This window comes from Micromonospora sp. NPDC047740 (assembly GCF_043204735.1).
In the GTDB taxonomy this organism is placed as follows: domain Bacteria; phylum Actinomycetota; class Actinomycetes; order Mycobacteriales; family Micromonosporaceae; genus Micromonospora.
Map to the genome: position 1 here is coordinate 170572 of NZ_JBIDCT010000016.1, position 43063 is coordinate 213634.

The window sequence follows — 43063 nt, forward strand, 5'->3', positions numbered from 1 at the left end:
GCCTGCGGCGGGCACGTCGCCCTCAGCCGCGGGATAGCCCGTGAAGATCCTCGATTACGTCGTCTCCGAGACGTTCCTGCAGGCCGCGGCCACCACCCTCGGGTTGACCGCACTGTCGATGGCGCTCGGCGTCGCGGGCGGGCTGGTCCTGGCGCTGGCAAAGGCCAGCCACCTGGGGCCGGCCCGTTGGGTCGCCGACAGCTACATCTGGTTGTTCCGTGGCACACCGGTGCTGCTGCAACTTCTGTTCGTCTTCAACGTGCTGCCGTTGTGGGGCATCAGCCTCAGTTCGTTCACCTGTGCAGTGATCGCGTTGAGCCTCAACGAGGCGGCCTACATGGCCGAGATCATCCGGGGCGGACTGCTGGGAGTGGACCAGGGCCAGCGGACGGTGAGCCGAATGCTCGGTCTCAACGAGCGGCAGATCCTGCGCTGGGTCGTCCTGCCGCAGGCCACGCGTCTGGTCCTGCCACCGACCGGCAACCAGTTCATCGGCATGCTCAAGACGTCGGCGCTCGCCTCGGTGGTCGCGGTCCAGGACCTTCTGCTGTCCGCTCAGCGCATCGCTGCGGCCAACTTCGACTACGTGAACACCCTGGTCGCCGCCGCCGTGCACTACCTGCTGCTGACCACCCTGTTCACCCTGGCGATCAACGTGTTGGAGCGGCGGCTTGACGTCGCCCGCCGGGCCCGACGGCGGGCGAGATCGGACGCGGGAGCGGAGGTGCTGGCATGAATGAGCAATCGCCATTGATCGCAGCCGAGGGCGTTACCCGCACCTATCACGGCAGCCAGGTGGTGCAAGACGTCTCGCTCCAGGTCGAGCCCGGCGAGTCGGTGGTCATCCTCGGCCCCTCGGGCGCGGGAAAGTCGACCCTGCTGCGCTGCCTGGCAGGCCTCGAACCGATCCAAGCCGGACAGATCATCTTCCGCGGTGCCGAGCTGTCCCGTTCCGGCCGGTCACCTCATCTGAGCTGCGGTGACATCGGCATGGTGTTCCAGCAGTTCAATCTCTTCCCGCACCTTACGGCAGTGGAAAACGTCGCCCTGGCGCCGACCCGGGTCCGACGCGTCAAGCGGGAGACCGCGCTGGCCGAGGCCCGCCAGTTGCTGGCCCGGGTGGGGCTGGCCCACCGGGCCGACCACTATCCCTTTGAACTGTCCGGCGGGCAGCAGCAGCGGGTCGCGATCGCCCGGGCGTTGGCCATGCACCCGGCCTTGATGCTCTTCGACGAGCCGACCAGCGCGCTCGATCCGGAATTCACCCGCGAGGTGCTGGAGGTGATGCGTGCGCTGGCCGCCGACGGCATGACCATCATCGTGGTCACCCACGAGATGGCCTTCGCCCGCGGCACCGCCGACCGGGTGGTCGTGATGGACCACGGACGCATCGTCGAGGACGGCCCGACCGAGCAAGTGTTCATGGCCCCACGTCACGAGCGAACGGAACGCTTCCTGCGGCAGGTGTCGACCGCATGAGCCTCCTGCAGCCCCCGATGACCTGGCGCAAGCAGGACTGGGCCTACCAACGACTGCGGGAGTGGATCCTGTCCGGACGCCTCGCCCCCGATGAGCGCCTGGACCAGGAAGGCCTGGCCAAGGAACTGGGCATCAGTCGGATCCCGCTACGCCAGGCGATGGCCCGGCTTGCCGCCGAGGGCCTACTGGTCGACCGGCCGCATCAGCGATGGGTGGTGGCCCAAATCTCGGTGCCCGACCTGCGTGACGTCTACAGCGGCCGAGAGGCGCTGGAGACGATGCTCGCCTACGAGGCGGCCACGGCGATCACCCCGGCACAGGTCCGGGAGATCGAGGAGATTCTCGAGGACCAGCGACGGGCTGCGCAGCGCGACGACCTACAGCGGGTCCGCGTGCTGGATCGCCAGTTCCATTTCGCCATCTACCAATGCGCCCAGATGTCCAGGTCACTGGAGGTACTCGACAAGCTCCACGCACACAGCGACCGCTACATCCGGATGTTCCTCAGCGACCCGGAACGGGCCACCGCCGCTTTGGATGAGCATGAGGCCATCGTGTCGGCGCTGCTCGCCGCAGACCCGGATGCGGTACGGGAGGCGACCCGGAGCCACATCACGCGGGGCCTGGTGGACCTGACCGCACTACTGACCGCTGCATCAACAGAATCAACCGACGAAGGACCGACCGGATGACCATCCTGCCCATGCCCGAGTCCCTGCAGCAGATGTCCCTGCCCGAGATGGCCGACCGGATCGGCACCTCGGTACGCGCCGCCGAACGGGAACTTGAGCAGACGCCGGGACCGGCCGCCCTGCTCGACGTCACGTACGCCGACACGCACCGGTTCCCGCCACCTTCCTGGGCGCTGGACACCTTCGTCGAGGCCGCCAGCGGGAAGGGCATGACGTACACGCCGTACCGGGGCGACCGCCAGGTACGCGCGGCGGTGGCAGCGAACGTGGAGAGCGTGCTCGGCATCCCCAGCCACGGCACCGCCGACGTGATCCTCACCCCCGGTACCCAGGGCGCGCTCTTCGTCGCCATGGCGTCGATCCTTCAACCCGGCGACCTGGTCGTACTGCCGGACCCGGAGTACCTGTCCACCGAGCGGATGCTGCGGTACTTCGGTGCCCGGGTAGCCCGAGTGCCGATGGTGGAGGTGCCCGGTGACCGGCCGGAGTTCGACTGGGAAGTGCTGGAGGACCTGTTCACCCAGCGGCCCCGGCTGATGATTTTCAGCCACCCGAACAACCCGACCGGGGCGGTCTACTCGGCCGCGACGATCGCTCGGATCGCGGAGTTGGCCAGGGCCAACGACGTCCTGGTCCTCGCCGACGAGCTGTACTGCCGGTTGGTCTACGACAACGAGCCCTTCGTGCACCTGGCTTGCCTGCCGGGAATGGCGTCCCGAACCATCACCCTGCTCGGTCCGTCGAAAACGGAGTCCCTCTCCGGCTACCGGCTCGGTATCGCCGTCGCACCAACCGAGATCGTGGATCGGATGGAAGACGTGCAGTCGCTTACCGCGCTGCGCGCTCCCGCATACGCCCAACACCTGCTCACCCGGTGGCTGGCCGAGGACGTCGAATTCCTCAAGGAGCGAATCCTGGAATACCAGGCGCTGCGGGACAGCACCGTACAGCGGCTCAACGAATCCGGTCTGCTGACGGTGGTCCCGGCCTACGGCAGCGCCTACCTGTTCCCGAAGCTGCTGGTCGGCGCGACCGACCAACAGGTGGCGATCGCGCTCAAGCAGGACGCCGGAATCGTGGTCAACCCGGGATACCAGTTCGGCACGGCCGGGCTGGGGCACCTGCGACTCTGCTTCGCCCAGGACGAGCCGGTCTGGTCCGCGGCCCTGGACCGGCTGTTGACCGTAGTCGGCCGGTTCGGGTGACCCGGATGGCAGCGGTCTCGGCGGTGGTGCATCCCGTGATCACCGTGCGCCGCCACCCCCTAGTGTTGGCGTCGCCGCTGCGGCACGCCAGCGCCGACCTGGCTGTCCTCGACGAGGTGTTCGTCCGGGTTCAGCTCGACCGCGACACGGTCGGCTGGGCGGAGGTACGCGGAAACGGCGGGTACGCGACCGGCGAGACAGCCGAGGTGATCCTCGCGGCCCTCGGTGACCTGCCGCAGCCCTCCGATCCGGTGTGGCGACGCCCGCGCCACCTGCTCGACTCGCTACGGCGGCGGTCCCGGTTGGCGGCCATGGCCCTGGATGTCGCGCTGCGCGACGCCCACGCCCGGCAGGCCGGTCAGCCGTTGCACGTCCATCTCGGCGCGCCGGCCATCGACCGGATACCCACCCACGCCCAGGTCGGCTTCGGCACCGCCGAGGACGCTTACCGGCTGGCCGCCGACGCGGTAGCCGCCGGCTTCACGCGGCTCAAGGTCCGGGTCGGATCCCACGCCGACCCGGATCGGCTCGCCGCGGTTCGCGACGCCGCTGGCCCGAATCTGGCGATCATCGCCGACGCCAACGGCGCGTGGACCGTGCCGCAGGCATCGGCCGCGATGACGTGGCTGGCGCAGGCCGGGGTGGCCTGGATCGAGCAGCCCGTGCCGCCGGGCGACGACGATGGGCTCGCCGAGGTACGCCGCCGGGCTCGGGTGCCGGTCTACGCCGACGAGAGCGCCCGCGACGCCGACTCGGTTCGGCGGCTCGCCGACCGGGGCTGCGTGGACGGCGTACATCTCAAGCTGGAGAAATGCGGCACCGTCGACCGTCTCGCGGAGGCCGTGGAGACCGCTCGTGCGCGGAGTCTCCAGGTCGCCCTCGGCCAGATGGACCAGGGGCGGTTGGGCTGCGCCGCCACCGCCCAGTTGGCCCCCGCGCTCGGCGTCGCCGATGCGGAACTGTGGGGCTGTGCCTCAGTTGTCGCCGACGTGGCCGGCCCGCTGTGTCTGGAGCGCGGCGCCGTACTCCTGCCCTCCGCACCCGGCCTCGGGGTGGAGGTTCACCTTCCGGGCGAGGAAGACCATGACCATGATTGATGTTGTCGACCTGCTCGCCGAGTTGGTCGCGCAGAACACCACAAATCCGGTCGGGAACGAGACCGCGGCCGCCGGCGTGCTCGCTGACGTGCTTCGGGCGGCCGGATTCGAGGTACGCCTCGATGAGATCTCCCCCGGGCGCGCGAACCTGATCGCGCGGGCCGACTTCAGCACCGACGGCCCCACGGTGATGCTCAACTCGCACCTGGATGTGGTGCCCGCGGGTGCCGGCTGGACCAGCTCACCGTTCATCCTGGCCCAACGTGACGGGCGGCTGTACGGCCGGGGAGCGGCCGACGCGAAGGGGTCGCTGGCGGCCATGGCGGTCGCCGCGGTGAATCTGGTGCGGCAGGCGTCACGACTGCGCGGCAGCCTGGTCTACACCGCCGTCGCCGACGAGGAGGTCGGCAGCCTCGGTGCCCGCCGCCTGCTCAGCCCCGGGAGCATGGTCGGTCGGCCGGACGCCGCGATCGTCGGCGAGCCGACGGGACTGCGCCTGTGCACCGCGCACAAAGGCTCGGTGCGGCCGGTGATCGAGGTGACTGGGGTAGCCGCGCATGCCGCAACCCCACAACAGGGCGTCAACGCGATCAGCTCTATCGGCGCCCTGCTCCGCCTCGTCGACGAGTACGCCGGGCACCTCGCCGGCCGAGCTCATCCGCTGGTCGGTCCGCCCACGGTCACGCCGGTTCTGATCGACGGCGGGGAAGCGCCGAACGCCGTGCCGGAGCGTTGCCGGATCACCCTGGACCGGCGGCTGGTGCCCGGTGAGCGGGCCGAGGTTGCCCTGGCCGAGGTGCGGCACCTGCTGACCCGTTTCGACGACGCGGCGGCGCCGGCCCGCGCCGAGATCGCCGAGTGCGCGCCGAGCACCGGCGGACCGTCGGAGACCCCGGCCGACCACCCGTTCGTCGTCACCGCGCAGCGGGCACTGGCCGCTGTCGGCCTCGACAGCAAGCTGGCCGGTCTGGTGGTGAACTGCGACATGACACACTTCCGCACTGCCGGTATCCCGTGCCTGGTGCTCGGCCCTGGGTCGCTGCAGGTGATGCACACCGTCGACGAATGGATCGCCGCCGACGATCTGCACGCGGCCGTGCCGGCGTATGAGGCGGTGCTGGACGGCCTGCTGGCGACGTCAGCGGCAGCGTGGCACCGAAACGGGGCATCCGCTGGCACGGGCCCGTGCTGAGGCTCGCCATCGGTCAGGCCCCGTCCCTGCCGGGCGACGTGCCGGCCAATACCACCCGAGCTATCGAGCTGCTTCACCAGGCCGCCCGCAATGGCGCTCGGCTGCTGCTCCTGTCCGAGCTGTTCCTGTGCGGCTACGACCTGGCCGGACTGGCGGAGGCCCCCGACCAGTACGCCGTCGGTCCGGACAGCGCCGCCGTCGCCGCCCTGACCGATGCCTGTCGGACCACCGGCACCGGGCTCATCGCCGGCGCGGCGTGGCGTCGACCCGACAGCCGGCTGGCGAACGCGGCGCTCGTCGTTGACCCGGCCGGCAGGCTGCGCGGCACCTATCAGAAGGTCCACCTGTGGGGGGCCGAACGGGAGCTGTTCGTGGCCGGGGACGAGCTGCTCAGCATCCAGATCGACGGGGTGAGCCTCGGCCTCGGAATCTGCTACGACGCCGGATTCCCCGAGTTCTCCCGGGCCTACGCCACTGGCACGAACGCCGACGTGCTGCTGTTCTCCTCGGCATTCGCCCGCGGTGGCGAGGAGCGCCGGTACGACCTTTACCACCCGATGCGTGCCCTGGAAAACACGGCGTACGTGCTCACCGCCAACGCCCTCGGCGGATCCTTCTTCGGCCGTGGCTTCGCCCACGACCCGTACGGGCGGCTGGTCACATCGGCCGGCAGCCAGCCCGGGATCGCCCTGGTCGACATCGACGAACACCTGATCCACGCGGCCCGCGCCACCCTGCCCTACCTCCGGGACCGCCGTCCCCCGCTCCCCGATGCCCGATTGGAGATCTTTTCCAATGACCCGCGCCTTCCCCGCCCGTGAGTACGACGACCGGCTCGCCCGGTTGCAGAAGGTATTGACCGAACAGGGCGTGGACATCGCCATCGTCCACACCCCAGAAAATCTGTGCTACCTCACCGGGCACTCCACCCCCGGCTACTACACCTATCAGTGCCTGTTGGTACCGGCCGGCGGCCCTCCGGTGCTGCTGACCAGAGAGACCGAGACCGTCAACGGACGGGAGACGACATACCTGGACCGGATCGACGGCTACTCGGACGCTGTGGACCCGATCACGGCGACAGCCGCTCTGGTGCGGGAGCTCTGCCCTGGCGCGAACCGGGTGGCGCTGGAGGAAAACTCCTGGTTCCTCCCGCCCCGGGCCCACCGCCAACTCCTCGAGGAGCTGAACGCCTCGACGGTCCCGCTGGACGCACCACTCGCCGAGCTACGGTTGATCAAGTCACCGCTGGAGATTGGCAAGATTCGCCTTGCGGCCCGGAACACCAACGCCGCCATGGTGGCGGCGGCCGGCGCCGCCGAGGCCGGCGCGTCAGAACGGGATATCGCGGCTGTCGCTTTCACCGCGTTGGTTTCCAACGGTTCAGAGCATTTCGGCATGGAACCCTTCATCGCCTCCGGTCCCCGCAGCGGCACCATCCACAGCAGCTGGACTGACCGCAGGATCGGCCGTGGCGAGCCGGTGCTGCTGGAAATGGCTGCCGCCCACAGCCGCTACCACGCGCCGCTCATGCACACGGTCTGGCAGGGCCAGCTGAGCGGAGACAACCAACGGATGGCGGAGGCATGCCTGGCGGCCCGGGACGCCACAGTGGCCGCGGTACGCCCTGGAAACACACCCGCGCAGGCCCACACGACGTGTCGAACCACGATCGACAGCTACGGTCTACTACACACCTACCGCAAGCGCAGCGGATACTCCGTCGGCATCGCGTTCGCACCCGACTGGGGCGAGGGTCACATTCTCAGCCTTAAGGAAACCGAGCAACGCCCATTCCAGCCGGGAATGGTGGTCCACGTCGTACCGACGCTGCGAATCGCCGGCGTCGGCGGCATCGGCTTCTCGGCCACCGTGCTGGTAACCGACACCGGCAACGAGATACTCACCTTCTGCCAGCTCGGACCGGAGCTGAACCAGTGAACGCCGACGCGCCGCGATCGGCGGAACGACCCGCACCGGCAGCCTCCGCGACGGCTGACGCCCCACCCATCCCGACCGGAGACTACGTATCGGCGCGGATAGCCGACAATCTGGTGTTCACCGCCGGGATGACACCGAAGGGGACCCACGGCTTGCTGACCGTCGGCCGGCTCGGCGACGCCATCACCACAGCGCGCGGCGCCGAGCTGGCGGCAACCGCCGCCCGCCGAGCGGTCGCCGCCGCCCGCGAGGCAGCTGACCGGCAGGGTCGCACCCTCACCGACCCGGTAGCCATGACGGTGTACGTCGCCGCCACACCCACCTTCACCGAACACACCGCAGTCGCCGACGGCGCATCCTCAGCCCTCCGACACGAACTGGGTGACATCGCCCTTCCCGCCCGAGCAGCCGTCGGCGTGGCGAGCCTTCCCGGCGGCTCCTCAGTCGAGGTGCAGCTCATCGTGGCGCTGGCACCACCCGATGATGCATCGGGGGCGGGCGTTGCCGAACGGTGACGGGAGTGCCTTGAAAGGCTGTCCGGTCAGCGCCGTGCCGACAATGTCGAAAAGTCCCATGCAGACCTCCGGGCCACCAGACCGGCCCAACTGTGCGGCGGCGAGGAGGTAGTTGTGGCGGGTGGTCTCCGGGTAGTTCCGGCCCGCAGCGACCGGTCCCAGTCCCGAAGGAACCCGGCCCAGGTCCGGGACAGTCCGACGGTGAGCTTTTGAAGATCCAGTAGTGGCATGACAACCTGCCCGAGTCAAGGAGTCCAACAGCGGCGTGCTAGACCAGGCATCCATGCCAAGCAATGAAAAGAGGGTTTCCGCAAGTCGCTGACCTGCGGAAACCCTCTCGCTGTCGGGACGGCCGGATTTGAACCGACGACCCCTTGACCCCCAGTCAAGTGCGCTACCAAACTGCGCCACGTCCCGATGCTCCCGCTGGTCGTGCCCGCGGCAGCCGGTACAGCTTAGCGCAGGATCTTCGCGGTTGCGCAGAGGCCCCTCCCGCGTCGCGGGTGCCCGCTCCACTCTCCCTGAAGCATCCTAGGAAAAGAGAAGCCGCCGGGGAGGCCCCGGCGGCTTCTTGACGGGTGGAGACTCAGCCGTGGGCCTTGCCGCGCCCGCCCGGGCCGACCTTCTTGCGCGGGCGTACCGAGATCTCGATCGGGGTGCCCTCGTAGCCGAACTCCTCGCGGAGCTTGCGCTCGACGAACCGCTGGTAGCCGGCGTCCAGCGGACCGGTGGTGAAGAGCACGAACCGCGGCGGGGCCACCCCGGCCTGGGTGGCGAACAGGATGCGCGGCGCGCGACCACCGCGCACCGGGTGCGGGGTGGCCTGGACCAGGGCGGTAAGCCACTGGTTGAGCTGGGCGGTGGGGATGCGGGTCTCCCAGCTGGCCAGGGCCTTGCGCAGCGCCGGGGCGAGCTTGTCCACCGCCCGGCCGGTCTTCGCGGACAGGTTGAGCCGGATCGCCCAGGGGATGCGGCGCAGCTCCCGGTCGATCTCCTTGTCCAGGTAGTACCGGCGGTCGGCGTCGACCAGGTCCCACTTGTTGAACGCGATCACCAGGGCCCGCCCGGCCTCGACGACCATGGACAGGATCCGCTGGTCCTGCTCGCTGATCACCTCGCCGGCGTCGAGCAGCACCACCGCCACCTCGGCCGCCTCGATCGCGGCGGCGGTCCGCAGGCTGGCGTAGTACTCGGTGCCGCTGGCCTTGCCAACCCGCTTGCGCAGGCCGGCGGTGTCCACCAGCTGCCAGGTCTCCCCGCCGATCTCCACCAGGCTGTCCACCGGGTCGACGGTGGTGCCGGCGACCGAGTCGACCACCGCCCGCTCCTCACCGGAGAAGCGGTTGAGCAGGCTGGACTTGCCGACGTTGGGGCGGCCGACCAGGGCGACCCGGCGCGGGCCGCGGGGGCGATGCTCGACCACCTTCGGGGCCTCGGGCAGCGCCTCCATGATCGCATCGAGCAGGTCGCCGGAGCCGCGGCCGTGCAACGCGGAGACCGCGTACGGCTCGCCGAGGCCGAGCGACCACAGCGCGGTCGCCTCCATCTCGACGGCGGTGTTGTCGGCCTTGTTGCCCACCAGGATCACCGGCTTGGCGCTGCGCCGCAGCATCTTCACCGCGGCCTCGTCCACATCGGTCGCGCCGACCGTCGCGTCCACCACAAAGAGCACCACATCGGCGGTGGCGACGGCGGCCTCGGCCTGCGCGGCGATCGCGGCGGCCCGGTCCTTCGCGTCCGGCTCCCAGCCGCCGGTGTCCACCACGGTGAACGCCCGGCCGTTCCACTGCGCGTCGTACGGGACGCGGTCGCGGGTGACGCCGGGAATGTCCTCGACGACCGCCTGGCGGCGGCCGATGATCCGGTTGACCAGCGTCGACTTGCCCACGTTGGGCCGGCCGACCACGGCCACCACGGGCTGCGGGCCGGACGGTTCGCCGGCCTCGAGTTCGGGGTCGCGCAGCTCGACCCAGCCGCCAAGTTCCTCGGTCACGCCACACCCCGCTCGGTGAGCAGCGCCCGCAGCCGGGCGACGACCTCATCGATGCCCAGCTCGGTGGTGTCCAGCACGACCGCGTCGGGGGCCTGCTGCAGCGGGTTGACCTCGCGGGTCGAGTCGAGCCGGTCGCGGCGGGCCAGATCGGCGGCGGTCGCCGCGACGTCGGCGGCGTCCTCGGCGCTGCGTCGCTGGGCGCGGGCCGACTCCGAGGCGGTCAGGTAGACCTTCAGGTCGGCGTCCGGGGCGACCACCGAGCCGATGTCGCGGCCCTCGACCACGATCCGGTCGGAGTTGGTGATCATCTCCCGCTGCCGGGCGACGAGCTGCTCGCGGACGGCCGGCACGGCGGCCACCGCGGAGACCGCGGCGGTCACCTCCGGGCCCCGGATCTCCTTCTCCACGTGCACGCCGTCGGCGATCACGCCGTACCCCTGGGGGTCGGTGCCGATGCGCAGGTCGACCTCGCCGGCGACCTTGGCCACCGACTCGACGTCGGTCAGGTCGACGCCGGAGCGCAGCACCGCCCAGGTGACCGCCCGGTACATGGCGCCGGTGTCGAGGTAGCGGGCGCCGAGGCTGACGGCGAGCCGCCGCGAGACGGTGGACTTACCCGAACCGGATGGCCCGTCCACCGCGACCACGCACCGTCCGGTCCGTTCGTTCTGCCCCACCGTGTTCCTCCTCAGCCCGTATCTCGCGGGTCGCCGGTTCCTCCGGCGCCGTTGAGCGGATGTCCATCGTCAATGATGCCCGCCGTCGCAGGACGGCCCGCGCACGGTGCCGCCGGGCGCGATCCGCGCCACGACGGCCCGCTACGACAACTCCAGCTCGGCGCGTCTCAAGCCGCGCCACGCCCTGGAGCCGTCGTCCGACAATTCCAGCTCGGCGCGTCTGACGCCGGGCCACGCACTGGAGCCGTCGCGGGCCGCGACGAAGCCTACCGGCAGCGGTACCCGGAACGCCCGGGGTCAGTCGCCTACCGCTTTGAACAGGGCGGCCACCTCGGCGTTGGTCAGCCGCCGGGTCCGCCCGGCGCGCAGGTCACCCAGCCGGATCGGCCCCATCGCGGTCCGCACCAGCCGGCTCACCGGGTGCCCCACCTCGGCCAGCAGCCGCCGGACGATGTGCTTGCGCCCTTCGTGCAGGCTCACCTCCACCTGGGCGGTCTTGCCCAGGGTGTCCACCACCTTGAACGAGTCGACCTTCACCGGCCCGTCCTCCAGCTCGACCCCGGCGGCCAGCCGCTTGCCCAGGTTGCGCGGGATCGGACCGGTGACCTCGCAGAGGTAGGTCTTCTGCACCCCGTACGACGGGTGCATGAGCCGGTGGGCGAGGGTGCCGTCGTTGGTGAGCAGCAGCAGGCCCTCGCTGTCCGCGTCGAGCCGCCCCACGTGGTAGACCCGCTGCTCCACCCGGTTGCCGAGGAAGTCCGACAGCGCCGCGCGTCCCTTTTCGTCCGCCATGGTGGAAACCACCCCGCGGGGCTTGTTCATGGCCAGGTAGACCAGCCGGGTGTCGGCCTGGAGCCGCTCCCCGTCGACGTGGATGACGTCGTGCGCCGGGTCGGCCTTGTCGCCGAGCTGCGCGACCCGGCCGTTGACGGTGACCCGGCGCCGGAAGATCAGGTCCTCGCAGGCGCGCCGCGAACCCACCCCGGCGGCGGCGAGCACCTTCTGCAGGCGCTCGGCGCCCTCGTACACGGGGGCGTCGGGCTTGGGGGCACGGTCATCGCGTCGCATCGGCAAGCTCTTCTACGTCGTCGGGGAGGAAGGGGGCCAGGGGCGGCAGGTCGTCCACCGAGTTCAACCCCAGCTTCTCCAGGAACATGGTGGTGGTCCGGTAGAGGAAGGCCCCGCTGTCCGGTTCGGTGCCGCACTCCTCGACCAGGCCGCGGGAGACCAGGGTACGGATCACCCCGTCGCAGTTGACACCCCGGATGGCGGAGATCCGCGACCGGGTCACCGGCTGCTTGTAGGCGACCACCGCCAGGGTTTCCAGCGCGGCCTGGGTGAGCCGCACGGACTGCCCGTCCAGAACGAACCGCTCCACGTAGGTGGCGTATTCCGGGCGGGTGTAGAGACGCCAGCCACCGGCGGCCCGGCGCAGCTCGAAGCCGTGCCCGGCGGCGGTGTAGCCGGCGGCGATGTCGTCGAGCATCGGGCCGATCCGCTCCGGGGACTGTTCCAGCACCTGGGCCAGGGTCAGCTCGCTGACCGGCTGGTCCACCACCAGCAGGATCGCCTCCAGCGCGCCGCGCAGCTCGGCGTCGCTGAGCTCCGGTGCGGGCTCCGGCACGGCCGTCACCCGCCGCCGCCCCACCGCCTGCTTCGGGGGTACGCCGGCAGCGCCGTCCTCCCCCGCCAACTCGCCCGCACCGGCCGCCTCCGTCGGCGCCTCGGAGATCTTGGTACCGCTCTGCCCCTCCAGGGGCACCTCCACCCCAAGATCGGCGGCCGGTTCCGGCGACGTGGAGATATTGGCAGGGGTCGGGCCCTCCAGGGGCCCGTCCCTGCGGAGATCTGCGGCGGGCTCGGGATCCGCGGTGGTGGGCGTGGGCTCTGCGGCGGGCTCGGGCTCCGGGGTGGCGGGCTCGGCTGCTGCCGGCGCTGCGGCCGGGGCGGGCTCGGGCTCCGGCGTGGGGGGCTCGGCCGCCTCCGCCGGCGCTGCGGTCGCGGCAGGCTCGGCCGCGGCGAACTCCGGATCTGCCTCGGCGGCGGGCTCGGCGGGGGCGGATCTCTCCGGTGCGGGGCGCTGCCAAGGCGGGACCCAGGCGGCGGCCTGGTCGGCCAGGGAGTCGCGGCGCTCCTCGTCGCTCGTGCCGGCACTCCCGCTTCGCTCGCTCATCGGGGTCACTCCTGCGTCGTTGCCGGGTCGTCGCCGGCGGTCGCGGGCGCCGCCGGGGCGGCCGGCTCCGGGGAGCCGGCGTACTCGTCGATGGTCAGCTCGGTGTCGCCGTCGGCGGAGCCGGTCCAGCGGACGGTCAGCTCCTCCAGGGCCTGCTCCTGGACGAAGGCGACCAACCCCTGCCGGTAGAGCTCCAGCAGGGCGAGGAAGCGGGCCACCACCTCCAGGGTGATCTCACAGTCGGCGCAGAGCAACGAGAAGGTGGCCGTGCCGGCCCGGCGCAGCCGCGCCGAAATGATCTCCGCGTGCTCCCGGACGCTGACCCGGACCATATGCACGTGCGCGATCGACACCTCGGGCACCGGCTTCGGGGTCATTGCCTTGAGCGCCAGCTTGAGCAGCCGCTCCGGGCCGATGCCGAGCACCAGGTCCGGCAGCGCGTCGGCGTACCGGGGTTCCAGGGTGACCGCCCGGGGGTAGCGGCGACCGCCGACCGCCTCCAGCTCGGCGAGGTGCGCCGCCGCCTCCTTGTAGGCCTTGTACTGCAGCAGCCGGGCGAAGAGCAGGTCCCGGGCCTCCAGCAGGGCCAGGTCCTCCTCGTCCTCCACCTCGGCGGCGGGCAGCAGCCGGGCCGCCTTCAGGTCGAGCAGGGTGGCGGCGATCAGCAGGAACTCGCTGGTCTCGTCCAGGTCCCACTGGTCGCCCATGGCCCGGATGTACGCGATGAACTCGTCGGTGACCTTGTGCAGGGCCACCTCGGTGACGTCGAGCTTGTGCTTGCTGATCAGCTGGAGCAGCAGGTCGAACGGGCCGGTGAAGTTGGCCAGCCGGACGGTGAAGCCGCTGCCCTCCCCGGCGGCGGCCGCCTCGACGGTGGCCGGGCCGGCGGGCACCACGCCGTCGACCTCGGCGGCCAGCTCGGCGGCGGCCACGGAATCGCCGGCGTCGGGTGGCGCCGGCGGGTCGAGGGGCGGTGCGGTCACCGGAAAACCGTAGTCCACGCTCCGGACACCCGGCGTTCGGCCTACCGCTCCGCCTGGGCGGCGATCACCTCACGGGCCAGTTGCCGGTAGTTGCGGGCGCCGGAGGAGGCCGGGTCGAGGGTGGTGATCGGCGCGCCGGCCACGGTCGACTCGGGGAACTTCACGGTCTTGGTGATCACGGTCTGGTAGACCTTGTCGCCGAACGCCTCCACCACCCGCTGGAGCACCTGCCGGCAGTGGGTGGTGCGGCTGTCGTACATGGTGGCGAGGATGCCTTCGAGCTCCAGGTCGAAGTTGAGCCGCTCGCGCACCTTGTCGATGGTGTCCAGCAGCAGCGCGACGCCGCGCAGGCTGAAGAACTCGCACTCCAGCGGGATGAGCACGCCGTGCGCCACGGTCAGCGCGTTGATCGCCAGCAGGCCCAGCGAGGGCTGGCAGTCGATCAGGATGTAGTCGTACTCCTTGCGGATCGTCTTGAGCACCCGGGCCAGGGCCATCTCCCGGGCGACCTCGTTGACCAGCTGGATCTCGGCGGCGGAGAGGTCGATGTTGGCGGGGAGCAGGTGCAACCCGGCCACATCGGTCTTGATCAGCACGTCGTCGGCGGTGACGTCGTCCTGCATGAGCAGGTTGTAGACCGACAGGTCGAGGTTGTGCGGGTTGACGCCGAGGCCGACGGAGAGGGCGCCCTGCGGGTCGAAGTCGACCAGCAGCACCTTGCGGCCGTACTCGGCCAGCGCGGCGCCCAGGTTGATGGTGGTGGTGGTCTTGCCGACGCCACCCTTCTGGTTGGCCATCGCGATGATCCGCGCGGGCCCGTGCCGGTCGGTCGGCATCGGCTCCGGGATCGGCTTGCGCATGGTGTACGCGGCCGGGTCGGCGGGGCCGAGGTCGGAGCCGAGCGTCGCCTGCTGCTCGCGGAGCTCCGACGTCCAGGTCTCGGCACGGTTCTCATTGCCAGCCATGTCCTCGTTGCCCCCTCCCGACGACCACCCGGTGTCGGAGCCGTCCGACGTCCTTCGCGGCGCCGCTGCGCACCCCGGTGTCGGCCCATGAGGTCCGCGCCGATGCCGACTGTACGCCACCCGCCAGCAGCGCGTTCGCTACCGGGTCGGCGTGTCGGCCGGCCGGCGGCTCCGGGCCGCCCGCCACCGGTCAGCCGCGTGCCCGCGGGTGGGCGGTCGCGTACACCTCACGCAGCCGGTCCACAGTGACCAACGTGTAGACCTGGGTGGTGGTCACCGAGGCGTGACCGAGCAGTTCCTGCACCACCCGGACGTCGGCGCCGCCGTCGAGCAGGTGGGTGGCGTAGGAGTGGCGCAGGGTGTGCGGGGATACCGCGCCGGGGCCGTCCACCGGCAGGCCGGCCCGCTCGGCCGCGCGGCGTAGGACGGCCCAGGCGCTCTGCCGGGTCAGCGGTCCACCGCGGGCGTTGACGAAGACGGCCGGGGTGCCCCGCCCGGCGGCGAGCAGCGCCGGACGGCCCCGGACCAGCCAGGCGCGCAGCGCCTCGACGGCGTACCCGCCGATCGGGACCAGCCGGGTGCGCCCGCCCTTGCCGCGCAGCAGCACCGTGCCCTCGTCAAGGTCCAGGTCGTCCACCGCGGCGCCGACCGCCTCGGAGATGCGCGCCCCGGTGCCGTACAGGAACTCCAGCAGGGCCCGGTCGCGCAGCGCGCGGGGCGCCGCGTCGCCGGCGGCGGTGACCGGGCCGGCGGTCTCCAGCAGCCGGAGCACGTCCTCGACCGGCAGGGCGCGGGGCAGCCGGCGGGGCGGGGTGGGTGGGCGGACGTCGCGGCTGGGATCGGCGCCGGCCAGGCCCTCGCGCAGCGCGAAGCGGTGCAGGCCGCGGACGGCGCTGGCGGCGCGGGCGGCGGAGGACACGGCCAGCGGCGGGTGCTCGGCGTCACCGGCCCGCAGCCGGGCGAGATGGCTCTCCACCTCGGCGGCGCCGACGGCGGCCAGGTCGGTCACCCCGGCGGCGGCCAGGGTGTCCAGGTAGCGCTCCAGGTCGCGGCGGTAGGAGGCGAGGGTGTTCGCGGAGAGTCCCCGCTCGACGGTGAGATGGTCCAGGTAGCCCCGGACGGCACGGCGCAGGGCCGGCGCGGGCTGCTCGCCCGGGCCGGCCTCGTCCACTGTGCTGGTCAGGCTGTCGCCTCTCAACCGATGACGTCGGCCAGCGGGAGGACGGCCATGCTGTGCGCCTCGGCGACCGGGCCGTAGACCACGTGACCGGCGTGGGTGTTCAGGCCCAGCGCGAGCGCCGGGTCGACCCGCAGCGCCTCCCGCCAGCCGCGGTTGGCCAACTCCAGGGCGTACGGCAGGGTGACGTTGGTCAGCGCGTGGGTGCTGGTGTTCGGCACCGCGCCGGGCATGTTCGCCACGCAGTAGAAGATCGACTCGTGGACCTTGTAGACCGGGTCGGCGTGCGTGGTGGGACGTGAGTCCTCGAAGCAGCCGCCCTGGTCAATGGCGATGTCGACGAGCACGCTGCCCGGCTTCATCCGGGAGACCAGTTCGTTGGAGATGAGCTTCGGCGCCTTCGCGCCGGGGACCAGCACCGCGCCGATGACCAGGTCCGCGTCGAGCACGGCCCGCTCGATCTCGTACGCGTTGGAGGCGACGGTCTGCAGGTGGCCGCGGTAGATGGCGTCGGCCTGGCGCAGTCGGGCCACGTTCTTGTCGAGCAGCAGCACCTCGGACTGCATGCCGAGCGCGATGGCGGCGGCGTTCATGCCGGAGACGCCGGCGCCGATGACCACGGTCTTGGCCGCGTACACGCCGGAGACGCCGCCGGGCAGCACGCCCCGGCCACCGCCGGTGCGCATCATGTAGAAGGCGCCGACCTGCGGGGCGAGCCGACCGGCCACCTCGGACATCGGGGCGAGCAGCGGCAGCGAGCGGTCGGGCAGCTCGACGGTCTCATACGCGATTCCGGTGACCTTGCGGTCGAGCAGCGCGTCGGTGCAGTCCCGGGAGGCGGCCAGGTGCAGGTAGGTGAAGAGCACCTGCCCCTCGCGCATCCGGTGGTACTCCTCGGCGATCGGCTCCTTGACCTTGAGCACCAGCTCGGCGGCGTCCCAGACCTCGTCGGCGGTGGGCAGGATCTTCGCGCCGGCGGCGGTGAACTCGTCGTCGGTGATGCTGGAACCGACGCCCGCGCCGGACTCGACGAACACCTCGTGGCCGTGGCGGGTGAACTCGTTGACGCCCGCGGGCGTGATCGCCACCCGGTACTCGTGGTTCTTGACCTCGCGGGGGATTCCGACCTTCACGATGCAGACACCTTCCTTCGGGGCTGCTCACCCCGGCTGCGGCGCCGCGGCGGCCCCTTTGCCGACGCAGTCCACCGGTCCCGCCGGCGGCAGTCTAGGCCCGTGCGAACTCCGCGGAGGGCAGCACAGTGACATCCGGTGCCCGGCGGTCCTGACGATGTGTCAGGCATGAACCGGGCTGGGCGGCGAAGACCGCCTCAGCCGTCAGGACACTTTTGGATAAACATCGTCCCACCGATGGAGTGCCAGTGCGGACAGGACGCCTCTGGATCACTAGGGTGTCCGCTCATGACCACTCCTTACCAGCAGTACCCCCCGCAGGGCGTCTCCGACAAGAGCAAGGTCGTCGCGGGCATTCTGCAGATCCTCCTTGGCGGTATCGGTGCCGGCCGGTTCTACATGGGCGACACCAAGACGGCCGTGATCCAGCTCATCGTGAGCTTCGTGACCTGCGGCTTCGGCGCGATCTGGGGCCTCGTCGACGGCATCCTGATCCTGGTCAACGGCGGTGTCGACGGCCAGGGACGCCCGCTGCGCGACTGAGCGCCGGCATCGACGAGCGGGGCCGCGCGGTGTCACCACCGCGCGGCCCCGCCGTCTGTCCGATCCGGCTCAGCGGGGCAGCGGCGCCCCCGGCCGGCGCAGCTCGGTGAAGCCGGTCTCCCGGGCCCGGGCGGCGGCGAGCACCCCGGCCACGCAGGCCGCGTTGGTGATCTCGCCGGCCAGCACCATCCGCACCGCCTCGTCGAGCCCGACCCGGACCACCTGCAGGTCGGCCTCCTCGTCGCGCCGATCGTGCCGCTGATCGGCGGGCACGTCGGCGAGATCGCGGGCCAGGAAGACCCGGACTACCTCGTTGGAGAAGCCGGGCGAGCTGTGCAGGTCGACCAGGACGTCGATGGTCCCGGCGGTCAGGTCGGCCTCCTCGGCCAGTTCCCTGGCCGCCGCGGCGGCCAGGTCCTCGCCGCTGACGTCCATCAGCCCGGCCGGCAGCTCCCACAGGTGCCGGCCGACCGGGTGCCGGTACTGCCGGATCAGCACCACCTGGCCGGCGTCGTCGAGCGCCACCACGGCCACCGCGCCGACGTGGGTGACGTAGTCGCGGGCCGCGGTGCCGCCGCCCGGCATGGTGACGTCGTCGCTGACCACCTGGAAGATCCTGCCGGACCAGATCTCCCGGTGCGCGGTCACCTCGTACCGGTGCTCGACCGCGCTCACGCCGCCCCCTCGCTCCGCTCCACGGCGGCGCGAGGCGCCGCGCCGCTGCACCTGCTGGCTCGCTCGCTCACGACGCGGACGTCGCCTTCGCCGCGGCGGCGGCGCCGTTGCGGCTCGCCTTCGCGGCCGCGGCCTCCGGCGGGGCGGTCGCCAGGTCGACCGGAAGCTGGTCGGCCTGGGAGTACGCGACGGCGGCCTTGACGAACGCGGCGAACAGCGGGTGCGGCCGGGTCGGCCGGCTCTTCAGCTCCGGGTGCGCCTGGGTGGCCACGAAGAACGGGTGCAGCTTCCGGTCCAGCTCGATGAACTCGACCAGCCGCCCGTCCGGCGAGGTGCCCGAAATCTGCAGGCCGGCCTTGGTGAGCTGGTCGCGGTAGGCGTTGTTCACCTCGTACCGGTGCCGATGCCGCTCGCTGACCTCGGTGCTGCCGTACGCCTCGGCGACCAGCGAGCCCTCGGCCAGCTTCGCCGGGTACGCCCCGAGCCGCATGGTGCCGCCCAGGTCGCCCTTGCCGGCGACGATGTCCTCCTGGTCGGCCATGGTGGCGATGACCGGGTGCCGGGCCTCCTCGTCGAACTCCAGCGAGTTCGCCCCGTTCAGGCCGGCCAGGTGGCGGGCCACCTCGATGGTCATGCACTGCAGGCCGAGGCAGAGGCCGAGCAGCGGGACGCCGTTCTCCCGGGCGTACCGGGCAGTGCCGATCTTGCCCTCGATGCCGCGGACGCCGAACCCGCCCGGGATGACGATGCCGTCCACGCCGGCCAGCGCGGCCGCCGCCCCGGCCGGGGTGACACAGTCGTCGCTCGGCACCCAGCGCAGCTGCACCCGGGCCCGGTGGCCGAAACCGGCCGCCCGGATCGCCTCGCTCACCGACAGGTACGCGTCGGGCAGGTCGACGTACTTGCCGACCAGCGCCACGGTCACCGTGTGCTGCGGCTGGTGCACCCGGTCCAGCAGGTCGTCCCAGCGGGACCAGTCGACGTCACGGAACGAGACGCCGAGCCGGCGCACCACGTACGCGTCGAGGCCCTCACGGTGCAGCACCTTGGGGATGTCGTAGATGCTCGGCGCGTCCGGGGCGGCGGTGACCGCTTCCCGGTCCACGTCGCAATAGAGGGAGAGCTTCTCCTTGACCTTGTCCGGGATGTCCCGGTCGCAGCGCAGCACCAGGGCGTCCGGCTGGATACCGATGCTGCGCAGCTGCGCCACCGAGTGCTGGGTCGGCTTGGTCTTCAGCTCGCCGGACGGCGCCAGGTAGGGCACCAGCGAGACGTGCAGGTAGAAGCAGTTGTCCCGGCCCAGGTCGTGGCGGACCTGACGGATCGCCTCGAGGAACGGCAGCGACTCGATGTCGCCGACCGTGCCGCCGACCTCGGTGATCACGATGTCGGGCACCTGGCCGTCGGCGTCCGGCTCACCCATGCCGAGGATCCGCGACTTGATCTCGTTGGTGATGTGCGGGATGACCTGGACGGTGTCGCCGAGGTACTCGCCGCGCCGCTCCTTGGCGATCACGGCCGAGTAGATCTGCCCGGTGGTGACGTTCGCCTTGCCGGACAGGTCCCGGTCGAGGAACCGCTCGTAGTGGCCGACGTCGAGGTCGGTCTCGGCGCCGTCCTCGGTGACGAAGACCTCGCCGTGCTGGAACGGGTTCATCGTTCCCGGGTCGACGTTGAGGTACGGGTCGAGCTTCTGCATCACCACGCGCAGCCCGCGCGCGGTCAGCAGGTTGCCGAGGCTGGAGGCGGTGAGGCCCTTACCCAGCGAGGAGGCGACGCCCCCGGTGACGAAAATGTGCCTGGTCGTCCGTGCTGAAGGGGCCAAGGCCTGCTCCCGTGTCGTCCGTAGCGGTCGTGCGAACCGCCGTGCCGACCACCGAAGTGATCACGCGATCCACGGGATTCCACGGTAACACGTTTCCCGGCCCGGACCGGCGCGGCACCCGGCGTCGGCGCACGTGAAGCCGGGTCCGGCTCACACCGTGGGGACCTCCGTCGATGCCGGACGGGCCGGGGCGGGCACCCGGGCCGGGCGCGCCTCGGCCCGGGCCCGCGTGCCCTCGTCGGTTTCCGAGGCGTCGGAACTGCCGCCGTCGTCGGCGCCCGGCTCGGCGGTTCGGGGCGGGTGCCCGCTCCTGGAGTGGCGCCCGTCGTCACCGGGGCCGGCCGGCCGCAGCCCGCTCTCGTCGCCCGGCCGGCCGCTGCCCGGCTGGGTGCGGTCGGTGGAATGGTCGAGCACCCGCAGGGCCGCCAGGGCCGCCATCGGCACCACCAGGGCACCTGCCGCCCCCGCCACGTCCAGCGCCGAACCGCCCAGCACTCCGCCGATGCCGGCGGCCACGCCGGTGCCGGCCATCGCCGCCCGGATCGCCGGGTAGATGCCGAACAGCCGCATCAGCCCGCCCCAGGGCTGGAGCAGGGCCAGCCAGACCAGCGCGGCGCCGGCCAGGGCCAGCACGGTGAGCGGGCTGTCCACCAGGGTCTGCAGGTTGGCGGCGCTGGAGCGGTGCACGGTGAGCCCGCCGGTGCCGTCGCCGAGCGCGGCCAGGAAACGGCCGACGCTGCCCCGCTCGACCGCCGGCCGGCGCAGGTCGACGACCGCGTAGCCGATGGTCAGCGCCAGCGCGGCCATGGTGGCCCAGGCCAGCCGGCTCACGGTCAGCCAGCCACCGGTGCAGATCGCGGCGGCGACGCTCACCCCGGCGGTGAGCGCGATCGCGCCGGTCGAGTCCGCCCCCAGGTACGGGCTGCCCACGACGACCACGGCGGCGCCGCCGACCGCGACCATCACCATCAGGCGCCAGGCCCGGGGCACGCGCTGCGCCAGCCAGCCCCCGCAGAGCAGCGAGCCGGCGACGAACACGCCGAGCCCGACGGTGCCCAGCCCGGTGTACCGGCCGCCCTCCAGGGCGGAGTATCCGACCACGCCGTTGAGCTGCAACCGGGAGCCGGTGAGCACGTCCACCCCGACCACCAGCGCGGCCAGGCCGGCCACCGCGCCGAGCGGGCCGAGGGTGCGCTCGTAGCCCGGACTGAGCCGGACGGCGGCCGTGCCACCGACGATCAGCAGGACGGTCACCAGGCCGAACCACCAGCCGGCGTACTCCCCCCGCCACCACGGCGCCGCATCGGCGAGCAGGGCGGCCGGCACGGCAAGCGCGGCGGCGATCAGCAGCAGTTCCACGACCGCCACCACCCGCCGGGACACCGGTTCGGGTCCGTGCGGGCCGGCATGCCGGCGGGCCCGGCGCAGCAGGGGCAGCACCGCGACGGCGAGGGCCACCTGGGCGGCGGCGAGCAGACCGAAGAACCAGCCGGCGACGCGGCGCTGGGCGGCTGCCTCGCGGTCCGCGTTGGCCGGCGCGTCGATCGCGGTACGCAGGTCGTCCGGCCGGCCGCCGACCGAGACGGCGGGACGGCCGAGGAAGAGCCGCTCGGGCATCGGCCGGCCCAGCGCGGCCAGGGCGGTCGGGGCCAGGTCGACCAGTTGCAGGTAGCCCTCCCGGCCGGTGCTCGGCGAGGTCAGCCAGCCCTGCTCCCAGCCCGGACCGTGGGCGATGGCCACCTGCAGCCGGGACGGCGCCTCGGTGTCGCCGACGCCGGCGACCAGCACCGCCGAGCGGGGCGGCCGGGCGGCGAGCACCCGGGCGAGCTGGGCGTCCACCTGCCGGGCCTGGGCGGCCCGGGTCGCCGGGTTCTCGCCGTCGACGCTGCCCAGGTCGACGATGCTCAGCACGCACGAGCCGAGCAGCCGCGCCGGAGCGGCGGGCAGGACCGGCTCGTACCGGTCGACCCGGCCGAACGGGCGGGCGGCGGCCACCGCGGCACCCGGCCCGACCGCCACCGAGCAGCGCACGGACTCGGGCAGCGCGCCCGGGGTGGCCCCCCAGGCGAGCTTGTCCTGGTTGTACGCGACGACGCTCTCCTGGTCGGGCAGGTTGGCGCCGATGCTGTCGGGCCGCTCGACGGTCACTCCGGCGGCCGGGCAGCCACCCGCCGGGCGGCTGCCGTTCCAGGCGGCGAAGTTGCCCGCGCCGAGGGTGAGCCAGCCGTCGACCGGGCAGGTGGGCCGGTGCGCGGAGCGTACCGAGAGGGAGCCGATGGAGCCCTCCTCCGCCATCCGCCACAGCGTGGGGGTGGTCTCCGGGTCCACGTCGTCCCAGCGCAGCCCGGCCACCCCGGCCAGCACCACGAAGTCGGCGCTGCGGCCGGGGCTGCCGTGCTGCGGCCGGGCGGTCAGCGCGGTGACGCCGAGCACCACCACCAGCAGGGTCAGCAGGACCGGGGTCAGTCGACGCAGCATCACCGGGTCCCCGTTGACAGCTCGGGCGCCAGTTCGGCGTAGAGGGCGGCCAGGGTGGCCACCGTGTCCGCCTCGGTCGGCCAGGTCGCCGCCCGGGCGGCGCCGCGGCGGGCCAGGTCGGCCCGCCCGGCCTCGTCGTCCAGCAGGGCGCGCACCGCCGTGTCCACCGCGTCGACGTCGCCCGGCGGGATCAGCACCGCGCCGTCGCCGACCAGGTCCGGCAGGCCACCGACGGCGGTCGCCACCAGCGGTACGCCGGCGCGCAACGCCTCCTGGGCGAACAGCTGCCGGGCCTCCCAGTCGCTGGTCACCACGGCGAGGTCGGCGCCGGCGAGCAGGTCGGCCACGTCGGTGCGGTGCCCGAGCAGGGTCACCGGGGCCCGGGCGGCCGAGATCCGCGCGGCGAGCTGGAGGTACGCGGGCCCGCTGCCGGCGATCACCACCACCGGCGCCGGGTGCCGGGTACGCCACCGGGCGGCGGCGTCGACCAGGATGTCGTACCGCTTCTGCGGGTGCAGCCGGCCCACGGAGAGGATGAGCGGGCGGTCGGCGGCGACCCCGAACTCGGCGCGGACGGCGGCCCGGCGGCGGCGCGGCGGAGGCAGTGTCGGCGCGGCGACCGGGGCGAGGCGGGCGTCGGCGGCGCCCAGGGCGGCGGCCCGCGCCACCAGGTCGTCGGAGGCGCCCAGGGCGACCCGCACGGAGCGGGCCACGATCCGCTCGGCGAGCCGGGACAGCCGGCCGCGCAGCCCGCCGGCGAGGACGGCGTTGTGCCAGGTGACCACCAGCGGGGCGGCCGGCCGGGCGAGGACGGCGACGAGGCCGGCCCGCAGCCCGTGGGCGTGCACGACGTCGACCTCGGCGCCGGACAGCGCCCGGCGCAGCGCGGCGACCGCCCGCGCGTCGGCCGGGGTGGGGCTGGCCGGGATCTCCACCGGCGCGAACCGGGCACCCACCCCGGTGAAGTCGAACTGGTCCTGGGTGGCGGCCGGGCCGCAGACCAGCACGGACGCGCCGGCGGCGGTCAGGCCGCGGGCCACCGAGCGGATGTGCTGGCCCACCCCGCCGGTGCTGGAGGCGAGCACCAGGGCGACCGAGCCGGGCCACCGCAGCGCCGACGAGGCGTCCGTCATTGCGCCCCCTCCGTTCGCGACTGCGGGGCTCGCAAACCCGGCTCACTCCTCGCGCTCACCGTGCGCCCCCTCCGTTCGCGACTGCGGGGCTCGCAAACCCGGCTCACTCCTCGCGCTCACCGTGCGCCCCCTCCGTTCGCGACTGCGGGGCTCGCAAACCCGGCCACTCCTCGCGCTCACCGGGTAAGAGTCTCCTTCCCGTCGCCCCGCTCCGGGGGGCGTTGCTCCTCCGGCGTGTCGGCGGCAGCCGGCCGTCGCCGCCCGAGCCGACGGGTCACGGCCGTGAGCAGCGGCCGCACGTCCCGCGCATCGGTCAGCCAGGCTACGGCGAGGAACAGGGCGCCGACCACGGCCCCGGACAGCATGCCCTGCACGAGCGCCCCGGCTGCCGTCGGGGTCCCGAGGCCGGCGAGCCAGCGGGCGGTGGCGGCCCCGCCGAGCCCCGCGACCGCAGCGGCGAGCAGGCCGGCGGCCCCGGCCCGACCGACGCCGGCCAGGGCGGCCCGGCCGGCGGAGCGGACCACGGCGGCGATCAGCAGGCCGCCGAGCAGCAGCATGCCCGCGGAGGTGGCGAGGGCCACCGCCAGCACCCGGTCGGCCAACGGCATCAGATGCCCGAGCAGGACCGCCAGGACCGGCACGGTCAGCCAGCCGACCGCGGTGGCGGCGGTCGCCGAGCGGGTCTCCCCCCGGGCGTAGAGGGCCCGGGTGAGGACGGCGAACAGGCCGTAGCCGAGCAGACCGGGGGCGAAACCGGCGATCGCGGCTGCGGCCGTACCGGCGGCCTCGGGCGCGAAGAAGAAGTGCCCGACGGGGATCGCCGTGCCGACCAGCGCGGCGGCGCCGAGCAGGCTGAACAGCACCACCCCACGCACCGCCGGGGCCAGGGTGGCTCGGTAGGTCCGCTCGTCGCCGGCCGCCCGGGCTGCCGCCAGGGTCGGGTACGCGGCCACGGCGAGCGGCACGGCCAGCACCGACCAGGGCAGGAAGTAGATGGTCTGCGCGATGTTGTAGATGCCCGGGTTGGCCTTCGACCCGTAGGAGACCTGGTTGAGCACCACGATCAGGGCGACCTGCTGGGCGGCGACGGTCACCAGCCCGGCGACGGCCAACGCACCGACCCGGGCGCGGGCCTCGGCGGGGAACCGGAAGCCGGGCCGCAGCGGCAGCCGCAGCCGGCGCAGCGGGACGAGCAGGGAGAGCGAGAGCACCACCACGCCGAGTGTCGTGCCGCCGGCGAGCAGCAGTTCACCACCCCCGCCCACCGTCGCCACGGTGGCCAGTCGCCCCTCCACGGCGGTGAAGCCGAGGTACACCGCGATGACGGTGACGCTGGATAGCAGCGGGGCGATCACCGGCCAGGCGAACCGCCGGTGCGCCTGGAGCACGCCGGTCAGCACGATGCCGACGCCGTACAGCGGCAGCTGGGGCGCGAACAGCCGCAGCATCCGCGCCCCGGCCTGCTGCTGCACCTCGCTGAGGCCGGAGCCCTGCAGCGCGACCAGCGGGTCGGCGAGCAGCGCGACCAGCACGGCCAGCGGCACCAGCAGGGCGAGCACCCAGGTGAGCAGGGCACCGGTGGTGGCGGCCACGGCCCGCCGGTCGCCCCGGTCGGCCGCCGCCGCCAGCAGCGGCACGACGAGGCTGGCCAGCGCCCCGCCCGCCACGATCTCGAAGATGAAGTTCGGCAGGTTGTTCGCCACCACGTACGCGCCACCGAGGTCGGTGGGGGCGAGCGTCCAGGTGAAGACGGCGGTCCGGCCGAAGCCGGCGAGCCGGCTGACCACGGTGAGGACGGCGATGAGTGCGGCCGCTCCGGCCACCCGGCCGGTGCCGGCGAGGGGGGCCGGTTTCGTCACGTCAGTCGTCGAGCCGGCCCAGCGCGTCGAGTTCCCGCAGCCCCGGGGTCTGCTGGATCACCTGGGTGAAGCTGACCTTCTCGCTGGCGGCGGTGAGGGCGGCGAGCACGGCGAGGACGCCGGCCCGGCCCAGCGGCCCGGTACGCGCGGCCAGGCTCACCCCGAGCAGCGCGCCGAGCGCGTTCGCGCCGCTGTCGCCCAGCATCACCCGCTCGTCGAGGTCGTCGCGGATCAGCCCGGCGGCGGCCCCGACCGCGCCCGCGGCGATGCCGCCGTACGGGCCGGTGGACAGCGGCGTGCCGAGCAGCATCCCCGACTTGAGCGCCCGGCCGGGGCGCAGGTCGAGCAGGTTGACCAGGTTGGCGGTGCCGGCCACCACGCCGGCGCCGAGCAGCACGTCCAGCCCGCGGCCGAAGGCGCCGGCGCGCTGCCGGCGGGGATGGGCGGCGACCCGGCGGTCGGCGGCGAGCAGCGCGGCCGCGCCGAGGCCGGCCGCCCCCACCCCGACGATCTTCACGAGCCCGGCGGTGACCCGGCCCTCGCGCAGCGCGGCCAGGTGCCCGGCGAAGCCCTTGGCCGCCTTCTGCTCGGGCCGCGCGCCGACGACGTCGTCGTACAGCCCGACCGTGCCGGCGCCCACGCCGGCGACCAGGGCGGCGGCGCCGGCAGGGGCGCTGCCCGCGCCGAGTGCGCCCGCGGTGGCGGCTCCGACGGCCAGGGCCGGACCGGCGGCCAGGGTGACTGTGCGACCGCGGAAGTTGGTGCGCTCGAGCGCCGGCGCGCCCGGCGATGTACCCACCGCCCGCAGCACGTAGCGGGCGGCTACCGCCCCCGCGCCGACGGCCAGCAGCCGACCCAGTCTCACGCGACTCCTCCGATCCGGATACCCAGCGCGACGCGGTGCAGAGCGGACGCCCGCTCGGTCACTGCGGCAGTTTAGGCAGCAGCCCGCCCGCGGCGTTGTCCCCGACACCGTACTGGCCGGCCTTCTTCTCGGTCAGCTGCTGCACCAGGGCGAGCGCGGTGACGACCTGACCCTGCACGGTGTTGGCGTTGTCGACGGTCGAGATGGTCTGCGAGAGCACCGGGTCGCCCCGGACCACGGCGACCACGTTGCCGCCGGCCGAGCCCATGCCGCCGACGACGAGCGCGCCGTTGTGGTCGAACTGCTCGGCGATCTTCACCACCGACTCGTCCTTCTTCGCCGAGTCCTTGTCGACGTACGGCTGCCCGGTGACCAGCACGACCGCCTCGGCCGGCCCCGCGACCTTGTTGTTCTCCGAGGTGAGGTACCCGGCGGTCGCGTACGTCTGCAGAACCACCTTCCGATCGGCGTCGGTGACCGGCGGGCTGCCCGCCGGCCGGTCCAGCAGGACGCTGGCCAGCAGGGCGCTGGAGGTCTCCACGCCGTGCCCGTTGCCCGGCAGGTTGCCGGTGGGCACGCTGTTGGGGCGGGCGGCGGTGACGGCCAACTCCAGCAGGTTGTTGTTGGTCGCGCTGTCCGGGCTGATGAACTTGTCCTGGATGTCGATGCGGCCGGTGACATTGGCCCCGGCGAGCTGGAGCATCTTCACCACGCCCTCGGTGTGCTCCCGGCCGGTGGACAGGCTGACCACCAGCACCCGGCGGCCGGCCAGCTTGCCGGGGAGGATGAGCGGCGCCGTCTCGGCGGCGAAGTCCTCCTCCATGTCCAGTTCCTTCTGGAGGCTGTTGACCGTCTGGCGCATCTGCTGGTTGTCCTTGCGCAGCGCGTTGACGTTCTCCTTGAGCGAGTCGGCGACCGGCCCGTTCAGGGCGGCCGTGCCGACCACCAGGCCGATCGCCAACGCCAGGAAGACCGCGGTCAGGGACACCACGTGGTAGCGGAAATTGATCACGCTTGCAGCCTCTTGATCGGTCGGGGGCTAGAAGAGCTGGCCGAGTTGGAACACAAAATTGTCCCACCATTCGGAGACCACGCCCAAATACGCCTTCCCGACCGTGGAGACCGCCACCGCGGAGGCCATCGCGGCCACCGCCGACAGGACCAGCAGCAGCAGCGAGGAACCGGAGATGCCCTGGCGGTAGAGCCGGCTCACCCCCTTGGCGTCGACCAGCTTGCCGCCTACCTTCAACCGGGTCAGGAAGGTCGAGGCCATGCCGCCCCGGCCCTTGTCGAGAAACTCCACCAGGGTGGCGTGGGTGCCGACGGCCACCAGCAGCGAGGCGCCCTTCTCGTCGGCCAGCAGCATGGCCAGGTCCTCGCTGGTGGCCGCGGCCGGGAAGGTGATCGCCGGCACCCCGAGGGCGGTCACCCGGGCGAGGCCGGGCGCCCGGCCGTCCGGGTAGGCGTGCACGACCACCTCGGCACCGCAGCGCAGCACGTCGTCGGTGACCGAGTCCATGTCACCGATGATCATGTCGGGGGTGTAGCCCGCCTCGACCAGCGCGTCGGCGCCGCCGTCCACGCCGATCAGCACCGGCTTGAACTCCCGGATGTACGGGCGCAGCACGTCCAGGTCGGCCTTGTAGTCGTATCCCCGTACCACGATCAGGCAGTGCCGGCCCTGGACCTGGGTCTCGATGTCCGGTACGCCGACGCCGTCGAGCAGCAGGTCGCGTTCCTGCTTGAGGTAGTCCATCGTGTTGGCGGCGAACGCCTCCAACTGCACCGACAGCCCCTCCCGGGCGTCGGCCATCGACTTGGCCACCGTCTCGGCGTCCTGGAGCGCGCCGTGCGCCACCGGCTCCTCGCCGACGTAGACCGTGTTCCCCTCGATCCGGACCTGGTCGCCCTCGCGGATCTGCTCGAAGACGCTCTCGCCGAGGTCGTCCAGGAGCGGGATACCGGCGGAGATCAGCACCTCGGGGCCCAGGTTCGGGTACCGCCCGGAGACCGAGGGCTTGGCGTTGAGCACGGCGGCGACCCCGACGGCGACCAGCGAGTCGGCCGCCACCCGGTCCAGGTCGACGTGGTCGATGACCGCGATGTCCCCGGGACGGAGCCGGCCGACCAGCCGCTTCGTCCGGCGGTCGAGGCGCGCGGTGCCGAGGACTGAGCCCGGTTCCGCGTTCCGGGTCCGGCGCAACGTGGGTAGACGCATCGTGACCATCCTGGCATGTGAGGCAGGTATTGCTGTCGCGACATGCCTGAGCAGGGCCGCCTACCCAGGGAAGCACACCACGGCGCACGCTGGTGTGCTTGCGCTCACAATCCGGGGATCACGGGCGCCTTTCCTTGGCCGCCACGGCCAGGAGTTCCTCGGCATGGGCGATACCCAGATCGGAATCGGGCAAACCCGCGAGCATCCGGGCCAACTCCCGGGCCCGCTCAGTGTCCTCCACCACACGTACCCCACTGGTGGTCACCGCTCCCCCGGTGTCCTTGGCCACCACGAGGTGCCGGTCGGCGAACGCGGCGACCTGCGGCAGGTGGGTGACCACGAGGACCTGGTGACTGCGGGCCAGCCGGGCGAGCCGCCGGCCGATCTCCACCGCGGCCTGGCCGCCGACGCCCGCGTCGACCTCGTCGAAGACCAGGGTGGGCGGGCCACCGGAACCGGCGAAGACCACCTCGATGGCGAGCATCACCCGGGACAGCTCACCGCCGGAGGCGCCCCGCTGCAACGGCAGCGCGGGCGCGCCCGGGTGGGCCAGCAGGCGCAACTCCACCTCGTCGGCGCCGTCCGGGCCGACGCCGGCCTCCACCCCGTTGACCGACAGGCTCGGCTCGGCCCGCCCCACCGGGCGCGGCAGCACCGCCACCTCGATCCGGGCGTGCGGCATGGCCAGCCCGGCCAGCTCGACGGTGACCTGCCCGGCGAAGCGGACCGCCGCCTCCTGACGCGAGCTGGCGACCCGCCCGGCCAGCTCGGCCACCTCCCCGGCCAGCCGGGACGACTCCTTCTCCAGCTCGTCGAGCAGCTCGTCGGAGGTGTCCAGGTCGGACAGTCGGGTGCGGGCCCGCTCGGCCCAGGCGATCACCCCGTCGACGTCGTCGGCGTACTTGCGGGTCAGCCCGCGCAGTGCGGCCCGCCGCTCGTAGACGGCCTGCAGGCGGGCCGGGTCGGCGTCCAGCGCGGCCAGGTACGCGGAGAGCTCCGCGGAGACGTCGGCGACCAGGGTGGCCGCCTCCTCCAGCCGGACGGCCAGCTCGCCGAGCGCCGGGTCGGTGCCGGCCTGCGCCTCCAGGGTGCGCCGGGCGGTGCCGAGCAGTGCGGTGGCGTCGGGAGTGTCGTCGGCCGCCTCGACCCCGCCGGCCACGCATTGCTGGGCGAGCTGGGCCGCGGTGCGCAGCCCCTCGGCGTGCTCCAGGCGCTGCGCCTCCGCCTTCAGCTCGTCGTCCTCGCCGGGCTGCGGGTCCACCCGGGTGATCTCGTCGAGGCCGAGGCGGAGCAGGTCGGCCTCCTGGTTGCGCTCGCGGGCGTTGCGCCGCCGGTCGGCCAGGTCGTCGACCACCGCCCGCCACCGGGTGTACGCCTCGCGCAGCGCGTCGAGCAGCTTCTCGTGCTCCGGGCCGGCGAACCGGTCCAGCGCGGCCCGCTGCTCGGCCGGGCGCAGCAGCCGGAGCTGGTCGGACTGGCCGTGCACCGCCACCACCTGCTCGCCCACCTCGCCGAGCATCGACACCGGCATGCTCCGGCCGCCCAGATGCGCCCGCGAACGGCCCTCCACGGTGACCGTACGGCTCAGCAGCAGCGAGCCGTCCTCGTCGGGCTCGCCGCCGGCGTCGGTGACCCGGGCGTGCACCGTCTCGGCTACCCGGCCGAGCAGGCGCAGCCGCCCCTCGACCACCGCGCGGCCCGGTTCGGCGCGCACCCGACCGGCGTCGGCCCGACCGCCGAAGAGCAGGCCGAGGCCGGTCACCACCATGGTCTTGCCCGCACCGGTCTCGCCGGTGATGACGTTCATCCCGCCGGTCAACGGCAGCGTGGTGTCCTCGATGACGCCCAGTCCGGTGATGCGCAGCTCTTCCAGCACAGCACCTGACAGTAGACGCGGCCCCCGACAGTTGACCAGCCGGCGACGCCGCATCGGGGCATGGCGGTTGACGTCGTACAGTTCTGCCCCGTGTTGGACGTGATCGGCCTGACCCCCGGCGAGGAGGAGCTGTACCGCTCCCTCGTCCAGCTCACCACGGCCCGGGTCGGGGAGCTCGTCAAACGGCTCCGCTGGCCGCGCGCGGAGGTCGTCGCGCAGCTCGAGGCCCTGCGCGGCAAGGGGCTGGTGCTGCCGATCGGGCCGGAGCCGGACGCGCCGCTGCGGCCGCTGGCCCCCGACGTCCCGCTCGGTGAGGCGCTGCTGCGCCGGCAGGAGGCGCTGGAGGCGGCCCGGTCGGCGGTCACCCAGCTGACCGAGGAGTACCGCGCCGGGATGCGGCGGCACGACGCCGACCACCTGGTGGAGGTGATCACCGGGGCGCGGATGCTCCGCGAGCGCCTGCGGGACGCGCAGAACGGCGCCCGGGTCGAGGTGCTCTGGTTCTGCCGGGCCAACCCGCTGGCCATGCCCGGCCAGGACAACGTCGAGGAGTTCGACGCGCTGGCCCGCGGGGTGCGCTACCGGGCCATCTACGAGCGCGAGATGCTCCTCGAACCGGGCGGGCTCGAGGACATCGAGCGGGGCGTACGCGCCGGAGAGCAGGCCCGGGTGCTGGACCGGCTGCCGGTGCGGCTGGCCATCGTGGACGGACGGACGGCGATCTGCCCGCTGGTGCCGGACCGCGAGAGCGGCGAACCGAGCGCCGCGGTGATCGGCCGCAGCCAACTGCTCGACGCGCTGATCGCCCTCTTCGAGAGTTACTGGCGGATATCCACGCCGCTGCGCTCGTCCGCCCCGCCGGCCGACGGGCCGGCCGTCGACGGCTACCGGCCGGACCCCGACGAGGTTCGGCTGCTCGCCCTGTTCGTGGCCGGCGTCCCGGACAAGTCCATCGCCTCCCAGCTGGGGGTGAGCCGCCGTACCGTGCAGCGGCGGCTGGCCGACCTGATGACCGTCGCCGGCGTGGACACCCGGCCGGGGCTGGCCTTCCAGGCCGCGCGCCGGGGCTGGATCTGAGGCGACGGGGCGGGACGGCCGGGAGCCGCCCCGCCCCGCCCCGGTCAGCGCAGCCCGTACGCGTCGAGCACGGTCTGGTCGACGCTGTCGCCGGCGCGGTCATCGGCGTGCACCCGCAACGACACCGTGCCGCGCCCGGCCGGCACCATGGCGGTGAACCGGGTGCCCGAGCCGTGGACCGGCACCGACTGCCAGGTCCGCCCGGCGTCGAAGGACACCTCGACCCGCATCCCGACGCCCGTCGGCACCGGCACGCCGGCCGGCTGGCGCACGGTCAGCCCGAGCTGGTGCGGTCGACCGCCGGGCACCTCGCCGCGCAGGTCGGCGGGGACCTGGTAGTCCACCTGCAGCAGCGGCAGCGGCTGGGCGGCATCCCCGGCCGGCCGGGCCGAAGTGAACTGCCACGCCGTGTCGGTACGCGTGGCCCAGCGCCACTCCTCGGAGGACCGCTCGGTGCTGAGGTCCAGCCGGTAGCGGGCCGCACCCGGGGTGGTCGGCACCGGTGCCCAGCCGCTGGAGAGGTCGGCGATCTGCTCCCCGTCCCGGCTCAGCCGGGCCTGCACCCGGTCCCACTCCTCACTGAACCGGGCCGGTCCGGAATGGCCGTCCGCGTCAACGAACTCGGCCACCCGCAGGTTCAGGGTGTCGCCGGTACGCGTGGGCACCGGCGCCCCGCCGCCCGCCGGCACGGCCGGCCGGACCACCGCGCCGTGCCACGTCTCGGTGACCCGGTCGTCGGCGGCGTACCGCCGAGGCGGCTGGACGAGCCCGCCGACCAGCGGACCCCAGTCGGACCAGGGCAGCCGGTGCAGCACCCGCTGCTGCCACCAGGAGTCCCCGGCGCTGACGAACTCCTGCCGCACGCTGCCGGTACGCACCATCCGCTGGTCATCGTTCCACGAGTACTGCTGCCAGGGACGCCACCCGAACCGCTGCTCGCTAGCCCAGTCGAACCCGCCGGTGTCGGCGTAGCGGGCGGTCACCTCGGCGGTGTTGTCCGCGGTGACCCGGTGCACGATCCGATCCGGGACCCGCCCCTGCGACACCTGCCACACGTCGTAGAGGTAGGGGCTGTCCACGGTCAGCGCCACGTCCAGGGTGGCCCGGCCGCTCTTCGCCGCCGCGATCATCGGCTGCCCGTCGTCGTACGCGACCACCAGCGCCGGAATCGGCAGCCGGTCCCCATCCGGGCGCCAGACCGTCCACGCGCTGTCGTCCGCCACGCGGACGATGAGCACCATCGCGGCGCCGGCCGCCGCGGCGTCGGCGATCTGGTCCCCCTCGGCACGGTCGTAGCTACCGGCGACCAGCGCGGCCGCGCCCCGAACCCCGGCCCGGGCCAGCTCGGCGGCGCTGCCGTCACCCGCCCAGACCAGCGGCAGCTTCCGCCGGCCCGCCGGGGCCGGCGACCGACCCAGCAGGTTGATGTCCAGCGGACCGGAGACGTTGCTGACCCGGGCGTCCACCATGGGGGCGACCAACTGCCAGCGGGAGGCGAACTCGAACTCGCCCTGGCGCACCGGCCGGGTCGGCGTGACGTTCACCTGCTGGACCGTGCTGAACGCCATCACGCCGTGATCGACCTGCCGGCCGTTGCCGAAGACGCGGTGCTCGTAGAAGCTGAGCGTGTCCCGCTGCTCGCTGGGCTTCGGCGTCTCGATGCGCACCGGCGTGCCCTTGCGCGGGTCGAGCACCAGGGTCAGATCCCGGTCGACAGTCAGCTCGGGGTCGGTGACCAGGGTGAGCTGCTCGTCCAGCGGGACGCCGTGCTCGATCAGCCCCTGAAGCAGGTACGGGCCCTCCTCGACCTGCACCTGCCACTCCATCCCGCGGAAGAGGTAGCCGAGCCAGTCGGACTCCCGGTGCTCGCCGAACAGGGTCACCACCGATGCGCCGCCCGGCTGCCCCTGCATGTCGAGCGCCTTGATGGTGACGGTGTGCAGCGGGCCGCTGAGGGTCAGGCCGACGGCGGTGCGCACCGCGACACCGTCCGCACCGGTCGCCACCAGCCACCCGCCGTACACCCCCCGGTCCAGCTTCACCGGGTCGGCGTGCAGCGGGACGTTCACGCTGCCGCCGGCCGGCACCGCCACCTCCGCACCGTCGAGCGACACCCCGTCCGGCTCGGCCGCACCGGTGTCCAGGTTGCGCAGCTGCAACGCCAGCCGCAGGGTCTGCGCCGCGCCGGTGCCGTTGGTGTACGTCACGGTCCGCTCCACCGCCACACCGCCGGTGTACAGCCGGCCGAAGTCGGCGGTGGCCGAGCCGTACACCCGCTGGCCCAGCGCGCGGGCCACGTCGACCCGGCCGCCGCCCTGCTCGAAGACGGTCAGCGCAGGGTTCGCCTTCGTCGTGCTGACCAGCGCGTCCTTGAGCTTCCCGGCGGTCCAGTCCGGGTGCTCCTGGGCGAGGATCGCCGCCGCGCCGGCGACGTGCGGGGTCGCCATCGACGTCCCCGACGCCCGCGTGTACGCGTCGTCCACCGGCGTACCCATGGCGGTGCCGGCGGCGCGGGCGGCGACGATGCCGACGCCCGGCGCGGTGATCTCCGGCTTCAGGCCGTTGTCGCCCAGGCGCGGACCACGGCTGGAGAAGTCGGCCAGGTTGTCGTCGCGGTCCACCGCACCGACGGTGAGCGCCGCGGCGGCCGCGCCCGGCGTCCCGACGGTGCCCGCCTCGCCCTCGTTCCCGGCGGCGATCACGAACAGCGCGCCGGTCTCGGCGGTGAGGTCGTTGACCGCCTGGCTCATCGGGTCGGTGCCGTCGGTGGCCGGGCCGCCGAGGCTCATGCTGATCACCTTCGCGCCGGAGTGGGCGGCCCACTCCATGCCCGCGATGATCCCCGAGTCGTAGCCGCTGCCGCCGTCGTCGAGCACCTTGCCGATCAGCAGCTTCGCGCCGGGCGCGACGCCCTTGCGCAGCCCGCCGGACGCGGCGCCGCTGCCGGCGATGGTGGCCGCCACGTGGGTGCCGTGGCCGTGCCCGTCACGGGCGCTGCCGCCGCCGGTGAAGTCCTGCGTCTCGGCGATCCGGCCGGCCAGGTCGGGGTGCGTGGCGTCGACTCCGGTGTCGAGGACCGCGACCCGGACGCCCGCGCCGTCCCGGCCGGCCGCCCAGGCGGCGGGGGCCCCGATCTGCGGCACGCTGTGCTCCAGCGCCGGGTGGACCCGCCCGTCAAGCCAGACCCGGGCGATGCCGGCGCCGAGCCGGACCGGCCCGTCCACGGCGGTCCGCGCGGCCGGCGCGACCTTCAGCGTGCTCCACAGCTGGCCGAGGTCGCCCGTGGCGACGCGCAGCGCCGCGCCGTTGATGCTCTCGAGCGGCCGGGCGGCGGTGGCCCCGGCCAGCGGTCGGAGCCGGCCGGCGGCCGGCTCCTGGTAGCGGACGATCAGCGGCAGTGCTCCCTGCGCGGCGTCGCCGTACCCCTCGGCGACCAGCTTCTGCACGTCGAACAGGTCGGCGTCGAGCACCCCGGCGGAGACGTAAGGCACGACATCGCTGGGCAGAACGCGCAGCCCACCGTCGGCCGACACGGTCTGGAAGGTGATCCGCTCGCGGCCAGGGCCGGGGTGGACGGTGGCGGCGACCCGACCGGGGGCCGCCTGGGCCAACTCGACCCGGTCGCCGGTGATGAGGGTGATGCGGGCGGGCGCGGCGCCCGGGATGGACGCGGCCGGTGCCGGGGCGGTGGTCCGGGCGGGCGGGTCGGCGGACGCCGGTGCGGCGAACCCGACCACCAGCGCGCCGACCGCGCCGGCGGCGAGCCAGCGTGGGGGCCAGTGCATGCGATGCGCTCCTCTACTCCGAGGGCCGGTCCCAGGAGACCGACCGCTCGGAGTCTGCGACGGAGATCATCAGAAGGTCACTAGCTGCGGCCTGCCGCATCGGCGACATGTCGCCAGGTGGACAACGGCCGTCCGGGGTCGGAGCGCCGGATGGCCGGCGGGTTGCCGATCGGGGACGGTGTGGCTGATGGCCGGGGTGCCGGACGAGCGCTTCGCCGCTCGGCTCGTGAGCCGTCGCTTCCTCCGGCGACGGCTCGCCGATCCACCGACCTGATCGGGGTCGACACCCGATCGGGTCCGGCTCAACCGGTCCGCCCGCCGCGGCCGGCCCGCGACTCCTCCAGCACCCCGACCGCCGCGGTCCCGACCACCCCCTGGCCAGGCCCACGGCCGCCGGGCCGCGCGTCCGGGCGGACACGGGCCTACCGCCCCGCCCGGACTCCACCTCAGCGCAGCCCGTACGCCCCGATGACCGCCCACTCGACGGTCGCTGCCGGCCCCGGCGGCGGCACACCGCCGTCGGGGGAGGCTCCTACCGTAACCCGTTGGCGACGCGGCACGGGTACGCCGACCGGACGATGCCGGCACACCCCGACCGCTGAGCCCGCACTCAGCGGCGGCTGCCCCGCCAGCCCTGCACCGGCAGGTCGAACTTGGCGACCAGCCGGTCGGTGAACGGCCGCGCCTTGAGCCGGACGATGCGCACCGGCAGCGCACCCCGGCGCACGGTGACCCGGGCTCCCGGGGGCAGGTCGTACACCCGCCGCCCGTCGCAACAGAGCACCGCGAGGGTGGTGAACGGGTCCACCGTGATCGCGAAGGTGGACGTCGGCGCGGTCACCAGGGGGCGGCTGAACAGCGCGTGCGCGCTGATCGGCACCAGCAGCAACGCCTCCACCTCCGGCCAGACCACCGGACCGCCACCGGAGAACGCGTACGCGGTGGAGCCGGTCGGGGTCGCGCAGACCACGCCGTCGCAGCCGTACCGGGACAGCGGCCGGCCGTCCACGTCGACCAGCAGCTCCAGCATCTGGGCCCGCTCGCCCTTCTCCACGCTGATCTCGTTCAGCGCCCACGACTCGATGGTCGGGCCGCCGTCGAACTCCGCGGTCACGTCCAGGGTGAGCCGTTCGTCCACGGTGTAGTTGCGCCCGACCACGTCGCGTACCGCGCTGTCCAGGTCGTCGATCTCCGCCTCGGCGAGGAAGCCGACCTTGCCGAGGTTGATGCCGAGCAGCGGCGCCTTCGCCGGTCGGGCCAGCTCGGCGGCGCGCAGGAAGGTGCCGTCCCCGCCCAGCGCGAAGACGATCTCGGCGCCCTCGGCGGCCTCCAGTCCGGTCACCGGCACCACGCCGGGCAGGTCCAGATCGTCGGCCTCCTCGGCCACCACCCGCACCTCGAAGCCGGCCGCGATGAGGTCCGCCGCCACCGCCCGGGCGTGCTCGGTGCTGCGCCGACGCCCGGTGTGCGTCACCAGCAGCGCGGTTCGGCTCACCCGGACACCTCCTCGGTCGTGGGCTCCGGCGCGTCGGCCGGAGGCGGGAAGCCCTGCGGGCCGGCGGCCACCACCGCGCGGACCCGCTCGGGGTCCGCGGCGGGCGCGTCCCGGCGTAACCATACGAAGAACTCGACGTTGCCGCTCGGCCCCGGCAGCGGACTCGCCGCGACGCCGGCCAGCCCCAGGCCGAGCTGCGCCGCCGCGGCGGCCACGTCGAGCACCGCCTCCGCGCGCAGCTCCGGGTCGCGGACCACGCCACCCGCGCCGACCCGCTCCTTGCCGACCTCGAACTGCGGCTTGACCATCAGCGCCAGGTCGCCGGCGGGGGTGGTGCAGCCGGCCAACGCCGGCAGCACCAGCCGCAGGCTGATGAACGACAGGTCGGCCACCGTCAGGTCGACCTCGCCGCCGACGGCCTCCGGCGTGAGGGTACGGACGTTGGTGCGCTCGAACACGCGCACCCGGTCGTCGTTCCGCAACGACCAGGCCAGCTGCCCGTACCCGACGTCGACCGCCACCACCTCGGCGGCGCCGGCGCGCAGCAGCACGTCGGTGAAGCCGCCGGTGGATGCGCCGGCGTCCAGGCAGCGCCGGCCGGCGACGGTCAGCCCGCCGGGTGCGAACGCGGCGAGCGCCCCGGCCAGCTTGTGGCCGCCGCGGGAGACGTACTCGGCGGTGGGGTCGGCGCCGGTGACCAGCAGCGGGTCGGCGGGGTCGACCATCGCGGCGGGCTTGCGGGCCGGCACCCCCCGCAGCTGGACGCGGCCGGCCTCCACCAGCGCGGCGGCCTGCTCGCGGGAGCGGGCCAGGCCGCGGCGGACGAGTTCGGCATCCAGCCGGGTACGACGTGCCATGGGTGGTTCTTCTCCGCCTCTCCTCAGGCCTGGTCGATGCTGGCCAGGGTCTCGCGCAGCGTCTCGTACGCCGCCTCGTACTGGGCGATCTGGTCCGCCGGGGAGAGCGCCTCGGCGTTGATCATGGCGTGCACCGCGGCGTCCACCGCCGGGTGCCGGGCATCCCCCACGTCCTCGACGGGGGCGGGCGCCGGCCGTACCCCCGGCGGCGACCCGGGGCGGGGGCCGACCGGGGGCGGACCCGGACGCGGGCCGGGCGGCGGCCCGGGGCGGTACGGGGCGGTCACGACGCGGCACCGCCGGTCTGCTTGCGGCCGGTCGCCTTCTTCGCCGGCCTGACCGGCGCCGCCTCGGCCGAGGTACGCGACACCGTCGCGGCCGGCTTCTTCGCGATCGCCTTCTTCGCCACGGCCTTCTTCGCCACCGCCTTGCCGGGGGTGGGCGCCGGTCGGTCCGGCGGGGCGGAGACCGGGGCCGCGGCGGCCGGTTCGGCCGGGGTCGGGGCGGTCCTCGCCTCGCGCAGCTGCCGTTCCAGCTCATGCACCCGGCGGGTCAGCTCGGCGACCTCGTCGGCGGTGGCCAGCCCGACCGCGCCCAGCGCCCGGTCCACCTCGAAGCGGATCAGCTTGGTCAGCGCCTCCCGGTTCGCCAGGCCGGTGGAGACCAGTTCCTCGGCGAGGGCCTGGAGCTGGGCGGCGGTGGCGCCGCCCTGGCCGACCGCGCGTCGCACGGCGTCCTGGGCCTTCTTCCGGGGCGCCTCCGTCAGGCCCATGGCCAGCTCGAGATAGGCGCGCCACGCGTCCTGCATGCCTGAGTCCTTCCACGGGGCGGGGTGTGCAGGTGTTCACGCTACCGGGCACCCCGGACGTCCCATTGCGGTACCGTGCCGGGGGGAAACGGCGTGGCGTGGTGAGGAGACGATGTGGCCAGCGTGGACGAGTGCCGGCAGGCGTTGCAGGAGCTGGCTGCCCGGCTGAACGGCCACGCGGAGGCGCAGGAGCGGATCGACCTGGACCGCACCCTGGCGTGCCGGATCACTGACCTGGACACGGCGTTCCACGGCAAGCTGGAGGGCGGCCGGCTGGTCGACCTGACCGAAGGCGACGACCCGAAGGCGAAGATCGCGCTGAACGCCACCAGCGACGACCTGGTCGCGCTGGTGCACGGCCAACTCGACCTCGCCAAGGCGCTCGCCGCCCGGCGGGTGTCCATCAAGGCGAACCCGTTCGACCTGATGAAGCTCCGCAAGCTGCTCTGACCCAAGCGGATCCGGCCGCCCGGAGAGGTCAGTCGGGCCGGCCCAGCGCAGCGAGGGCCTCTGCCGCCGCCGGGGACGCGGGCCGCACCCGCGGGCCGACACCCGTCGACCACGCCACCGTGCAGAGCGCGGCGAGCGCGTCGAGCGGGCGTCCCGCGCCGTCCAGGATCAGCCCGCCGTCGGCCATGTTCACCGACCAGCCGCCACCGTCCGGCGCGCCCGGCACCCGGACCACCGCCGCCGGGTCGAAGAGCCCGGCCAGGTCGACGGAGACGTACGCCGGTCGGCGCTCCTCCGGGGCGGCCAGCAGCTCGGGCAGGCCGCTGACGCCGGTGAGCACCAGCAGGCTGTCCAGCCCGGCCCGGCGGGCGCCCTCAATGTCGGTGTCCAGCCGGTCGCCGACCACCAGGGCCCGCCCCTCGCCGGCGCGCCGGGCGGCGGTGGCGAAGAGCGCCGGTTCCGGCTTGCCCACCACCACGTCCGGATCCCGACCCAGGGCGGTACGCAGCACCGCCACCAGGGAACCGTTGCCCGGCAACGGGCCACGCGGGCTGGGCAGTGTCCGGTCGGTGTTCGTCGCGTACCAGGGCGCGCCGGCCTGGACCGCCAGGGACGCCTCGGCCAGGTCGACCCAGCCGACCTGGGGGCCGTAGCCCTGGGCCACGGCGGCCGGCTCCTCGTCGGCGGTCGCCACCGGGCGCAGGCCGACGGCGCGAAGCTCCGCACGCAGCGCTTCCGCCCCGACAACCAGCACCGGCGCGCCGGCCGGCAGCCGGTCGCGCAGCAGCTCGGCGGTCGCGGCGGCGGAGGTGAGCACCTCCTCCGGCCGGGCCGGCACGCCCATGCCGGTGAGCAGGTCGGCCACCTCGCTGGAACGGCGCGAGGCGTTGTTCGTCGCGTACGCCACCGCCCGGCCCTCGGCGTGCAGCCGGGCGACCGCCTCGACCGCGCCGGGGATCGGCCGGTCGATCAGGTAGATCACCCCGTCCAGGTCGAAGACGACCAGGGTGTACCCGTCGACCAGCCGTTCCCCGGCGTTTTCGGTCACCGGCGGTCCGCCTCCGCGCTGCGGTCCGTCTCGGCGGTGCGGGGCGCCTCCGCCGTACCGCCCGCCTCGGCGGAACCGGCCGGCGAGCCGTCGCCGGATCCGTCAGCCGGGTCGGCCGTCGTGGCATCCCCGGTCGCCGTGGCGTCGTCGGCGAGGGACCGGGCGGTGCCGTCGGTCAGCTCGTCGTCGCCGAGGTCGGCGGCGTTGCGGTCGCGGTAACCGGCGGACTCGCCCTCGAGGTCCGCGCCGTCGAGGTCCCCGCCGCGCAGCCGCGCGTCGCTGTCGAGGTCGTCGTCGTCCAGGTCGTCGTCGTCCAGGTCGTCGTCCTCGTCGTCGGCGTTGTCGTCCCGGTCGCCACCGGTGGCGTCCTCGTCCGCGTCACCGTCGAGGTCGTCGTCCTCGTCGAACTCGTCGTCCTCGTCCTCGTCGTCGAGGTCGTCCGCGTCGTCGTCCCGGCGGCCCAGTGCGTCCTCGGCGGAGCCGCCGGTGAGGTCGGCGTCCGGCTGGGCCGGCACGCCGCCCGGAGCACCCGGCCCGGCCGCGAACTCCTCGTCGTCCTCGTCGTCGCCCTCGATGATCACGCCATCGAGCTCCAGCAGTCGCTCCGCGGCGTCGGTCTCGCCCTCGGCGTCCACGTCGGCGGCCCGGGAGAACCATTCCCGTGCCTCCTCGCGGCGACCCACGGCGAGCAGCGCGTCCGCGTAGGCGTAGCGCAGCCGCCCGGCCCACGCCTCGGTCGAGTCGGTGGTCAGCTCGCGCACCTGGAGCATCGCCACGGCCGCGTCCTTCTGCCCGAGGTCACCCCGCGCCCCGGCGGCCACGATCAGCAGCTCGATCGCGACGGCCTGGTCGAGCTTCTCCCGGTCCGCGCCACGGAACAGGTCGATCGCCCGCTCCGGGCGGCCCAGCGCCCGCTCGCAGTCGGCCAGCACCGCCAGGTGGCTCTGCAGCCCGGTCATCCGGTGGTACGTGCGCAGCTCGGCGATGGCGGTCTGCCACTCCCCGGCGTGGTAGGCGGCCAGCCCGACCGCCTCCCGCACCGCCGCGATCCGCGAGGCGAGCCGGCGGGCCGCCATGGCGTGCGCCAGCGCCTCCGCCGGGTCGTCATCGATCAGCAGCCCGGTCGCGACCAGGTGCCGGGCGACGGTCTCCGCCACCGGCTTGGCCAGCGACAGGAGCTCGGCCCGGACGGTGGAGTCGAGGTCGCTGGCGACCACCTCGTCCGGCAGCGCCGGCTCCGCCGCCCGCTCGCCCGTGCTTCCCTCGGCACGCTCGAACCGGTCGTCCCGCCGTTCCCGCTGCGGCCCGTAGCCGCCCTGCCGGCCGTCGTCCCGACGCGGCCGGTCGCCGTAGCCCCGGCGCTCCCCGTCCCGCTCGGTACGCTCCCGGCCGCCCCGGTAGCCGCCCTCCCGGCGCTCCCCGCCACGGAAACCGCCCTCGCGCGGCGCCCCACCGTCACGGCGGAAGCCCTCACGGCGCTCGCCGTCCCGGATGCCGCCCTCGCGGTCGTCGCGGCGGAAGCCGCCCTCACGGCGCTCGCCACCACGGAAACCGCCTTCACGGTCGTCCCGCCGGAAGCCACCCTCACGGCGCTCGCCACCACGGAAACCACCTTCACGGTCGTCCCGCCGGAAGCCACCCTCACGGCGCTCGCCACCACGGAAGCCACCCTCGCGGCGCTCCCCGCCACGAAAGCCGCCCTCACGGCGCTCGCCACCACGGAAACCGCCCTCACGGTCGCCACCACGGAAGCCACCTTCACGGTCGCCGCCGCGGAAGCCGCCCTCACGGCGCTCGCCACCACGGAAACCGCCCTCACGGTCGTCCCGCCGGAAGCCACCCTCACGGCGCTCGCCACCACGGAAACCGCCCTCACGGTCGTCCCGCCGGAAGCCACCCTCACGGCGCTCGCCACCACGGAAGCCACCCTCGCGGCGCTCCCCGCCACGAAAGCCGCCCTCACGGTCGCCGCCGCGGAAGCCGCCCTCGCGACGCTCGCCACCACGGAAACCGCCCTCACGGTCCCCGCCACGGAAGCCGCCCTCGCGCGGCGCTCCGCCGTCCCGCCGGAAGCCCCCCTCGCGGCGGTCAGCGCCCCGCGGGCCACCGTCACGGTCATCCCGGCGGTCGCCACCGCGGAAGCCGCCCTGACGGTCGTCGCGGCGCAAGCCGGTGCCCCGGTCGTCACGGCGGAAGCCCTCGCGGCGCTCACCGCCACGGAAGCCACCCTCACGGTCATCCCGGCGGTCGCCACCGCGGAAGCCGCCCTGACGGTCGTCGCGGCGCAAGCCGGTGCCCCGGTCGTCACGGCGGAAGCCCTCGCGGCGCTCACCGCCACGGAAGCCACCCTCACGGTCACCGCCGCGGAAGCCACCCTCGCGACGCTCACCGCCGCGGAAGCCGCCGTCACGGTCGTCACGGCGGGAACCGCCCTCGCGCGGGCCGGCGCGGAAGCCACCCGCACGCTCGCCGCTGCGGAAGCCGCCGTCGCGGGAGCCCGACTGGAAGCCACCCTCGCGGCGGTCACCGCCGTAGCCGCCGCGCGAGCCGCCCGAGCGGTCGTCGCGGCTGCCCCGGTACGAGGGGCGGTCGTCGCGGCGGGCGTCATCGCGCCCCTGCCCACGCTCGGCGCGGTCCTCGTAACGACGGGGGCGATCTCCGCCGTGCGGTCCTGAACTCACAGGTACATCCTTCCTGAGTGCGTCGCCAAGGACGCTAACGCAGTCGAGGGCCGACCCTGCTGGGGCGGCCCTCGACTGGAAAGTTTGTCCGGCGGTGTCCTACTCTCCCACACCCTCCCGAGTGCAGTACCATCGGCGCTGGAGGGCTTAGCTTCCGGGTTCGGAATG

General features: G+C 73.7%; 37 protein-coding genes, 1 tRNA gene, 1 rRNA gene and 1 pseudogene (1 of these 40 cut by a window edge). 14 read left to right on the top strand and 26 right to left on the bottom strand.

All coding sequences use genetic code 11. The features are described from left to right. The 10 genes in view from ACGF4F_RS27350 to ACGF4F_RS27395 are tightly spaced (at most 17 nt apart) and all read left to right on the top strand, a layout consistent with a single transcriptional unit that may run on beyond the window. A protein-coding gene (locus tag ACGF4F_RS27350) for an ABC transporter substrate-binding protein (RefSeq protein ID WP_393081620.1) crosses the window boundary here: on the top strand, window positions 1-37 show its end. 818 nt of this gene lie to the left of the window's left edge; the window shows 37 of its 855 coding nt (coding positions 819-855); the start codon falls outside the window, past its left edge; its stop codon occupies window positions 35-37. 3 nt (window positions 38-40) lie between these two features. Continuing rightward, window positions 41-736 (top strand): amino acid ABC transporter permease, encoded by a 696-nt coding sequence (locus tag ACGF4F_RS27355; RefSeq protein ID WP_393081623.1) that lies wholly within the window; start codon window positions 41-43, stop codon window positions 734-736. After that, window positions 733-1479 carry an amino acid ABC transporter ATP-binding protein gene (locus ACGF4F_RS27360; protein ID WP_393081626.1) on the top strand — a complete coding sequence of 249 codons (747 nt, stop codon included), beginning with the start codon at window positions 733-735 and terminating at the stop codon, window positions 1477-1479. Before ACGF4F_RS27355 ends, ACGF4F_RS27360 begins: the two co-directional genes overlap by 4 nt. A gap of 17 nt (window positions 1480-1496) precedes the next feature. Then, complete coding sequence (locus ACGF4F_RS27365; protein ID WP_393081629.1) at window positions 1497-2171, top strand: GntR family transcriptional regulator; 675 nt, start codon at window positions 1497-1499, stop codon at window positions 2169-2171. Then, on the top strand, window positions 2168-3376 hold the full coding sequence (locus ACGF4F_RS27370; RefSeq protein WP_393081632.1) for an aminotransferase class I/II-fold pyridoxal phosphate-dependent enzyme: 1209 nt from the start codon (window positions 2168-2170) through the stop codon (window positions 3374-3376). The genes ACGF4F_RS27365 and ACGF4F_RS27370 overlap by 4 nt, the downstream gene beginning before the upstream one ends. A 5-nt stretch (window positions 3377-3381) precedes the next feature. Next, window positions 3382-4473: a mandelate racemase/muconate lactonizing enzyme family protein gene (locus tag ACGF4F_RS27375; RefSeq protein ID WP_393081635.1), complete on the top strand. Its 1092-nt coding sequence runs from the start codon at window positions 3382-3384 to the stop codon at window positions 4471-4473. Then, window positions 4460-5665 carry a M20 family metallopeptidase gene (locus ACGF4F_RS27380; protein WP_393081638.1) on the top strand — a complete coding sequence of 402 codons (1206 nt, stop codon included), beginning with the start codon at window positions 4460-4462 and terminating at the stop codon, window positions 5663-5665. Before ACGF4F_RS27375 ends, ACGF4F_RS27380 begins: the two co-directional genes overlap by 14 nt. Further along, a complete protein-coding gene (locus ACGF4F_RS27385; protein WP_393081641.1) occupies window positions 5659-6486 on the top strand; it encodes a carbon-nitrogen hydrolase family protein in 828 nt (275 codons plus the stop codon). The genes ACGF4F_RS27380 and ACGF4F_RS27385 overlap by 7 nt, the downstream gene beginning before the upstream one ends. Further along, window positions 6461-7606 (top strand): M24 family metallopeptidase, encoded by a 1146-nt coding sequence (locus tag ACGF4F_RS27390; RefSeq protein ID WP_393081644.1) that lies wholly within the window; start codon window positions 6461-6463, stop codon window positions 7604-7606. Before ACGF4F_RS27385 ends, ACGF4F_RS27390 begins: the two co-directional genes overlap by 26 nt. Then, window positions 7603-8121 (top strand): RidA family protein, encoded by a 519-nt coding sequence (locus ACGF4F_RS27395; RefSeq protein ID WP_393081647.1) that lies wholly within the window; start codon window positions 7603-7605, stop codon window positions 8119-8121. The genes ACGF4F_RS27390 and ACGF4F_RS27395 overlap by 4 nt, the downstream gene beginning before the upstream one ends. A gap of 343 nt (window positions 8122-8464) precedes the next feature. On the opposite strand, the gene ACGF4F_RS27400 is transcribed toward ACGF4F_RS27395, so the two are convergent. The 9 genes from ACGF4F_RS27400 to ald form a co-directional block, all read right to left on the bottom strand. Beyond that, window positions 8465-8538, bottom strand: a tRNA-Pro gene (locus tag ACGF4F_RS27400). A 169-nt stretch (window positions 8539-8707) separates the two neighbouring features. After that, window positions 8708-10114 carry a ribosome biogenesis GTPase Der gene (der, locus tag ACGF4F_RS27405; protein ID WP_393081650.1) on the bottom strand — a complete coding sequence of 469 codons (1407 nt, stop codon included), beginning with the start codon at window positions 10112-10114 and terminating at the stop codon, window positions 8708-8710. Continuing rightward, a complete protein-coding gene (gene cmk / locus ACGF4F_RS27410; protein ID WP_357441599.1) occupies window positions 10111-10791 on the bottom strand; it encodes a (d)CMP kinase in 681 nt (226 codons plus the stop codon). The genes der and cmk overlap by 4 nt, the downstream gene beginning before the upstream one ends. Before the next feature lie 297 nt (window positions 10792-11088). Beyond that, window positions 11089-11859, bottom strand: coding sequence for a pseudouridine synthase (locus ACGF4F_RS27415; RefSeq protein ID WP_357441600.1), 771 nt, complete (start codon window positions 11857-11859; stop codon window positions 11089-11091). Then, on the bottom strand, window positions 11846-12964 hold the full coding sequence (gene scpB / locus ACGF4F_RS27420; RefSeq protein WP_393081655.1) for an SMC-Scp complex subunit ScpB: 1119 nt from the start codon (window positions 12962-12964) through the stop codon (window positions 11846-11848). The genes ACGF4F_RS27415 and scpB overlap by 14 nt, the downstream gene beginning before the upstream one ends. 5 nt (window positions 12965-12969) lie before the next feature. Next, entirely contained in the window at window positions 12970-13947 is a 978-nt protein-coding gene (locus ACGF4F_RS27425) for a segregation/condensation protein A (protein WP_357441604.1), read from the bottom strand. A gap of 41 nt (window positions 13948-13988) precedes the next feature. After that, window positions 13989-14912, bottom strand: a complete 924-nt coding sequence (locus ACGF4F_RS27430; protein WP_073838671.1) for a ParA family protein — start codon at window positions 14910-14912, stop codon at window positions 13989-13991. Window positions 14913-15102: 190 nt separating this feature from the next. Next, window positions 15103-16110 carry a site-specific tyrosine recombinase XerD gene (locus ACGF4F_RS27435; RefSeq protein WP_393081660.1) on the bottom strand — a complete coding sequence of 336 codons (1008 nt, stop codon included), beginning with the start codon at window positions 16108-16110 and terminating at the stop codon, window positions 15103-15105. Further along, window positions 16107-17222: an alanine dehydrogenase gene (gene ald / locus ACGF4F_RS27440; RefSeq protein ID WP_393081663.1), complete on the bottom strand. Its 1116-nt coding sequence runs from the start codon at window positions 17220-17222 to the stop codon at window positions 16107-16109. Before ald ends, ACGF4F_RS27435 begins: the two co-directional genes overlap by 4 nt. Window positions 17223-17510: 288 nt before the next feature. On the opposite strand from ald, the gene ACGF4F_RS27445 reads away from it, so the two are divergent. Then, complete coding sequence (locus ACGF4F_RS27445) at window positions 17511-17765, top strand: TM2 domain-containing protein (RefSeq protein WP_393081666.1); 255 nt, start codon at window positions 17511-17513, stop codon at window positions 17763-17765. 69 nt (window positions 17766-17834) lie between these two features. Here ACGF4F_RS27445 and ACGF4F_RS27450 read toward each other — a convergent pair whose 3' ends face one another. From ACGF4F_RS27450 to recN, 9 genes are all read right to left on the bottom strand, one after another. Beyond that, the gene (locus ACGF4F_RS27450) at window positions 17835-18440 is read right to left on the bottom strand and encodes an NUDIX hydrolase (RefSeq protein ID WP_357441609.1); all 606 of its coding nucleotides are present in this window, start codon (window positions 18438-18440) and stop codon (window positions 17835-17837) included. A 67-nt stretch (window positions 18441-18507) separates the two neighbouring features. Further along, window positions 18508-20265, bottom strand: a complete 1758-nt coding sequence (locus tag ACGF4F_RS27455) for a CTP synthase (RefSeq protein WP_393081669.1) — start codon at window positions 20263-20265, stop codon at window positions 18508-18510. 150 nt (window positions 20266-20415) lie between these two features. After that, a complete protein-coding gene (locus ACGF4F_RS27460; RefSeq protein WP_393081672.1) occupies window positions 20416-22743 on the bottom strand; it encodes a hypothetical protein in 2328 nt (775 codons plus the stop codon). Then, entirely contained in the window at window positions 22743-23876 is a 1134-nt protein-coding gene (locus ACGF4F_RS27465; RefSeq protein ID WP_357441614.1) for a glycosyltransferase family 4 protein, read from the bottom strand. Before ACGF4F_RS27465 ends, ACGF4F_RS27460 begins: the two co-directional genes overlap by 1 nt. A gap of 176 nt (window positions 23877-24052) precedes the next feature. Next, window positions 24053-25735: a murein biosynthesis integral membrane protein MurJ gene (gene murJ / locus ACGF4F_RS27470; RefSeq protein WP_393081676.1), complete on the bottom strand. Its 1683-nt coding sequence runs from the start codon at window positions 25733-25735 to the stop codon at window positions 24053-24055. Window position 25736: 1 nt separating this feature from the next. Continuing rightward, window positions 25737-26600, bottom strand: coding sequence for a hypothetical protein (locus ACGF4F_RS27475; protein ID WP_393081679.1), 864 nt, complete (start codon window positions 26598-26600; stop codon window positions 25737-25739). A gap of 58 nt (window positions 26601-26658) precedes the next feature. Next, on the bottom strand, window positions 26659-27612 hold the full coding sequence (locus ACGF4F_RS27480) for a copper transporter (RefSeq protein ID WP_387424449.1): 954 nt from the start codon (window positions 27610-27612) through the stop codon (window positions 26659-26661). A 27-nt stretch (window positions 27613-27639) separates the two neighbouring features. Then, window positions 27640-28818 carry a putative cytokinetic ring protein SteA gene (gene steA, locus ACGF4F_RS27485; RefSeq protein WP_357441619.1) on the bottom strand — a complete coding sequence of 393 codons (1179 nt, stop codon included), beginning with the start codon at window positions 28816-28818 and terminating at the stop codon, window positions 27640-27642. Window positions 28819-28936: 118 nt separating this feature from the next. Then, window positions 28937-30694, bottom strand: a complete 1758-nt coding sequence (recN, locus tag ACGF4F_RS27490) for a DNA repair protein RecN (RefSeq protein WP_357441621.1) — start codon at window positions 30692-30694, stop codon at window positions 28937-28939. A 90-nt stretch (window positions 30695-30784) separates the two neighbouring features. Between recN and ACGF4F_RS27495 the strand changes: the two genes are divergently transcribed. Beyond that, a complete protein-coding gene (locus ACGF4F_RS27495) occupies window positions 30785-31771 on the top strand; it encodes a TrmB family transcriptional regulator (RefSeq protein ID WP_393081684.1) in 987 nt (328 codons plus the stop codon). 44 nt (window positions 31772-31815) lie between these two features. On the opposite strand, the gene ACGF4F_RS27500 is transcribed toward ACGF4F_RS27495, so the two are convergent. The 5 genes from ACGF4F_RS27500 to ACGF4F_RS27520 all read right to left on the bottom strand — a co-directional run bounded on the left by ACGF4F_RS27500 (window position 31816) and on the right by ACGF4F_RS27520 (window position 38716). Then, on the bottom strand, window positions 31816-35556 hold the full coding sequence (locus ACGF4F_RS27500; RefSeq protein ID WP_357441624.1) for a S8 family serine peptidase: 3741 nt from the start codon (window positions 35554-35556) through the stop codon (window positions 31816-31818). 610 nt (window positions 35557-36166) lie between these two features. After that, entirely contained in the window at window positions 36167-37051 is an 885-nt protein-coding gene (locus ACGF4F_RS27505; RefSeq protein WP_073833321.1) for an NAD kinase, read from the bottom strand. Further along, on the bottom strand, window positions 37048-37908 hold the full coding sequence (locus ACGF4F_RS27510) for a TlyA family RNA methyltransferase (RefSeq protein ID WP_357441626.1): 861 nt from the start codon (window positions 37906-37908) through the stop codon (window positions 37048-37050). The genes ACGF4F_RS27505 and ACGF4F_RS27510 overlap by 4 nt, the downstream gene beginning before the upstream one ends. A 23-nt stretch (window positions 37909-37931) precedes the next feature. Next, window positions 37932-38195 carry a hypothetical protein gene (locus tag ACGF4F_RS27515; protein WP_357441627.1) on the bottom strand — a complete coding sequence of 88 codons (264 nt, stop codon included), beginning with the start codon at window positions 38193-38195 and terminating at the stop codon, window positions 37932-37934. Then, the gene (locus ACGF4F_RS27520) at window positions 38192-38716 is read right to left on the bottom strand and encodes a hypothetical protein (protein WP_357441629.1); all 525 of its coding nucleotides are present in this window, start codon (window positions 38714-38716) and stop codon (window positions 38192-38194) included. The genes ACGF4F_RS27515 and ACGF4F_RS27520 overlap by 4 nt, the downstream gene beginning before the upstream one ends. A gap of 114 nt (window positions 38717-38830) precedes the next feature. Here ACGF4F_RS27520 and ACGF4F_RS27525 point away from each other — a divergent pair, with 114 nt between their 5' ends. Then, on the top strand, window positions 38831-39166 hold the full coding sequence (locus ACGF4F_RS27525) for an alkyl sulfatase C-terminal domain-containing protein (protein ID WP_357441631.1): 336 nt from the start codon (window positions 38831-38833) through the stop codon (window positions 39164-39166). 28 nt (window positions 39167-39194) lie between these two features. Here the strand turns inward: ACGF4F_RS27525 and ACGF4F_RS27530 are convergent, their stop codons facing one another. Together ACGF4F_RS27530 and ACGF4F_RS27535 are read right to left on the bottom strand one after the other, a co-directional pair. Continuing rightward, entirely contained in the window at window positions 39195-40214 is a 1020-nt protein-coding gene (locus ACGF4F_RS27530; protein WP_357441632.1) for an HAD-IIA family hydrolase, read from the bottom strand. Between the two features lie 427 nt (window positions 40215-40641). Then, window positions 40642-41290, bottom strand: a pseudogene (locus tag ACGF4F_RS27535) (hypothetical protein); the annotation flags it as partial. A 57-nt stretch (window positions 41291-41347) separates the two neighbouring features. On the opposite strand from ACGF4F_RS27535, the gene ACGF4F_RS27540 reads away from it, so the two are divergent. Beyond that, the gene (locus ACGF4F_RS27540) at window positions 41348-42889 is read left to right on the top strand and encodes a hypothetical protein (protein WP_393081693.1); all 1542 of its coding nucleotides are present in this window, start codon (window positions 41348-41350) and stop codon (window positions 42887-42889) included. Between the two features lie 92 nt (window positions 42890-42981). Here the strand turns inward: ACGF4F_RS27540 and rrf are convergent. Then, a 5S ribosomal RNA gene (gene rrf / locus ACGF4F_RS27545) occupies window positions 42982-43063 on the bottom strand; the annotation flags it as partial.

Bases quoted from the DNA above. Each gene is read 5' to 3' on its own strand.
- ACGF4F_RS27360 (WP_393081626.1), top strand. From the start codon at position 733: ATGAATGAGCAATCGCCATTGATCGCAGCCGAGGGCGTTACCCGCACC.
- ACGF4F_RS27365 (WP_393081629.1), top strand. From the start codon at position 1,497: ATGACCTGGCGCAAGCAGGACTGGGCCTACCAACGACTGCGGGAGTGG.
- ACGF4F_RS27370 (WP_393081632.1), top strand. From the start codon at position 2,168: ATGACCATCCTGCCCATGCCCGAGTCCCTGCAGCAGATGTCCCTGCCC.
- ACGF4F_RS27375 (WP_393081635.1), top strand. From the start codon at position 3,382: ATGGCAGCGGTCTCGGCGGTGGTGCATCCCGTGATCACCGTGCGCCGC.
- ACGF4F_RS27380 (WP_393081638.1), top strand. From the start codon at position 4,460: ATGACCATGATTGATGTTGTCGACCTGCTCGCCGAGTTGGTCGCGCAG.
- ACGF4F_RS27390 (WP_393081644.1), top strand. From the start codon at position 6,461: ATGACCCGCGCCTTCCCCGCCCGTGAGTACGACGACCGGCTCGCCCGG.
- ACGF4F_RS27415 (WP_357441600.1), bottom strand. From the start codon at position 11,859: ATGCGACGCGATGACCGTGCCCCCAAGCCCGACGCCCCCGTGTACGAG.
- scpB (WP_393081655.1), bottom strand. From the start codon at position 12,964: ATGAGCGAGCGAAGCGGGAGTGCCGGCACGAGCGACGAGGAGCGCCGC.
- ACGF4F_RS27430 (WP_073838671.1), bottom strand. From the start codon at position 14,912: ATGGCTGGCAATGAGAACCGTGCCGAGACCTGGACGTCGGAGCTCCGC.
- ACGF4F_RS27445 (WP_393081666.1), top strand. From the start codon at position 17,511: ATGACCACTCCTTACCAGCAGTACCCCCCGCAGGGCGTCTCCGACAAG.
- ACGF4F_RS27460 (WP_393081672.1), bottom strand. From the start codon at position 22,743: ATGCTGCGTCGACTGACCCCGGTCCTGCTGACCCTGCTGGTGGTGGTG.
- ACGF4F_RS27465 (WP_357441614.1), bottom strand. From the start codon at position 23,876: ATGACGGACGCCTCGTCGGCGCTGCGGTGGCCCGGCTCGGTCGCCCTG.
- steA (WP_357441619.1), bottom strand. From the start codon at position 28,818: ATGCGTCTACCCACGTTGCGCCGGACCCGGAACGCGGAACCGGGCTCA.
- ACGF4F_RS27500 (WP_357441624.1), bottom strand. From the start codon at position 35,556: ATGCACTGGCCCCCACGCTGGCTCGCCGCCGGCGCGGTCGGCGCGCTG.
- ACGF4F_RS27510 (WP_357441626.1), bottom strand. From the start codon at position 37,908: ATGGCACGTCGTACCCGGCTGGATGCCGAACTCGTCCGCCGCGGCCTG.
- ACGF4F_RS27520 (WP_357441629.1), bottom strand. From the start codon at position 38,716: ATGCAGGACGCGTGGCGCGCCTATCTCGAGCTGGCCATGGGCCTGACG.